General features: G+C 70.0%; 58 protein-coding genes and 1 riboswitch (1 of these 59 only partly in view). Of the genes, 42 read left to right on the forward strand and 16 right to left on the reverse strand.

What is annotated here, in order from left to right:
- Positions 1-112 precede the first annotated feature (112 nt).
- Positions 113-466 carry a hypothetical protein gene (locus tag FHR38_RS21370; RefSeq protein ID WP_184536337.1) on the forward strand — a complete coding sequence of 118 codons (354 nt, stop codon included), beginning with the start codon at positions 113-115 and terminating at the stop codon, positions 464-466.
- Positions 467-472: 6 nt separating this feature from the next.
- Here FHR38_RS21370 and FHR38_RS21375 read toward each other — a convergent pair whose 3' ends face one another.
- On the reverse strand, positions 473-691 hold the full coding sequence (locus FHR38_RS21375; protein WP_184540021.1) for a DUF397 domain-containing protein: 219 nt from the start codon (positions 689-691) through the stop codon (positions 473-475).
- Between the two features lie 71 nt (positions 692-762).
- Here FHR38_RS21375 and pepN point away from each other — a divergent pair, with 71 nt between their 5' ends.
- The 9 genes from pepN to FHR38_RS33580 all read left to right on the forward strand — a co-directional run bounded on the left by pepN (position 763) and on the right by FHR38_RS33580 (position 11,880).
- Positions 763-3,327 carry an aminopeptidase N gene (pepN, locus tag FHR38_RS21380; RefSeq protein ID WP_184536338.1) on the forward strand — a complete coding sequence of 855 codons (2,565 nt, stop codon included), beginning with the start codon at positions 763-765 and terminating at the stop codon, positions 3,325-3,327.
- 83 nt (positions 3,328-3,410) lie between these two features.
- Entirely contained in the window at positions 3,411-4,007 is a 597-nt protein-coding gene (nadD, locus tag FHR38_RS21385; protein WP_184536339.1) for a nicotinate-nucleotide adenylyltransferase, read from the forward strand.
- Between the two features lie 100 nt (positions 4,008-4,107).
- Positions 4,108-4,506: a ribosome silencing factor gene (gene rsfS / locus FHR38_RS21390; RefSeq protein WP_184536340.1), complete on the forward strand. Its 399-nt coding sequence runs from the start codon at positions 4,108-4,110 to the stop codon at positions 4,504-4,506.
- On the forward strand, positions 4,503-5,132 hold the full coding sequence (locus tag FHR38_RS21395) for a histidine phosphatase family protein (RefSeq protein ID WP_184536341.1): 630 nt from the start codon (positions 4,503-4,505) through the stop codon (positions 5,130-5,132). The genes rsfS and FHR38_RS21395 overlap by 4 nt, the downstream gene beginning before the upstream one ends.
- A gap of 70 nt (positions 5,133-5,202) precedes the next feature.
- Complete coding sequence (locus tag FHR38_RS21400; RefSeq protein ID WP_184536342.1) at positions 5,203-6,054, forward strand: DegV family protein; 852 nt, start codon at positions 5,203-5,205, stop codon at positions 6,052-6,054.
- Between the two features lie 646 nt (positions 6,055-6,700).
- Positions 6,701-7,498 carry a ComEA family DNA-binding protein gene (locus FHR38_RS21405; protein ID WP_184536343.1) on the forward strand — a complete coding sequence of 266 codons (798 nt, stop codon included), beginning with the start codon at positions 6,701-6,703 and terminating at the stop codon, positions 7,496-7,498.
- Entirely contained in the window at positions 7,495-9,999 is a 2,505-nt protein-coding gene (locus FHR38_RS21410; protein ID WP_184536344.1) for a ComEC/Rec2 family competence protein, read from the forward strand. Before FHR38_RS21405 ends, FHR38_RS21410 begins: the two co-directional genes overlap by 4 nt.
- A 124-nt stretch (positions 10,000-10,123) precedes the next feature.
- Positions 10,124-11,098 (forward strand): DNA polymerase III subunit delta, encoded by a 975-nt coding sequence (holA, locus tag FHR38_RS21415; RefSeq protein WP_312882320.1) that lies wholly within the window; start codon positions 10,124-10,126, stop codon positions 11,096-11,098.
- The gene (locus FHR38_RS33580) at positions 11,095-11,880 is read left to right on the forward strand and encodes a hypothetical protein (RefSeq protein WP_184536346.1); all 786 of its coding nucleotides are present in this window, start codon (positions 11,095-11,097) and stop codon (positions 11,878-11,880) included. Before holA ends, FHR38_RS33580 begins: the two co-directional genes overlap by 4 nt.
- A gap of 167 nt (positions 11,881-12,047) precedes the next feature.
- On the opposite strand, the gene rpsT is transcribed toward FHR38_RS33580, so the two are convergent.
- Positions 12,048-12,314: a 30S ribosomal protein S20 gene (rpsT, locus tag FHR38_RS21425; RefSeq protein WP_184536347.1), complete on the reverse strand. Its 267-nt coding sequence runs from the start codon at positions 12,312-12,314 to the stop codon at positions 12,048-12,050.
- A gap of 213 nt (positions 12,315-12,527) precedes the next feature.
- On the reverse strand, positions 12,528-13,514 hold the full coding sequence (locus FHR38_RS21430; RefSeq protein ID WP_184536348.1) for a phosphotransferase: 987 nt from the start codon (positions 13,512-13,514) through the stop codon (positions 12,528-12,530).
- Positions 13,515-13,602: 88 nt separating this feature from the next.
- Between FHR38_RS21430 and FHR38_RS21435 the strand changes: the two genes are divergently transcribed.
- From FHR38_RS21435 to FHR38_RS21450, 4 genes are all read left to right on the forward strand, one after another.
- Positions 13,603-14,142 carry a DUF4240 domain-containing protein gene (locus FHR38_RS21435; RefSeq protein WP_184536349.1) on the forward strand — a complete coding sequence of 180 codons (540 nt, stop codon included), beginning with the start codon at positions 13,603-13,605 and terminating at the stop codon, positions 14,140-14,142.
- Positions 14,143-14,301: 159 nt separating this feature from the next.
- Positions 14,302-16,188 carry a translation elongation factor 4 gene (lepA, locus tag FHR38_RS21440; RefSeq protein ID WP_184536350.1) on the forward strand — a complete coding sequence of 629 codons (1,887 nt, stop codon included), beginning with the start codon at positions 14,302-14,304 and terminating at the stop codon, positions 16,186-16,188.
- Positions 16,185-16,742, forward strand: coding sequence for an NUDIX hydrolase (locus FHR38_RS21445; protein WP_184536351.1), 558 nt, complete (start codon positions 16,185-16,187; stop codon positions 16,740-16,742). The genes lepA and FHR38_RS21445 overlap by 4 nt, the downstream gene beginning before the upstream one ends.
- Before the next feature lie 103 nt (positions 16,743-16,845).
- A complete protein-coding gene (locus tag FHR38_RS21450; protein WP_184536352.1) occupies positions 16,846-17,133 on the forward strand; it encodes a GlsB/YeaQ/YmgE family stress response membrane protein in 288 nt (95 codons plus the stop codon).
- Between the two features lie 211 nt (positions 17,134-17,344).
- On the opposite strand, the gene FHR38_RS21455 is transcribed toward FHR38_RS21450, so the two are convergent.
- The 3 genes from FHR38_RS21455 to FHR38_RS21465 form a co-directional block, all read right to left on the reverse strand.
- On the reverse strand, positions 17,345-18,247 hold the full coding sequence (locus FHR38_RS21455) for a phytanoyl-CoA dioxygenase family protein (protein WP_312882321.1): 903 nt from the start codon (positions 18,245-18,247) through the stop codon (positions 17,345-17,347).
- Between the two features lie 204 nt (positions 18,248-18,451).
- Complete coding sequence (locus FHR38_RS21460) at positions 18,452-19,315, reverse strand: hypothetical protein (protein ID WP_184540023.1); 864 nt, start codon at positions 19,313-19,315, stop codon at positions 18,452-18,454.
- 143 nt (positions 19,316-19,458) lie between these two features.
- Positions 19,459-20,259, reverse strand: coding sequence for an enoyl-CoA hydratase family protein (locus FHR38_RS21465; RefSeq protein ID WP_184536354.1), 801 nt, complete (start codon positions 20,257-20,259; stop codon positions 19,459-19,461).
- 18 nt (positions 20,260-20,277) lie between these two features.
- On the opposite strand from FHR38_RS21465, the gene hemW reads away from it, so the two are divergent.
- On the forward strand, positions 20,278-21,501 hold the full coding sequence (hemW, locus tag FHR38_RS21470) for a radical SAM family heme chaperone HemW (protein WP_184536355.1): 1,224 nt from the start codon (positions 20,278-20,280) through the stop codon (positions 21,499-21,501).
- Between the two features lie 67 nt (positions 21,502-21,568).
- On the opposite strand, the gene FHR38_RS21475 is transcribed toward hemW, so the two are convergent.
- Complete coding sequence (locus FHR38_RS21475; RefSeq protein WP_246446680.1) at positions 21,569-22,300, reverse strand: DUF4870 domain-containing protein; 732 nt, start codon at positions 22,298-22,300, stop codon at positions 21,569-21,571.
- 213 nt (positions 22,301-22,513) lie between these two features.
- Between FHR38_RS21475 and hrcA the strand changes: the two genes are divergently transcribed.
- From hrcA to FHR38_RS21500, 5 genes are all read left to right on the forward strand, one after another.
- The gene (gene hrcA, locus FHR38_RS21480) at positions 22,514-23,539 is read left to right on the forward strand and encodes a heat-inducible transcriptional repressor HrcA (RefSeq protein ID WP_184536356.1); all 1,026 of its coding nucleotides are present in this window, start codon (positions 22,514-22,516) and stop codon (positions 23,537-23,539) included.
- Positions 23,540-23,628: 89 nt separating this feature from the next.
- Positions 23,629-24,765: a molecular chaperone DnaJ gene (dnaJ, locus tag FHR38_RS21485; protein ID WP_184540027.1), complete on the forward strand. Its 1,137-nt coding sequence runs from the start codon at positions 23,629-23,631 to the stop codon at positions 24,763-24,765.
- 6 nt (positions 24,766-24,771) lie between these two features.
- A complete protein-coding gene (locus FHR38_RS21490) occupies positions 24,772-25,506 on the forward strand; it encodes a 16S rRNA (uracil(1498)-N(3))-methyltransferase (protein ID WP_184536357.1) in 735 nt (244 codons plus the stop codon).
- Positions 25,507-25,578: 72 nt separating this feature from the next.
- Positions 25,579-25,932, forward strand: coding sequence for a histidine triad nucleotide-binding protein (locus tag FHR38_RS21495; RefSeq protein ID WP_184536358.1), 354 nt, complete (start codon positions 25,579-25,581; stop codon positions 25,930-25,932).
- A 121-nt stretch (positions 25,933-26,053) separates the two neighbouring features.
- Positions 26,054-27,436 (forward strand): serine hydrolase domain-containing protein, encoded by a 1,383-nt coding sequence (locus FHR38_RS21500; RefSeq protein WP_184536359.1) that lies wholly within the window; start codon positions 26,054-26,056, stop codon positions 27,434-27,436.
- Positions 27,437-27,537: 101 nt separating this feature from the next.
- Here the strand turns inward: FHR38_RS21500 and FHR38_RS21505 are convergent, their stop codons facing one another.
- Positions 27,538-28,107, reverse strand: a complete 570-nt coding sequence (locus FHR38_RS21505; RefSeq protein WP_184536360.1) for a snapalysin family zinc-dependent metalloprotease — start codon at positions 28,105-28,107, stop codon at positions 27,538-27,540.
- A 363-nt stretch (positions 28,108-28,470) separates the two neighbouring features.
- On the opposite strand from FHR38_RS21505, the gene FHR38_RS21510 reads away from it, so the two are divergent.
- From FHR38_RS21510 to era, 5 genes are read left to right on the forward strand one after another with little or no spacing between them, the layout of a single operon-like run.
- Positions 28,471-29,523 (forward strand): PhoH family protein, encoded by a 1,053-nt coding sequence (locus FHR38_RS21510; protein WP_184536361.1) that lies wholly within the window; start codon positions 28,471-28,473, stop codon positions 29,521-29,523.
- A 17-nt stretch (positions 29,524-29,540) separates the two neighbouring features.
- Positions 29,541-30,008: an rRNA maturation RNase YbeY gene (gene ybeY, locus FHR38_RS21515; protein ID WP_184536362.1), complete on the forward strand. Its 468-nt coding sequence runs from the start codon at positions 29,541-29,543 to the stop codon at positions 30,006-30,008.
- A complete protein-coding gene (locus FHR38_RS21520) occupies positions 30,008-31,399 on the forward strand; it encodes a hemolysin family protein (RefSeq protein ID WP_184536363.1) in 1,392 nt (463 codons plus the stop codon). The genes ybeY and FHR38_RS21520 overlap by 1 nt, the downstream gene beginning before the upstream one ends.
- Positions 31,392-31,778, forward strand: a complete 387-nt coding sequence (locus FHR38_RS21525; protein ID WP_184536364.1) for a cytidine deaminase-like protein — start codon at positions 31,392-31,394, stop codon at positions 31,776-31,778. The genes FHR38_RS21520 and FHR38_RS21525 overlap by 8 nt, the downstream gene beginning before the upstream one ends.
- Before the next feature lie 17 nt (positions 31,779-31,795).
- Complete coding sequence (era, locus tag FHR38_RS21530; protein WP_184536365.1) at positions 31,796-32,707, forward strand: GTPase Era; 912 nt, start codon at positions 31,796-31,798, stop codon at positions 32,705-32,707.
- A 72-nt stretch (positions 32,708-32,779) separates the two neighbouring features.
- Here the strand turns inward: era and FHR38_RS32910 are convergent, their stop codons facing one another.
- Positions 32,780-32,902 (reverse strand): hypothetical protein, encoded by a 123-nt coding sequence (locus FHR38_RS32910; RefSeq protein WP_281384897.1) that lies wholly within the window; start codon positions 32,900-32,902, stop codon positions 32,780-32,782.
- Positions 32,903-33,066: 164 nt separating this feature from the next.
- Between FHR38_RS32910 and FHR38_RS33290 the strand changes: the two genes are divergently transcribed.
- Both FHR38_RS33290 and FHR38_RS21540 read left to right on the forward strand, forming a co-directional pair.
- Complete coding sequence (locus FHR38_RS33290) at positions 33,067-34,218, forward strand: sensor histidine kinase (RefSeq protein ID WP_184536366.1); 1,152 nt, start codon at positions 33,067-33,069, stop codon at positions 34,216-34,218.
- Entirely contained in the window at positions 34,215-34,874 is a 660-nt protein-coding gene (locus FHR38_RS21540; protein ID WP_312882323.1) for a response regulator transcription factor, read from the forward strand. The genes FHR38_RS33290 and FHR38_RS21540 overlap by 4 nt, the downstream gene beginning before the upstream one ends.
- A gap of 33 nt (positions 34,875-34,907) precedes the next feature.
- Here FHR38_RS21540 and FHR38_RS21545 read toward each other — a convergent pair whose 3' ends face one another.
- Together FHR38_RS21545 and FHR38_RS21550 are read right to left on the reverse strand one after the other, a co-directional pair.
- Positions 34,908-35,336: a DinB family protein gene (locus FHR38_RS21545; RefSeq protein WP_184536367.1), complete on the reverse strand. Its 429-nt coding sequence runs from the start codon at positions 35,334-35,336 to the stop codon at positions 34,908-34,910.
- Positions 35,336-36,127, reverse strand: a complete 792-nt coding sequence (locus FHR38_RS21550) for a DUF4097 family beta strand repeat-containing protein (RefSeq protein ID WP_246446682.1) — start codon at positions 36,125-36,127, stop codon at positions 35,336-35,338. The genes FHR38_RS21545 and FHR38_RS21550 overlap by 1 nt, the downstream gene beginning before the upstream one ends.
- A 191-nt stretch (positions 36,128-36,318) precedes the next feature.
- Between FHR38_RS21550 and recO the strand changes: the two genes are divergently transcribed.
- The 3 genes from recO to FHR38_RS21565 all read left to right on the forward strand — a co-directional run bounded on the left by recO (position 36,319) and on the right by FHR38_RS21565 (position 38,678).
- Positions 36,319-37,149, forward strand: a complete 831-nt coding sequence (gene recO, locus FHR38_RS21555) for a DNA repair protein RecO (RefSeq protein WP_184536368.1) — start codon at positions 36,319-36,321, stop codon at positions 37,147-37,149.
- A gap of 31 nt (positions 37,150-37,180) precedes the next feature.
- Positions 37,181-38,023: an isoprenyl transferase gene (locus FHR38_RS21560; protein ID WP_184536369.1), complete on the forward strand. Its 843-nt coding sequence runs from the start codon at positions 37,181-37,183 to the stop codon at positions 38,021-38,023.
- A gap of 382 nt (positions 38,024-38,405) precedes the next feature.
- Positions 38,406-38,678: a hypothetical protein gene (locus tag FHR38_RS21565; protein WP_184536370.1), complete on the forward strand. Its 273-nt coding sequence runs from the start codon at positions 38,406-38,408 to the stop codon at positions 38,676-38,678.
- 99 nt (positions 38,679-38,777) lie between these two features.
- Here the strand turns inward: FHR38_RS21565 and FHR38_RS21570 are convergent, their stop codons facing one another.
- Together FHR38_RS21570 and FHR38_RS21575 are read right to left on the reverse strand one after the other, a co-directional pair.
- Positions 38,778-39,170 carry a VOC family protein gene (locus tag FHR38_RS21570; RefSeq protein WP_184536371.1) on the reverse strand — a complete coding sequence of 131 codons (393 nt, stop codon included), beginning with the start codon at positions 39,168-39,170 and terminating at the stop codon, positions 38,778-38,780.
- 17 nt (positions 39,171-39,187) lie between these two features.
- The gene (locus FHR38_RS21575) at positions 39,188-39,877 is read right to left on the reverse strand and encodes a hypothetical protein (protein WP_312882324.1); all 690 of its coding nucleotides are present in this window, start codon (positions 39,875-39,877) and stop codon (positions 39,188-39,190) included.
- A gap of 246 nt (positions 39,878-40,123) precedes the next feature.
- Here FHR38_RS21575 and FHR38_RS21580 point away from each other — a divergent pair, with 246 nt between their 5' ends.
- The 7 genes from FHR38_RS21580 (at position 40,124) to FHR38_RS21610 (ending at position 47,825) form a co-directional block, all read left to right on the forward strand.
- Positions 40,124-41,389 carry an efflux RND transporter periplasmic adaptor subunit gene (locus FHR38_RS21580; RefSeq protein WP_184536372.1) on the forward strand — a complete coding sequence of 422 codons (1,266 nt, stop codon included), beginning with the start codon at positions 40,124-40,126 and terminating at the stop codon, positions 41,387-41,389.
- A gap of 90 nt (positions 41,390-41,479) precedes the next feature.
- The gene (locus FHR38_RS21585) at positions 41,480-42,208 is read left to right on the forward strand and encodes a response regulator transcription factor (protein ID WP_184536373.1); all 729 of its coding nucleotides are present in this window, start codon (positions 41,480-41,482) and stop codon (positions 42,206-42,208) included.
- A gap of 20 nt (positions 42,209-42,228) precedes the next feature.
- A complete protein-coding gene (locus FHR38_RS21590; protein ID WP_184536374.1) occupies positions 42,229-43,860 on the forward strand; it encodes a sensor histidine kinase in 1,632 nt (543 codons plus the stop codon).
- A 41-nt stretch (positions 43,861-43,901) separates the two neighbouring features.
- A complete protein-coding gene (locus tag FHR38_RS21595; RefSeq protein ID WP_184536375.1) occupies positions 43,902-45,122 on the forward strand; it encodes an efflux RND transporter periplasmic adaptor subunit in 1,221 nt (406 codons plus the stop codon).
- Positions 45,119-45,970: an ABC transporter ATP-binding protein gene (locus FHR38_RS21600; RefSeq protein WP_184536376.1), complete on the forward strand. Its 852-nt coding sequence runs from the start codon at positions 45,119-45,121 to the stop codon at positions 45,968-45,970. Before FHR38_RS21595 ends, FHR38_RS21600 begins: the two co-directional genes overlap by 4 nt.
- Entirely contained in the window at positions 45,967-47,232 is a 1,266-nt protein-coding gene (locus tag FHR38_RS21605; protein WP_184536377.1) for an ABC transporter permease, read from the forward strand. The genes FHR38_RS21600 and FHR38_RS21605 overlap by 4 nt, the downstream gene beginning before the upstream one ends.
- 14 nt (positions 47,233-47,246) lie before the next feature.
- On the forward strand, positions 47,247-47,825 hold the full coding sequence (locus FHR38_RS21610; protein ID WP_184536378.1) for a hypothetical protein: 579 nt from the start codon (positions 47,247-47,249) through the stop codon (positions 47,823-47,825).
- A gap of 163 nt (positions 47,826-47,988) precedes the next feature.
- Here the strand turns inward: FHR38_RS21610 and FHR38_RS21615 are convergent, their stop codons facing one another.
- From FHR38_RS21615 to FHR38_RS21625, 3 genes are all read right to left on the reverse strand, one after another.
- Complete coding sequence (locus FHR38_RS21615; RefSeq protein ID WP_184536379.1) at positions 47,989-48,789, reverse strand: energy-coupling factor transporter transmembrane component T family protein; 801 nt, start codon at positions 48,787-48,789, stop codon at positions 47,989-47,991.
- On the reverse strand, positions 48,786-50,363 hold the full coding sequence (locus FHR38_RS21620; protein WP_184536380.1) for an ABC transporter ATP-binding protein: 1,578 nt from the start codon (positions 50,361-50,363) through the stop codon (positions 48,786-48,788). The genes FHR38_RS21615 and FHR38_RS21620 overlap by 4 nt, the downstream gene beginning before the upstream one ends.
- Positions 50,364-50,460: 97 nt before the next feature.
- Entirely contained in the window at positions 50,461-51,051 is a 591-nt protein-coding gene (locus FHR38_RS21625) for an ECF transporter S component (RefSeq protein WP_184536381.1), read from the reverse strand.
- A gap of 76 nt (positions 51,052-51,127) precedes the next feature.
- Positions 51,128-51,230: riboswitch (TPP riboswitch) on the reverse strand.
- 158 nt (positions 51,231-51,388) lie between these two features.
- On the opposite strand from FHR38_RS21625, the gene FHR38_RS21630 reads away from it, so the two are divergent.
- The 5 genes from FHR38_RS21630 to FHR38_RS21650 all read left to right on the forward strand — a co-directional run.
- Complete coding sequence (locus tag FHR38_RS21630) at positions 51,389-52,486, forward strand: permease (protein ID WP_376771422.1); 1,098 nt, start codon at positions 51,389-51,391, stop codon at positions 52,484-52,486.
- Positions 52,487-52,505: 19 nt separating this feature from the next.
- Entirely contained in the window at positions 52,506-53,354 is an 849-nt protein-coding gene (locus tag FHR38_RS21635) for a TIGR03943 family putative permease subunit (protein WP_184536382.1), read from the forward strand.
- A 179-nt stretch (positions 53,355-53,533) separates the two neighbouring features.
- Positions 53,534-54,577, forward strand: a complete 1,044-nt coding sequence (locus tag FHR38_RS21640; RefSeq protein WP_184536383.1) for a P1 family peptidase — start codon at positions 53,534-53,536, stop codon at positions 54,575-54,577.
- Between the two features lie 183 nt (positions 54,578-54,760).
- On the forward strand, positions 54,761-55,510 hold the full coding sequence (locus FHR38_RS21645; RefSeq protein WP_184536384.1) for a sugar isomerase domain-containing protein: 750 nt from the start codon (positions 54,761-54,763) through the stop codon (positions 55,508-55,510).
- 205 nt (positions 55,511-55,715) lie between these two features.
- Positions 55,716-56,057 carry the 5' portion of a DUF6328 family protein gene (locus tag FHR38_RS21650; RefSeq protein ID WP_184536385.1) on the forward strand. The gene runs 168 nt beyond the window's last position, so 342 of the gene's 510 nt are visible here — the first part of the coding sequence; it begins with the start codon at positions 55,716-55,718; its stop codon lies beyond the right edge, outside the window.

Genomic DNA, 56,057 nt, shown 5'->3' on the forward strand with positions numbered 1-56,057 from the left:
GGATGGCCACACCAGGGGTCGACTGATTGGTGCCGGCCGGTCCGGGGCGTGTCGAGTGCAGGATGACGTTGCCCTGGACCAGCGGACCACAACTCTTCAGGAAAGGTTGGCGATGTACGACAACGGATGGCCGCCCAGCCCGTCGCGGGCGACCCTGGTGCGGGAGACCGCCTCGGCCAACGGGTTCACCATGCATCTGGACTTCGACGCGGCCAGCCTCGCCGATGCGCGGGAGCAGGCGGTCCGGTACGCCGAGGCGTTGAGCATCCTCTGCCCGGAGATCGTCATCGAAACGACCCAACTGTCGTACATGGACGCCTGGCAGCGCATCGAGCAGTTGTTCTGCGGTGCGATCGGCCCGGACGGCGAGGTGTGCGTGGATGTGTGGGAGCACCCCGGCTTCCACCGGGCAGAGGGGCTGGACGGCCTCGCCTGGGGCGATGGCGACGGCGACGGCGCTGCCTGACCCCGGTCAGTCCAGGTCGAATTCGCCATCCTGGGCACCGGCCACGAAGGCGTCCCACTCGGCCTGAGTGAAGACCAGGACCGGGCCGTCCGGCTCGGCGGAGTTGCGCATCCCGATCAGGTCGTCCACGAACGCGATCTCGACAGCACCCTCGGACGAGTCGCCCTCGGCGCGCTGCCACACCGCGCGGGACAGGTCGAAGTCACCCTTGGGGTGTTGCGTCATCGTCGGTTCCTCCACTGCGCGATCGGTCATAGCTGAAGGCTATCCATCAGCCCATCGTGCAGGATAGGCGAATGCCGAGCCTGACCCGCGCCGACGCGGCCGAGCGCGCCGCGCTGCTCACCGTCGAGTCGTACGACATCGATCTCGACTTCACCGGAGACGACGAGAACTTCCGTTCGACGGTCACCATCCGGTTCCGGGCAGCCGCTATCGGGGCGACCACCTTCGTCGAGATCCGTCCGACCCGACTGCTCGGGCTACGGCTCAACGGAGTGGAGTTGGACCTGGCGGCCCTCGACGACAATCGTGTCCCGTTGCCCGCGCTGCTCGCCGACAACACGCTGACCGTCGAGGCCGAGATGGCGTACTCGAACAGCGGCGAGGGGATGCACCGCTTCGTTGACCCGGCCGACGGGGAAACCTACCTCTATGCCATGTCCTTTCTGGACAACGCGCAACGCATCTTCGCCGCGTTCGACCAACCGGACCTGAAGGCACCGGTCACCCTGTCGGTGACCGCACCGCCGCACTGGCTGGTCGCCGCCAACGGTGCAGCGGCGGCCACTCCGGTAGCCGGTCGCTGGGAGTTCGCCCCGACTGAGCCGTTGGCCACCTACTTCGTCTCGCTGATCGCCGGGCCCTACCACGTCGTACGCGACGAGCACGACGGCATTCCCCTGGCCTTCTACTGCCGGCGTTCGCTCGCCGAACATCTCGATCGGGACGCCGAGGAGATTCTCACCATCACCCGGCAGTGCCTGGACCGGCTGCACGAGCTGTTCGAGGTGCGCTACCCGTTCGGCAAGTACGACCAGGCGTTCGTGCCCGAGTTCAATGCCGGGGCGATGGAGAATCCCGGCCTGGTCACGATCCAGGACGACCTCGTCTTCCGCTCGGCGGTCACCGAGAGCCAGCGTGAGTTGCGCGCCACCCTCATCGCCCACGAGATGGCGCACATGTGGTTCGGTGACCTGGTCACCATGCGCTGGTGGGACGACCTGTGGCTGAACGAGTCGTTCGCCGAGTACCTGGGGACGCGGGTGACCGCCGAGGCGACCCGCTTCGACCGCGCCTGGACCACCTTCGCGATGCGCCGCAAGGCCTGGGGGTACGCCGCCGACCAGCGCCCCTCCACCCATCCAGTCGCGCCGGTCGAGGTCGCCGACGCGGCGCAGGCGCTGCTGAACTTCGACGGCATCTCGTACGCCAAGGGCGCGGCCGTGCTGCGTCAGCTCGTCGCCCAGGTCGGCGACGCGGCGCTCCTGGCCGGGTTGCGGGCACACTTCGCCGCACACCGCTTCGGCAACGCCACTCTGGCCGACCTGCTGGGCGCACTCACCCAATCAAGCCTGGCGGGCGGGGATCGGCAGCCGAACCTGGACCTTGCCGACTGGGCGGAGGTGTGGCTGCGCCGGGCGCAGGTCAACACCCTGACCGTGGACGCGACCGTGGACGACCAGGGGCGCTATACCGAGGTCGCCGTGACCCAGACTGCTCCGCTGGAACACCCGGTGTTACGTCCGCACCGGATCGGCGTCGGGCTCTACGACACCGACCCGGCAGGGGGCGCTCGGCTCCGGGAACGGTTCGAGGTGGACCTCGTTCCGGAGGCCGACGGGGGACGGACGGTCCTGCCCGAGTTGGCCGGTCGGCAGGCGGCGACCGTACTGCTGCCCAACGACGGGGACCTGACCTTCGCCAAGGTACGCCTCGACCCGGCGTCGGCGGCGGCCGTACCGGTGCTTCTGCCGGCGTTGGCCGACTCGCTGGCCCGGGCGGTGCTCTGGGGTGCGACGCTCGACGCGGTGACCGACGGAGAGCGGCCAGTGGCCGACCTGGTCGACTTGATCCGCGCCGCGTTGCCCACCGAGACCGAGGTCGTCGTGGTGGAGGACGTACTGGCCCTGAGCCGTTCGCTGATCGACCGCTATCTCGACCCGGCGGCCCGGCACGCGGCGCTGGGACACGTTGGACGGGCCTGTGACCAGATGCTCGACACCGCACCGCCCGGTGGATCGATGCAGCTCGCGGCCGTCAAGGGACTGATCTGGACAAGCACCGGCCCGGAGCGGCTGGCCGGTTGGCTGGCCGGGGAGGCGGTACCGACCGGACTGGCCATCGATACCGATTTACGGTGGGCGCTGCTCGGCCGGCTTGCCGTGCTCGGAGCCGTGGGGGAGGCGGAGATCGCCCGGGAACTGGCTGCGGACCAGAGTGCGACCGGTGCGGCCCAGGCGGCACGGTGTCGGGCCACGCTGCCCGACCCCACGGCGAAGGAGCGCGCCTGGCAGGTGATCATCTCGGACACGACTCTCTCCAACCGGCTCGTGGAGGCCAACGCCGCCGGGTTCTGGCATCCCGAGCAGACGGGGCTGACCGACTCCTATGTGGAGCGGTACTTCACGGAGATGCCGGCGATGATGCATCGCCGTACCCCGTGGGTGGCCGAGGGGGTCGCGGCGCTGGCCTTTCCCCGCTACACGGTGGCCGAACCCACCCGGGAGCTGGCCGGGGCGTTGCTGGCCCGCGCCGACCTGGTGCCGGGACTGCGTCGGGTGGTCACCGACGCGGACGACGACCTGCGCCGTGCGCTGGTGGCCCGGACCGTGTTCCCGGCCCGGTCGGAGGTGGCCTGACCCCGGATGACGGACGGCTGTGAGCCGTGCCTTCTGTCACATGCCCGGCCGGTGATCAAGCATGATCGGCATACGATCGAGGCGTGGAACAGGACATCCGACGGGTCGGGATCATGGGGGGCACCTTCGACCCGATCCATCAGGGCCACCTCGTCGCGGCGAGCGAGGTGGCCGACCGGTTCGAGCTGGACGAGGTGGTGTTCGTACCGACCGGACAGCCCTGGCAGAAGGCCGACGAACCGGTCAGCCCGGCAGAGGACCGCTATCTGATGACGGTGATCGCAACCGCGTCGAATCCGCGTTTCCAGGTCAGTCGGGTCGACATCGACCGGGGCGGGCCGACCTACACCGTCGACACGTTGCGCGACCTGCGCGCCGAGTACGGCCCGAAGGTCGAACTCTTCTTCATCACCGGCGCGGACGCGTTGGAGAGGATCCTGTCCTGGAAAGATCTGGACCAGATGTTCGAGTTGGCGCACTTCATCGGGGTGACCCGACCCGGGTTCGAACTCACCGACGCGCATCTGCCGGCCGACACAGTCAGCCTGGTGCAGGTGCCGGCGATGGCCATCTCGTCCACCGACTGCCGGCGACGTGTCGCGGCGGGCGAGCCGGTCTGGTACCTGGTGCCCGACGGTGTGGTGCAGTACATCGCCAAACGCGGGCTGTATCGCGCGTGATTTGGGGGCTTTTCGTCCCTGTCGTTGCTGAAACTGACAAGTCGCGAACCGGAGACATGTGAGAGGCTTGGCAGAACGCACGGTTGATCGAAGGAGAACGGTGACAGCTTCCGAACGCGCCCTTGAGCTGGTGACTGCGGCGGCCCAGGCGGCTGCGGACAAGAAGGCGCAGGACATCGCCATCATCGACGTAGCGGACCAGCTGGTGATCACCGACGCGTTCCTGATCGCCTCCGCGCCCAACGAGCGTCAGGTGCTCGCCATCGTCGACGCCATCGAGGAACGACTACTCGAGCTGCCCGAGAAGGCCAAACCAGTACGCCGCGAGGGCGAGCGGGGTGGCCGCTGGGTGCTGCTCGACTACGTCGACGTGGTCATCCACGTGCAGCACACCGAGGAACGCGAGTTCTACGCCCTCGACCGGCTCTGGAAGGACTGCCCCACAATTCCGTTCGTCGACCGTGACCTCGTCGAAGCCGACGCGGGCGCGGCTGAATGACCAGACTGATCGTCTGGCGGCACGGCAACACCGACTGGAACGCCGCCAACCGGGTCCAGGGCCAGACCGACATCGCCCTCAACGACCTCGGCCGCGAGCAGGCCGCCCTGGCTGCGCCGTTGCTGGCCGCACTGCGTCCCGACGCCATCGTCGCCAGCGACCTCCAGCGTGCCATGGACACCGCGGCGGCCCTGGCCGCCCTGACCGGACTGCCGGTACGCACCGACGCCCGGCTACGCGAGCGCTACTACGGGCTGTGGCAGGGCCTGACCATGACCGAGGTCGCCGAGCGGTTCCCGGCCGAGCATGCGCGCTGGCGGGCCGGTGAGCCGGACCCGGGGTGCCAGGTGGAGAGCCTCGACGACATGGGCAAACGGGTCGGCGGTGCGTTGCAGGACGCGGCGGACGCCGTACCGGGGGGCACCATCGTGGTGGCCACCCACGGCGGCGGTGCCCGCCAGGGCTGCGGTCACCTGCTTGGCTGGGGCACGGCGATACTGCGTACGGTCGGGCCGCTGCAGAACTGCCACTGGACCGAGCTGCGGCACGACGACGTACGGGGCTGGCAATTGCGCGCCCACAACGTCGGGTTGATCACCCAGCGGGTCGTACCGGAAGCGGTCTGACCGGTCAGCGGTCAGCCGCCCGGGTCACCCGTACTGCTGCGGTTCTTCGGCGATCCGCTACCGTGCCGGCATGCCCGTCGCGGTCGTCACCGACTCCACCGCCTACCTGCCGGCTGAGCGCAGCGGCGCGTACGGACTCGCCCGCGTGCCGTTGACCGTGGTGCTGAACGGGCGGGCCGGGCTGGAGGGGGACGAGATTTCCGCCGCCGACGCCGTCCGGGCACTGGATGCGCGGCGGGTCGCAGTGAGCACCTCCCGGCCGGCACCCGAGCGGTTCGTGCAGACCTACCGCCATCTGCTGGACCAGGGAGCGACCGGCGTGGTGTCCGTGCACCTGTCGGCGAAACTCTCCGGCACCGTCGACGCGGCGCGGCTGGCCGCGACCGAGGTCGGCACGGACCAGGTCACGGTGGTCGACACCCGGTCGACCGGGATGGGCCTGGGCTTTCCGGTGCTCGCGGCTGTCGCAGCCGCCGAGCGCGGAGCGGACCTGGCGACGGTACGACAGGCCGCGGTCGACGCGGTCGGCCGTACCGACGCCTATTTCTATGTCGACACGCTCGAATTCCTCCGCCGGGGCGGCCGGATCAACGCCGCCTCGGCGCTGTTCGGCACCGCCCTGTCGGTCAAGCCGATCCTGCACGTCGTCGACGGTGCCATCGTCCTCTGTGACCGGGTCCGTACCGCCAGCCGCGCCCTGGCCCGACTGGTCGATCTCGCGGTCCGGGCCGCCGGAGACGCCGAGGCCGACATCGCCGTCCACCACCTCGGTGCACCACAACGGGCGGCGGAACTGGTCGAGGTGCTGGCCGACCGGTTGGGCCGACAACTCCACGACCGGTACGTCACCGAGGCGGGTGCGGTGATTGCCGCGCACGCCGGACCCGGGTTGGCCTGTGTCGTCGTACACCGTCGCGGCTGACCATCCACGGTCCGTACCGGTCGGCGGTGCCTGTCGGGTCGACGGTGCGTACCGGGTGGCGGTGCCTGTCGGGTCGGCGGTGCATACCGGGCGGCGGTGTGTATCGGGCGGCGGTCCGCCGATTACGGCAAACCCAGGGCGCCTGCGGGACCTGCCTTCTGGCCCATGAACCTCGACAGCTGCCGCAGCACCCTCTCAGCGGCATGGTTTGTGAACATTTGTTGTCCCCCCCCCAGCAACAACAACCGTTCACAAAGCAGAGCCAGGTGAGCGAACAGTGCTGGCCGCAGCCGGATCGAGACGAAGGTAGTGGCGGGGAGTGGGCTCCACCCCTGTCGGCATCGGTAGGCACCGTTCACCGTTCACCATTCGGCACTGGTCGGTGTCGGTAGGCGCTGGCCGGTAGGCGCTGGTCGGGACCGGTCTGGTCGGTACCGGGACTGGTGACACTGGTCTGGTCGGTACTGGCCTGGTCGGCCTGATGAGGCCGATGAGGTGCACGATGCCGACGAGGTGGAAGGTCGGTCGGCGGCTGGCGGTTAGCACATCGCATCATGATCAGGGCGTTTTCCACAGCCGGGTCAGTTTTCCACAGCGGGCGATCGGTGGCCGGTGCAAAGGCCGCTGCTGCGCTTGACTGCCGAACGTGGCCGACGACGACGAGACGATGGTGCGGCAGCGACTCAGCCGGCTGCTTGGTAGCCGGACCGAGCTGCCGCTTCGGTCCGCTGTCCAGCCGATGCCGTCGGCCGTACCCGCGAGTTCCGACGTGCTGCCGGTGGGGCCTACCGCCGCACCCCGGCTGACCGGGCCCGGGGCCTTCGACCCGGGCCGGCGGGGAGTCAAGGCACTGGCGGTGGTCGCCGTACTGGTGGTGCTCGGTGCCGCTGTCTGGGCCTGGCGGTCCCGCCCACATACGGAGCCGGTCGGGGCCCCGGTGTCGGCAGCCCTGTCCGCGTCGCACCAGACCGTTTCAGATCCGAGCGGGACAGCGGGGGAGGTCGTGGTCGCGGTCGCCGGCAAGGTGCGCCGCCCCGGTCTGGTCCGGCTACCCGCCGGAGCCCGGGTCGCTGACGCGCTGGCCGCTGCCGGCGGAGTGCTGCCCGGTGTGGACATCGCACTGCTCAACCTGGCCCGCAAGGTCAGCGACGGTGAGCTGATCCTGGTCGGCGTTACCGCACCGCCCGGAGCCGCCGGGCAACCCGGCGTCCCCGGGGCGGCCCCGGAGCCGGGCACGGTGGCGGGCGGTGGCGGAAAGGTCAACCTCAACACGGCCACCCTGGCCCAACTGGACGCGTTGCCTGGCGTCGGGCCGGTACTCGCCCAACGCATCCTCGCCCATCGCGAGCAGCACGGCCCGTTCCGCGCCGTCAGCGACCTCCGCCAGGTCACCGGCATCGGTGATGCGAAGTACGAGGACCTGAAGGATCTGGTGACGGTATGACTATCCCGCCGCCTGGGCCAGCCGTGCCAACCCCGGGCGTGCCAGCCCGGGCCGTGTCCATTCCAGCCGTGCCAACTCCGGACGTGCCAGCCCGGGCCGTGTCCATCCCAGCCGTGCCAACCCCGGCCCGGAAGGACCCGCCCGACCTGCGGCTGGCCGGGCTGGCCGTGGCTACCTGGCTCACTGCCCTGGCCGGGCTGTATCTCTCCGTACCGGTCATGGTGGCGGTCGCCGTACTGGCCACGATCGGTGCGCTCGCTCTGGCCGGTCAGCTACTCCGGCGCCCACCGAACGAGACCCGCTGGGCTGGCATCGGCCGGTACGGGTGGATCGCCGTTACGGTGCTGCTCGGTGTGGTGTGTGGAAGTACGGCGACCGCCGCCCGACTCGTCGTACGCGACGCCACCCCGCTCGCCAACCTGGTTACGGCGGGAGCCAGCGTCACGGCCGAACTGGTGGTCCGCGACGACCCACGTGCGGTCCGGGGCACCACCGGCCGGCCGCCGATCTACCTGGTCGCGGTTGGCTCGTCCTGGGTGCGGGACCCGGCCGGCACCCGGGTCCACACCGATGCCCGGATCCTGGTGCTCGCCAGCGATCCCGACTGGCGGGAGCTGTTGCCCGGCCAGCGGGTGATTGCCAATGGCCGGCTGGCCGCACCCCAGGGTGGTGACCTGACCGCGGCGGTGCTGTCGGTCGGTACCCCACCGGTACGACTCGGCGAGCCCTCGTGGGCCCAGCGGGCGGCCGGTACGCTGCGGGCCGGTCTACAGCGGGCCTGTGCGCCGTTACCGGACGAACCGGGGGGACTGCTGCCCGGACTGGTGGTGGGGGACACCAGCCGACTCGACCCCGCGGTCGAGGACGACTTCCTGGCTACCGGGATGACGCATCTCAACGCGGTCTCCGGGTCCAACGTCGCTATTTTGATCGGTCTCGTGTTGCTGCTTGCCCGTTGGGGTCGGGCCGGGCCCTGGCTGGCCGCTGCCCTCTGCGGTGTCGCCCTGGTCGGATTCGTGATCCTGGCCCGGCCGTCGCCGAGCGTGGTGCGGGCCGCCACCATGGGCGCGGTCGGGCTGCTCGGGCTCGCTCTTGGCCGACCGCGAGCGGCGTTACCGGCCCTGGGGGCGGCCGTCGTCGTGCTGGTCGTGGCCGATCCGGAACTTGCCGGGGACGCCGGGTTCGCACTGTCGGTGCTCGCCACCGGTGGGCTGTTGCTGATCGCGCCCGGCTGGCGGGACGCGTTGCGGCGTCGGGGCGTACCGGTCGGTGCGGCGGAGGCGCTGGCGGTCCCGGCCGCCGCCCAGGTGGCCTGTGCACCGGTGGTGGCGGGACTTTCCGGGACGGTCAGCCTGGTGGCCGTCCCAGCGAACCTGCTGGCGGTGCCGGCGATCGCGCCCGCCACGGTGCTCGGGGTGGTGGCGGCCGTGGTTTCTCCGGTCTGGCCCGCCGGTGCCGAGTTCGTCGCGTGGCTGGGCAGTTGGCCGGCCTGGTGGCTGGTGACCGTGGCGCGATACGGTGCTCGACTGCCCGTCGGCACTCTGCCCTGGCTCGACGGGGTGGCGGGCGGGCTGACGCTGGCCGCGCTCACCGTGGCCCTGCTGGTGGCCGCTCGGCATCCTCTGGTACGTCGGCTGGTGGCGGTGGTCGCGGTCGCGGTGGTGGTCGGTGCGCTGCCGGTCCGTATGGTCGCCAACGGTTGGCCACCGGAGGGTTGGGTGGTGGTGGTCTGCGCGGTCGGCCAGGGGGACGCCGTGGTGCTGCCGGTGGGGTCGGGGCGGGCGGTTCTTGTCGACACCGGTCCCGATCCGGTGGCGGTTGACCGGTGTCTGCGGCGGCTCGGGATACGGACGGTGTCACTGCTGGTCGTCAGCCACTTTCACGCGGACCACACGGGTGGGGTGGACGGTGTCTTCCGGGGGCGCCGGGTGGCGGCGGTGGCGACTCCACAGTGGCCCGAGCCGGCAACCGGCCGGGAGATGGTCGAGGCGGCTGCCGTGCGTGGCGGAGCGCCGGTGGCGGTGGTCGGGACCGGCTGGTCGTACCTGGCTGGGCGGGTGGCGCTGGCGTCGGTCGGGCCGCCCCAGCAACTGCGCGGCACGCGGTCCGATCCAAACAACAACTCGGTCATCCTGTCCGCCCGGGTGCGAGGAGTGCACATTCTGTTGGCTGGGGATGCCGAGAGCGAGCAGCAGCGGGCGTTGCTCGACAACCCACCCCCCGATGGTCTGCGAGCGGACGTACTCAAAGTCGCCCACCACGGTTCGGCCTACCAGGACGCTGGTTTCCTCGACGCTGTGTCCCCAGCGGTGGCCCTGGTTCCGGTGGGTGTCGACAACCGGTACGGCCACCCGAACGCCGCTGTGCTCGGCCGGCTGGCCCGGGGTGGGGCCCGGGTACTGCGTACGGACACCGACGGTGACCTGGCCGTGGTCGTCCGTCCAGGCAGAGGACTGGCGGTGGTCGTACGGGGATCGGAGGTGGGGGAGCGGGGGAGCTGACAGCCATCGGGCAATGCGCTCCAACTTAAGGTAAATGTCTGGATTTGCGCTAAGTGCGGGGTCAGCTGCGGGGAGCCGGGTGAGCAGGTCTGGCGCCTGCCGCCCAGCGTGCGAGTATGACGGCGTGACCCCCACCAGCCTGGCACCCGTCCTGCTCGTCCTCGGTGACGAGGAGCTGCTCGTCACCCGTGCGATCTCCGCGACGATCACCCAGGCGCGGGAAGCCGACCCGGGGGCGGACGTACGAGAGTACGAAGCGGGTTCGTTGACTCCAGGCGAGATCGCCGAGATGCTCAGCCCCTCCCTCTTCGGCGGCCGGCGGGTACTGATCGTGCGGGCCGGTCAGGACGCGCGCAAGGACTTGGCGGCAGCGCTGTTGGCGTACGTGAAGAATCCCGACCCGGAGGTCCACCTGCTGGTGACACATGCCGGTGGGGCCAAGGGCAAGGCCTTCGCCGACGGGCTCCGGCAGGCGGGTGCGCTGGTCGTTCCCGCCGGCAAGCTCAAGGGACACCGGGACCGGGTCGGTTTCGTCCGTGAGGAGATCCGGCGGGCCGGGGGTAAGTGCACCGAGGACGCCGCCGAAGCACTGCTCGCCGCCGTCGGCAACGACCTGCGTGAGCTGGCGTCCGCCTGTGCGCAGCTGATGGCCGACACCGACGGCCGGATCGGGGCGGACACGGTCGCCCGTTACTACCGGGGCCGGGCCGAGGTGAGCGGCTTCACGGTCGCCGACGCGGCCATGGTCGGGGACGTACCCGGTGCCCTGGAGGCGCTGCGGTGGGCGCTGCACGTCGGGGTCGACCCGGTGCCGATCGCCGATGCCATCGCCGACGGGGTACGTACCGTCGCCCGGGTGGCATCGGCTGGGCGGGGCAGTGCCTATCAGTTGGCGAGCAGCCTCGGTATGCCGGCCTGGAAGATCGAGCGTGCCCAGCGGCAGGGGCGGGGCTGGACTCCCGAAGGACTGGTCGACGCGATGCAGGCGGCGGCCGATTGCAACGCCGCCGTCAAGGGGGGCGCCGACGACCGGGGGTACGCGCTTGAGCGGGCGGTCTTCGCCCTCGCCGCGGCCCGGCAGGGAGGCGGCAGCCGATGACCTCGGGCAGGTCGACCGGGTGGGCCGAGATCTCGTCCGACCGGCGGCCGGTGCAGTGGACAGTGCCGGACCGGCGGCAGGCCATGCGGCGCAGGCAGCAGGCACCGCCGCGGGCGGTGGTTCCCGGACGGCGAACACCTGGCGCGGCCGTCGACCCAGCCCGGAATCGTCCGCTGTACTGCCGGATGCTCGGCCTGCGGCACGTCCGCCCGGGTGGGCTGCTGAGGTTCGCCTACTTCGAGGGGGCCATCTTCCTCGGGGTGCTGCTCGGCTTGGCCGAGCTGGTGAGCTGGTGGGGCGTGTTGGCCCTGCCTGCCCTGGTCGCCCTGATGGTGAAGATCAACGATATGGCGGTGGCGGCAATAGGACGGGCGGCAGCCCGGGTGCCGGAGATCGAGCAGGACCGGTTTCGCCGGGAGATCACACCAGTGGTCGGCCGGGCCGCCGTACCCGGCAGGAGCCTTGCCCAGCCGTCGCCCGACCTCCGTCCTGCGGGGCCGGGCCCGGTCGGCAGCCGGACCATCGACATCACCGACGTCGCCGCGCAACCCGTGGTGCCCGACCCGGTACGGCAGGAAGTCCGGGCGACAGCAGGTGGCCGACGTGATCCGGTACGAGGCCCATTGAGCTGGCATCGGGCCGCGTTGACGTGGAACACCGCCGACCGGCTGCCCCGGGTACGGGAGAAACTGCGGCCGATCCGCCAGTGGGCTGGGCGGTGGGAGCAGCCCGACCTCCGACACCGGCTGGCACACCATTCGGCCGAGCATCGCTACGAGTAGCCCAGTCCATCCTCGTCAGGACCGACAGCGAGGTCTCGGGGCGATTCATCACCGCACGGCACTCGTCAGCGGCCAGAACAGCACGACGGGCAAGACAGCATGACGGGCACCTTCCGAGCCGGTCGTACGACTCGGGGAGGTGCCCGTCGAAGTCTCGGGTCGAACCCTCAGGCGGAGAGCGACTGCAGGCGCTTGGCGATCGCCGACTTGCGGTTCGCTGCCTGGTTGCTGTGGATCACGCCCTTGCTGGCGGCCTTGTCCAGCTTGCGCGATGCCTCGCGCATCAGCTCGATGGCCTTCTCGGCCTCGCCGGCCTCGGCAGCCTCGTTGAACTTGCGGATGGCGGTCTTCAGCGACGACTTGACCGACTTGTTACGCAGCCGGCGCTTCTCGTTCTGCCGGTTGCGCTTGATCTGGGACTTGATGTTCGCCACGCGACAGCCTCGTCTTGATAGCTCGGGTTGGTCTAGTTGACGCGCAGGCAACAACAAGGCGTCACCACTACGCGAAGAGTCAGGTTACCAGGTCACCGAGGCCAGGCCAAAAGCGCGCCATCACCATGCCCCCGCGGCCACTGCCCGCTTGCTCTGTGAGCCGGCTCGGCCAGTGCCCGCCCGCCGGCTCACCAGCCTGCTCAACCAGCCTGCTCAGCGCCAGCCCTGCCGACGTGCCAACCAGGCCAGTGCCATCTCCCCGCTCCACTGTTCGTGCGTTCGTACGTGCGGGGAGGCCCCGGTAGGCCCGGACGCTGCCCGGCACAACCAGTATCCGGACATAGCCGCGAGCGTGGCATCCAGGGCGTGGGGTGGCGCCTCGGCTGCGGCGGGATGCGTGGCGAAGAACCGGTCGGCGTCCAGGCCACTCGCGTACGCGGTGACGAGCAGACCCGCCACGTCGAACCAGGCGGGCCCGAAACACACCCAGTTCCAGTCGCAGAACCAGGCGTCTCCGACCCGATCGATGAGTACGTTGTCCAGCCGCAGGTCGTTGTGGATGACTGTGCCGGTCGCGGCGTATCCGGGGAGCAGTGCCTCCAGGCGTACCAGCTCCGGCAGCCGGTCCAGGGTGCCGGCCGATACGGCGGGCACCGGTTCCCGGCCAGCGGCGATCTCCCGCCACCAGGACAGGTCGGTGTGGGCGACCCCGGCCAGCCCGGACAGGCCGAGGGCGACCAGTTCGGCGGGAGGCTCACGGAGCGCGTCGGCAACCGTGGCGTACGCCGTGAGGGTGGCGTCCAACTCGGCGGGCACCCAGGGCAGTGTGGGCATCCGACCGCCGTCGACGGCGTCGAGGCAGATGACGAAGTGATCTGCTGTGGTGAGTGTCCATCGGGGGCGGGGCACCCGGAGCCGTGGTGGAAGGACGGCGGTGACGGCGGCCTCCCGGGCGTACCAGTGGCAGAGGTCCGGCTGGCCGATCAGGGACGCGGCCTTGACGAAGACCGGCTCCCCAGCGGCCGTGTCGAGTACGGCGGCGAAGCCCCGGGTGAAGCCACCACCGGCGGTACGGGCACCGGTGACCGGGCTGCCCAACCGATCCTCGATCGTCGCGCGCAGATCCGGTGGCAGGTCGGCCCAGTCGGGCCGGATCGCGGTCCGGTCGTACGGGACGGCCGGTAGCGGGAGCGCGGACATCTCCCCATCCTGCCTGGCGCGAAATCCGTTGGCATCCGGTCGGGCGCGGCGCGGCTTGGCTGGTGGCGATCTGTCAGACTGCCCCGTTATGCGGACGGACGACTTCTGGACCTTGATCGACCAGGCCCGGACCGGTGCCGACGGGGACGTCGAGGCGATTGCTGCCCGGGCGACGGAGCTGTTGGCCGCCCGGGACGTCGCCGACATCGTCGGATACGCCCGGCACCAGCGCCGGGTGCTGGCCGCCTCCTACCTGGTGGATCTGTGGGGGGCGGCGTACCTGATCAACGGTGGCTGCTCCGACGACTGGTTCGACTACTTCCGGGGGTGGTTGATCGCCCAGGGGCGGAGCGTGTTCGCCCGGGCGGTGGCCGAGCCCGACTCGCTGGCCGAGCTGCCGGTGGTTCGGCAGGCGGCGGTGACGGGTGAGGACTTCGCGTCGCAGGAGATGCTAGGCGTCGCCACCCGGGCCTATCGCAAGGCGACGGCCACGGAGTTGCCGCCCGACCCGGACGCGGTGCCGTACCCCCCGGAGATCGGCGAATTCTGGGACTTCGACGACGAGGGTTCGGCACGGCGGCAACTTCCTCGGCTGGCGGCTCTGTTCCTGGATCCGCCAGCGGAGTGAGCTACCGGAGGAGTGAGGGTGCCGGCGGAGTGAGGGTGCCGGCGGAACGATCCGCCGGAGGAGTGATCCGCCCCCGCTCCCGGGGACGTGGGAGCATAGAGGCGGTCGGCATCCCGCCGATCGTTGCCCGTCCTCCTCAGTCGATCAGAACGGACCGCTGTGCCACCGACGCTCGACCCCGGCGCGAACGCTCCTGGTGCCACCGACCCTGGCCGCATCCGGAACTTCTGCATCATCGCCCACATCGACCACGGTAAGTCGACCCTGGCCGACCGGATGTTGCAGCTCACCGGTGTGGTCGATCCCCGGCAGATGCGCGCGCAGTATCTCGACCGGATGGACATCGAGCGGGAGCGCGGCATCACGATCAAGAGTCAGGCGGTCCGCATGCCGTGGACCGTACGGGAGGGCGCCCAGCAGGGCGAACACGCCGTCCTGAACATGATCGACACCCCGGGACACGTGGACTTCACCTACGAGGTGTCCCGCTCGCTGGCCGCCTGTGAGGGTGCGGTGCTACTGGTCGACGCGGCGCAGGGGATCGAGGCCCAGACACTGGCCAACCTCTACCTGGCGCTGGAGAACGACCTGCACGTCATTCCGGTGCTCAACAAGATCGACCTGCCGGCGGCGCAGCCGGACAAGTACGCCGAGGAGTTGGCCCATCTGATCGGCGGCGACCCGAGCGACTGCATCCGGGTCTCCGGCAAGACCGGTGAGGGCGTGCCGTACCTGCTCGACGAGATCGTGCGGCAGTTCAAGCCGCCGGTCGGGGACGCGCCGGCCCCGGCCCGCGCGATGATCTTCGACTCGGTGTACGACGTCTACCGGGGCGTGGTCACCTACGTCCGGGTCATCGACGGTCGGATCGAGGCCCGCGACAAGATCAAGATGATGTCCACCGGCGCGGTGCACGAGCTGCTGGAGATCGGCGTCATCTCCCCGGAGATGGAGAAGGCCGGGGCGCTCGGCGTCGGCGAGGTCGGCTACCTCATCACCGGCGTGAAGGACGTCCGGCAGTCCCGGGTCGGTGACACGGTCACCATCAACGCCCGGCCAGCCGCCGAGCCGCTGGGCGGCTACAAGGACCCGAAGCCGATGGTCTACTCCGGGCTCTACCCGATCGACGGCTCCGACTACCCGGACCTGCGGGAGGCGCTGGACAAGCTCAAGCTCAACGACGCCGCGCTCAGCTACGAGCCGGAGACCTCCGGTGCGCTCGGCTTCGGTTTCCGGTGTGGCTTCCTCGGCCTGCTCCACCTGGAGATCATCCGGGAACGGCTGGAGCGCGAGTTCGGACTGGACCTCATCTCCACCGCGCCGAACGTCGTCTACCGGGCCATCCTGGAGGACGGCAACGAGATCGTCGTCACCAACCCCAGCGAATACCCGACCGGCAAGGTGGCCGAGGTCTTCGAGCCGGTCGTCCGGGCTACGGTGCTGACCCCCAACGACTACGTCGGCGCGGTCATGGAGCTGTGCCAGGGACGCCGGGGTTCGTTGCAGGGGATGGACTACCTCTCCGCCGACCGGGTCGAGCTGCGCTACACGCTGCCGCTGGCCGAGATCATCTTCGACTTCTTCGACCAGCTCAAGAGCCGTACCAAGGGCTACGCGTCATTGGACTACGAGCCCACCGACGAGCAGTCGTCCGACCTGGTCAAGGTGGACATCCTGCTGCATGGCGAGCCGGTGGACGCGTTCAGCGCCATCGTGCACAAGGACAAGGCGTACAACTACGGCGTCACGATCGCCGCCAAGCTTCGTACGTTGATCCCGCGCCAGCAGTTCGAGGTGCCGATCCAGGCAGCCATCGGCAACCGGGTGATCGCCCGGGAGACCATCCGGGCGATTCGCAAGGACGTGCTGGCCAAGTGCTACGGCGGTGACATCACCCGGAAGCGCAAGCTGCTGGAGAAGCAGAAGGAAGGCAAGAAGCGAATGAAGATGGTGGGCCGGGTCGAGGTCCCCCAGGAAGCCTTCATCGCCGCGCTCTCCACCTCCGACTCCGGCGATGGTGGCGGCAAGGGCGGCGGAAAGAAGTGACCCTGGGGGCACACGGGCCTGCGGCTGAAACCCTGCGGGCGTACGGGCCCACCGCGTCGTTCTGCCCCCGCTGTGCGGCACAGCTGTCAGCCACCCCGCCGACCAGTTGTGCCGCCTGCGGCTACCAGTTGTTCATCAACGCCCGCCCCACCGGGGGCGTGATCGTGCTCGACGGCCACCCGGACGACCGGCGGTTCCTGGCGTTGAAGCGGGCGGCGCAGCCGCAGGCGGGGCGCTGGGAACTGCCGGGCGGCTTCTGTGACGGCTGGGAGCACCCGGCCGAGGCAGCTGTCCGGGAAGCCCGGGAGGAGTTGGGCGTCGAGGTCGAGCTGGGTGACCTTGTCGGCATGTACCTCGGGGGTTACGACTTCCAGGGCGAGACGTTGCCCGTCCTCGATGTGTTCTTCCTGGCGAGGATCGCCACGGGGGAGATCACGTTGAACCCCAGCGAATCCTCCGACATGAAGTGGTTCCCACTCGCGGAGCCGCCTCCGTTGGCCTTCTCCACGATGGATCGGGCGGTCCGGGACACGGCCCGCCGATTCGGCCACTGATCGCAGTCCGGTATTTCGCTGTCATCGACCCGGTTTGAGATTTACGAGGGTCGGGAACTTAATCGTCACCAACAGCGAGGCACACCCCCGGAGGAGGACCGTCGTGGAACTCACCGTTCTCGGTATCATCACCGCACTCATCGTCGGACTGATCGTTGGCGCGATTGGTCGCCTGATCGTTCCGGGCCGCCAGAACATGCCGATGTGGCTGCATATGCTCATCGGTGTCGGCGCGGCGCTACTCGGTACCGTACTGGCCCGAGCCATGGGTATCGCCACCCAGACCGCTGGCATCGACTGGGCCGAACTGCTCGTCCAGGTGGTCGTGGCCGCCCTGGCCGTGGCCCTGGTGGCGGGTGTCGGTGGACGGCGCAGCGTGAGTCGTTACTGATTCGACAGTGGCGTAGCGTGAACCGCTACTGATTCGACTGTGGCGTAGCGTGAACCGCTACTGATTCGACTGTGGCGTAGCGTCAACCGCTACTGATTCGACTGCGACTATGGATCGGGACGCCGGATCATTTGATCCGGCGTCCCGACATTGTTGAGGGCCTTTCCGGCAACCCCCGCGGGGGTCGCCGGAAAAGGCCCTCAACCGCATGTCAGCGAAGCCAGGGAATGTTGCGGTCGAGCAGATCGCGTTCCTTGAGTTCCTTACGGAGCGGGATCTCGTTGTCGATGTAGCCGTCCCAGTTGATGCCCCAGTAGTTCGCGGTGTGCGTACCCTCACCGCAGAGCTGACGCTGGACCGGGGTGCGGTTGGCCCACCACTCGCCGTCCTTGTCGATGTGCAGTTCGTCGAGCGGACGGATCCACCGGTAGGTGTAGCCGACGAAGAGCATCTTGCGGGTGACGGTCGACAGGTTCGTCGACCGGGAGTGCCACTGGCGGCGGTCGAAGATGAACGCGTCACCCGGGTTGGCGGTGATCTCGACCGTGCCCTCCGGATCCGGGTTGTGCACGGTGAGGTCGTCCGGCCGGTCCAGCGAGTTCCACAGGTGGCTGCCCGGGATCACCTTCGTGGCACCCCGCCCGGTCTCCGAGAGGTCGGAGAGGACGTAGGCCACCTTCAGCGAGAACATCGGCCGGGGGACGTTCGGGTCCATCGTCTCCGGGTCGGAGTTCTGCCGGTATCCGTCCTGGTGCCAACCCCAGTACGGCTTCTCCGGCTCGGCCGCCGGCGGGGTCACGTCCAGGTGGTTGTGGTGGGTGTAGATGTTCCAGCCGGCCAGCCCCCACATGTACGGGAACGCGATCGGGTGGGTGAGCAGCTCGCCGAAGAGCTCGTCGCGCTCCAGGAAGCCCAGCAGGTGCAGCGTGCCGTCCTTGGTGGTACGCCCAGCGGCCAGCTCCTCCGCGTAGACGCGGTCGACCGCCGCCTCCAGGGCCGCGCGGTGATCCTCGGTCAGGACGTTGCGCAACAGCATGAAGCCCTGCTCGTGGAACTCCTTGCGGTCAGTCTCACTGATCGGCTCGTACCCGGTCCGGCCACCGTAATCGAACACCGCGTCCAACCTCCCCATAGGTGGGAGCCCGTTGCTGGGCCCACACAACCCGCCGATGGTAACTCCTCGCAGTCGACTGCGAAGACAGGGCGTTCCGGTCGGTCGACAGCGAGCCGGGCAGGGGGTACGAAGGGGGACAGGCTGCTGCGGAAAGTGAGAATTCGTGGCGTTCGACAGGCTGGCGGGACGCTCCGCAGCCAGGCGCTACAGGTCCGCGAACACTTCGGCGACGACCAGCTCGGCGCTCGGGTCGGCATCGTCGACCCGGGACCAGGCACCCTTCTCGGCGGTCCATTGCAGGTCACCGAAGCGCACCCGCTTCACGCCGTGGTCACTTGCGTGGGCCACCAGCCAGTGCGCGTACCGCCACCCGGTCTGGGCATTGGTTGCTGCCACCGTCAGACCGATCAGGTCGGCAGGGGTACCCGTCTTCAGTTGGCCCCAGTCCAGCCGCAGGCCGTCGATCAGCGCGGCCGCCGCCGCGCTGCCCCGCATCGCCGGCTCCCGTCCGACGCTGCAGGCAACCGCGCCGGTTGCGTTACCCACCAGGGCCCGGGCGAGCACCGCCGACTCGTCGGCCCACTTCTCGTACGCCTCGGGGTAGGCCGAGCGCTGTACTGCCTGGGCGGCATCGGTGACCCGCATCCGCTCCCAGCCCCGCACCTTCTTCAGCGCGGCGTAGAAACGGTTCGCCGCGTAGCGCGGGTCGCTGATCTGCTCTGGCGTACCCCAGCCCTGGCTCGGGCGCTGCTGGAAGAGTCCTATCGAATCCCGGTCACCGCCGGCCAGGTTCTCCAATCCGGACTCCTGGTACGCGGTGGCCAGCGCGACCACTACCGCCTGTTCCGGCATCTTGCGGCGGATTCCGATCGCCGCGATCGTGGCCGCGTTGGCCATTTGTACGGGATTGAGGTGGACCCGGCCATCCGCTTGCACCGTGCAGCGCTGGATCAGGGACGGTAGTGGTAGTTGGTGCCGGAGTGGACCGAGGCTGACGTACACGCCGATCCCGATGACCAGCACGAGCACCACAGCCCCTATCACCACTGCCCGAATCCGCACCGGCACCCCCTGCTCGAATGTGTGCAATCGTACGTCCGTCCGCCCACAACCGGCCGGGGTCGCCGAGCACCTGGTCGTACCGCCCGCACCGATCGGCTGACCGGTGCGGACCAGTCGACGGGAGCGATCCGGCCCGCCGACGGGTCCACCTAGGTCTCTGGTACCCAGCGGGCCGGCCGCTTCTCACGGAGGGCGAGAATTCCCTCCCGTCCCTCCGTCGAACGGAAGAATCGGGTAGACCGGTCGGTCAGGTCAGCGAGATCAGCCCGGAAGTCGGTGGTGGTGGGCCGCCGCCGCAGCAGCTCCTTCGCGCCGGCCAGCGCCCCCGGCGCACCTCGGACCAGCGCGGCGCAGTAGGCGGCCACCGTCGCGTCCAGTTCGTCGGCCGGCGTCGCGACCGTCACCAGCCCGATCCGCTCGGCTCGCCGGCCGTCGAAGACCTCACCGGTCAGGTACAGCTCGGCGGCGGCGCGCGGATGCAGCCGGGGCAGCACGGTGGCGGAGATGACCGCCGGAATCACCCCGATGCGTACCTCGGTGAAGGCGAAGGTCGCCTCGGCGGCGCAGACCGCGATGTCGGCCGCCGTGATCAGCCCCAGGCCACCAGCCCGGGCCGGGCCGGCCACCCGGGCCACCACCGGCTTCGGGCACTCCCAGATGGCGGTCAGCACCTCGCCGAGCATGGCTGCCGGAACGGTGCCACTGTCGAACGCCGCCGCGGTCTCCTTCAGGTCCGCGCCGGAGCAGAACACCGGCCCGGTGTGGGAGAGCACCACCGTACGGACCGTGTCGTCCGCGACGGCCGTGGCGAGCGCGGCGAGGAGTTGGGTCATCAGGGGGGTGGAGAGCGCGTTGCGGTTGTGCGGGCTGTCCAGCGTGAGCGTGGTCACGCCATGCGCGGTCGATGCCCGGACCAGTGGGTCGGGCTCAGTGGTCAGCTCTGCGGTCATGCGGCGCACACTAGTGGCATGCCCGCTGTGCTCCCAGAAGGTGAACCCGTGCCCGGCGACGGGATGCTGCCGTCCGCCGCGCTCGCCCAGGTCGGCGTGCGTGGTTTCGGGGTCTATGTCCATGTCCCGTTCTGCGCCAGCCGGTGTGGCTACTGCGACTTCAACACCTACACCGCCAGCGAGTTGGGCGGTGGTGCCAGTCGAGACGGGTACGCCGACAGCGTCCTGGCCGAGCTGGCCCTGGCCCGCCGGGTGCTGGCCGACCAACCGCCACGCCGGGTGGACACCGTCTTCGTCGGCGGCGGCACCCCCACCCTGCTGCCCGCCGACGACCTTGCCCGCATCCTGGACGGCATCGACCGCACCTGGGGTCTTGCCGCCGACGTCGAGGTCACCACCGAGGCCAATCCCGAGTCGGTGACCCCGGAGTCGCTCAAGACGCTACGGGCGGCCGGCTACACCCGGATCTCGCTGGGCATGCAGTCGGCCGCCGCCGGAGTGCTCGCGGTCCTCGACCGCCGGCACACCGCCGGTCGGGCCACGGCTGCTGTCGCGGAGGCCCGCGACGCCGGGTTCGACCACGTCAACCTGGACCTGATCTACGGCACGCCGGGGGAGAGCGCCGAGGACTTCGCCGCCTCGCTGGCCGAGGTGACCGCCGCCGGGGTCGACCACGTCAGCGCGTACGCCCTGATCGTGGAGGACGGCACCCGGCTGGCCGCCCGGATGCGCCGGGGCGAGTTGCCGTACCCGAGTGACGACGTGGCCGCAGACCGCTACCTGGCGGCCGAGGCCGCGCTGACCGCCGCCGGCTTCTCCTGGTACGAGGTGTCCAACTGGGCTCGTACACCGGCCGCCCGGTGCCGACACAACCTGCTCTACTGGACCGGCGCTGACTGGTGGGGGCTCGGTCCCGGGGCGCACAGCCACGTCGGTGGGGTCCGCTGGTGGAACGTCAAACACCCGACGACGTACGCGGCTCGGCTCGCCGAGGGGAGGTCCCCGGGACACGGGCGGGAGACGCTGACCCTCGCGGATCAGCGGATGGAGGACGTGATGCTGCGGCTGCGCCTGGCCACTGGGTTGCCGCTGGACACCCTCGACGACGCCGGCCGGGCCGCCGCGACCCGGGCGCTGGCCAACGGGCTGCTCCAGGAACCGGCGTACGCCGCCGGGCGCGCGGTGCTCACCCTGCGCGGGCGGCTCCTCGCCGACGCGGTCGTCCGCGACCTGCTGCCCTGACCGGTACGGCCTGCGCCCGGGCTGCCGACCGGGATCCGTCGACTGCCCGGCGCGGCCGGTCTTGGAGCTACTTAACCATCCGAATGCTCATCGGGTAGTGGTAAAGCACGCCCTCGTTGGCCTTCACACCACCGAGGATCGAGAAGACGACCAGGATGACGAAGGTGATCAGCGGCAGGAAGAACAGCAGACCCAGGGTGCACGTCATGAGGATGGCCGCGATGATGTTGGCGATGCCCCAGGTGATCTGGAAGTTCAGCGCCTCCACCGCGTGTGCCCGTACGGTCGGCGACTCGTTTCCTTTGGCCAACATCGCTACGAGTGGGGCGATGAAGCTCACGAGGATGCCACCGAAGTGGGCGATCAGCACCCAGGTCTTCTCGTCGTTGTTGGCGTAGCCGACCGGGGCTGCAGCCCCGTACGGGCCGCCGGGCGGGGGGTAGCCACCACTCGGCGGGGGGTATCCGCCGCCCGGTGGCGGATACCCGCCAGCGGGATAGTCCGTCGACGGTGGGATGTCGCCGGGTGACTGGTACGGCGATGCCGCGTAGGACGGCGACTCGGGAGTGACCCCGTACGGCGCCCCGTACCCGGGCGGCTCGGACGACGGCGGCTCGGACGACGGTGGTCCGTACGACGGTGGCTCGGACGACGGCGGCTCGGCCGGCGATGTCGCGGATCCGGGGGAGGGAACCTCGCCCGGCATCGAGTAGGACGCGGGGGATGTGGGGGACGCGGTCGGGTCCGGTGACGGTGCCCCGGAGTTGTTCCCGTCGGAAGGGCGAGGTGGTTCTGTCATGAAACTCACGCTAAGGGGCGAGTACAAGGGGCACTAGACCGGTACCAGACAGTTTTCCGAACAACTGGTGAGGAAGTTTCCGAACCACGGGCCAGAAAGCTCTAAGTGATCATCGCGAGGTGGTGGAACTTGGCCGTAGACTGGCACTCGCTAGAGTCGAGTGCCAAGCCGCCGGATCGGCGGCTGACGAGGCGTAGCCGGTAGGAGGTGCAGATGGGTCTCGATGACCGCAAGCTCGACGTGCTTCGGGCGATCGTCGAGGACTACGTCGTAACCCAGGAGCCGGTCGGCAGCAAGGCGCTCGTCGAGCGGCATCAGCTCGGGGTCTCCCCGGCCACGGTGCGTAACGACATGGCGGTGCTGGAGGAGGAGGGCTACATCCGGCAGCCGCACACCAGTGCCGGGCGGGTGCCCACCGATCGCGGCTACCGGCTGTTCGTAGACCGGCTTTCCCGGGTCAAGCCGCTCACCCCGGCCGAGCGTCGGGCGATCGAACGGTTCCTGGTGGGCGCGGTCGATCTCGACGATGTGGTGCACCGTACGGTCCGGCTGCTCGCGCAGCTGACCCGTCAGGTCGCCGTCGTGCAGTACCCGAGTCTGGCGCGCTCGTCGGTCCGACACCTGGAACTGGTACCGATCTCGACGACCCGGCTCATGGTCGTCATGATCGCCGACACCGGGCGGGTCGAGCAGCGTCTGGTCGAGCTGCCCGCCCCGATGCCGGCCGAGGATGTCACGGACCTGCGTCGCCTGGTCAACGAGAAACTGGTGGGTAGTCGGCTGGCCGACACCCCACCGCTGGTCCAGGCCCTGGTCGAGGAGGTGGCCCCGCACCTGCGCGGTGGCATGACCACCCTCTCCACCGTGCTGCTGGAGACGCTCGTCGAGCGCCACGAGGAGCGGATCGCGCTGGCCGGTACGGCCAACCTCACCCGAGGTGGCCTGCTCGACTTCCAAGGCTCCCTGCGTCCGATCCTCGAAGCCCTGGAGGAGGAGGTCGTGCTGCTCAAACTGATCGGCGAGGCCGAGCCCAGCAGCACGCTACGGGTCCGGATCGGTGACGAGAACGAGATCGACAATCTACGCTCGACCTCGGTGGTGAGCACCGGATACGGTCCGGGCGCCACCATCGTGGGTGGCCTGGGCGTACTCGGCCCGACCCGGATGGACTACCCCGGCACCATCGCCACCGTGCGCGCCGTGGCACGCTACGTTGGCGACCTGTTGGCGCAGAATTGACCACAGATTCGCATTGACCCCGACTCCGACTCCGACCTGGGACGACCGGCGGACGGCAACGCGAGACAGACATGAGGACACGGAACGCAGTGGCCAAGGACTACTACGGGATTCTCGGCGTCAACCGGGACGCCTCCGACGACGAGATCAAGCGTGCCTACCGTAAGCTCGCGCGCCAATACCACCCGGACGTCAATCCGGACCCGGAGGCGCACGAGAAGTTCAAGGACATCAACGCCGCCTACGAGGTTCTCTCCGACGACCAGAAGCGGCAGATCGTCGACCTGGGGGGCGACCCCCTGGCTCCGGGCGGCGGAGGTGCCGGACCCGGCGGAGCAGCAGGCCCGTTCGTCGGGTTCCAGGACATCATGGACGCCTTCTTCGGGGCGGCCGGCGGCGCGAGCCGCGGCCCCCGGTCCCGGACCAGGCCAGGCTCCGACGCGATAATCCGGCTCGAACTCGACCTGCACGAGACGGCCTTCGGGATCGAGGCGCCGATCACGGTCGACACCGCGATCCTCTGCACCACCTGCTCCGGCGCGGGTACGGCGGCCGGCACCCACCTGGCCACCTGTGAAGCCTGTGGCGGCCGGGGCGAGGTGCAGTCGGTGCAGCGCACCTTCCTTGGTCAGGTCGTCTCGGCCCGCCCCTGCACGGTGTGCCAGGGCTACGGCACGACCATCCCGAGCCCCTGCCCCACCTGCGCCGGTGACGGTCGGGTCCGTACCCGTCGCTCGCTGACCGTCAAGATCCCCGCCGGGGTCGAGGACGGCATGCGGATCCGGCTCGCCCAGCAGGGAGAGGTGGGTCCGGGCGGCGGCACCGCCGGTGACCTCTACGTCGAGATCCACGAGCGCCCCCACGACGTCTACTCCCGCAAGGGCGACGACCTGCACTGCCGGGTGACCGTGCCGATGACCGCGGCGGCGCTCGGCACCCGGCTGACCATCAAGACGCTGGACAGCGAGGAGACGGTCGACGTCAAGGCCGGCACCCAGCCCGGCAGTACCCTGCGGCTACGTGCCCGGGGCGTGCCCCACCTGCGCGGCACCGGACGTGGCGACCTGTTCGTGCACCTCGACGTGCGTACCCCCACCAAGCTCGACGCCGATCAGGAGCGGATGCTGCGCGAGTTCGCCAAGACCCGGGGCGAGGAGGTCGCCGAGCTCAGCAAGCAGGGCGGCTTCTTCTCCCGGATGCGGGACGCCTTCAACGGCCACGGCTGATCCCCGGTGAGCGAACCGCTGTTCCTGGTCGAGTCACTGCCGTCCGGCGACACGCTGACCCTCACCGGCCCGGAGGGGCACCACGCCGCGACGGTACAGCGGCTCCGTGCCGGTGAGCGGCTGTTGCTGGCCGACGGGCAGGGGGGCATCGCCTCCGCCGTGGTCACCGCCGTCGGCCGGGGCACCCTCGACCTGACGGTCACCTCTCGGGAGTACGTCGCCGCCGCCGATCCCCGGCTCGTCGTCGTGCAGGGGATCGCCAAGGGCGACCGGGGGGAACTGGCCGTACAGGCGATGACCGAGGTGGGGGTCGACGAGATCGTGCCCTGGGCGGCGGCCCGCTCGGTGACGCAGTGGCGGGGTGAGCGGGGGGCACGGTCCCGGGACAAGTGGGTGGCGACCGCCCGGGAGGCAGCCAAGCAGGCGCGACGCGCCTGGCTACCGGTGGTCGCCGGAGCCCCGGACGAGTCCACGAACACCGTGGCCCGCCGGATCGGCGCGGCGGGGGCCGGTCTGGTGTTGCACGAGGAGGCGGAGACCCCGCTGTCCACGGTGCCCCTGCCGGCGACCGGTGACATCGTGCTGGTCGTCGGGCCCGAGGGCGGGATCGCGCCGACCGAGCTGGCCGCGCTGGAAGCCGCCGGCGGGGTGCCGGTACGACTCGGCACGCAGGTGCTGCGTACCTCCACCGCCGGGGTTGCCGCGCTCGCCGTACTCTCCGCCCGCCTCGGGCGTTGGTGACGCCACCTATCGAGCCGGTCGGGGTGGGTTCCTGCCGGGTGCCCGGCGGCGTATCGGCATAACATGCGACGGATGAAGACCGACTGCCTGTTCTGTCGCATCGTCACCGGCGAGATCCCGGCGACCGTGGTCCGGGAGACCGACACGACCCTCGCCTTTCGTGACATCAACCCGAAGGCCCCGGTACACGTCCTGGTGATTCCGAAGGAGCACTACGTGGACGTGGCCACCCTGGCCCAGGCGGACCCGAAGCTGGCCGGCGAGGTGCTGGAGACCGCTGCCAACGTGGCCGAACACGAGGGCCTGCTGGTCGACGGCTTCCGCCTGATGTTCAACACCGGCGAGTACGGCGGCCAGGAGGTGCCGCACGCGCACGCCCACGTGCTCGGCGGGGCGCCGTTGGGCCCGATGCTCGCCCCCCGCTGAGGTGTGGGGAAGGGCCCCTTCCAAGGCGAGAACGCTAGGTGGGGACCTTCCTTTCCCCAGGAGGATCGGTGCGATGATCTTGCGCGGGGGAGTGGGCATGCGAGGCGCGATGGGAGGACGGATGACCGAGGTGAGCCGACGGCTGGAGCGGATGACCCGACAGGTGCAGGTGGAGGCGCGGGTACCGGCGCTCTCCGTGGCGCTGCACCGGGCCGATCGCCCGCTGTGGAACTGCACCGTGGGCGGTACGGGAAACGACACCCCGTTGACCGAGGCGAGCCGGTTCCGGATCGGTTCGGTGACCAAGACCTTCACGGCCGTACTGGTGATGCAGTGCCGGGACGAGGGCCTGCTCGATCTCGACGATCCGATCGGTGCCCACCTCGACGTGCCGGCGCACCGCGAGCTGACCCTACGCCGGCTGCTGTCGCACACCGCCGGTCTCCAGCGGGAGCCCCACGGTGACGTGTGGGACAACCTGGACGCGCCGGACGTCGACCGGCTCATCGCCGACCTGGTACGCGCGGAGCGGGTGCTGCCGCCGGGCCGTCGCTACCACTACTCCAACCTGGGCCTGGCCCTGCTGGGTCACGCCGTGGGCCGGTTGCGGGGCGGCACCTGGGCCGAGGTGTTGGCCGACCGGGTGTTGCGCCCGCTCGGCCTGTCGGCGACCAGCGTCGAGCCGGGGCCGACCGCGGTGACCGGATTCCTGGTGGACGCCTATTCCGACCATGCCCGGCCCGAGCCGCCGACCGATTTCGGCGCGGTGGCCCCGGCGGCGCAGCTCTGGAGCACCGCGTCGGACATGGCTCGCTGGGCCGCCTTCCTGGCCGACCCGGCTGTGGTCGATCCGACGGGTGCCGTACTGCGGTCTGGCAATCTGGACGAGATGCGCTGGCCGTTGACCACCACCGACGAGACGCTCTGGAGCACTGGTTTCGGGCTGGGGTTGATTCTGCTGCCGCAGGGCGACCGGGTCGTGCACGTCGGACACGACGGGGCGATGCCGGGCTTCCTGTCGGCCGTCTACGGCCGCCGGGGTGGCGCTGACACGCCGGGCGCGATGGGGTGTGCGGTACTGGCGTCCTCCGGCACCGCCACCGCGATCATGGAGCTGCCCCATCGGCTGCTGGCCGCCGCCGTGGCCGATGACCCGGCCGAGATCGTGGCCTGGGCTCCCGGTGACCCCGCGCCGGAACCGTACCGTGGTGTGCTCGGCCGCTGGTGGGGTGAGGGATTCGAGTACGTCTTCTCGTGGCGCGACGGTGTGCTGCGGGCCCGGGGGGCGGACGATGCGGCTGGTCGGCCACCAGCCGTCTTCGTTCCGTTGCCCGACCAGCCGGACGTGCTGCGTACCGTCTCCGGCCGGGAGGTTGGCGAGTTGCTGCGGCTGACCCGGGACGAGCGCGGCGCGGTGGTCCGGATGCACTGGGCGACCTATCGGTTCACCCGTAACCAGGAGACCTTCGACGGCTACGACTTCCGCCGTTCGGACGCGTCCTGACTGGCCCTTACTAAGACGGATATTCCGAGCGGCCAGATTGTGGCGGACATTCCGAGCGGCCGGCGCGGTGGGATACCGCGCCGGCCGCTGTCGGACTGGGGCTAGCCGACGGGCAGCACGGTCGGTGCCGGCCAGCTGCCCTGGAACACGTGCGTCGCGTCGCCACGGCTGGGGGCGAAGCCGAAGAGCTGGTCGACCCGGGACGCCTCGCCGCTGCTCGGGTACGGGTTGGTGCAGCTGGTGCCGGCGCTGCCGCCGGACATCAACAGGGCGCAGTTGCCGTTGTAGTTGTCGGGCAGGCCGAGGATGTGCCCGATCTCGTGGGTCATGATCCGTAGCGGGCTGTACTGCTGGGCCTGCTGGGTGTCGATGTAGACCCGGCCGTTGCCGAGGCTGGTACGGACGGCGTACGAGCCGCCGCCGGTGATCTGGTAGATCCGCAGGTTCGACCCGCACTGGGAGAGCGTCACGTTCGAGGTCGCGTTGTTCCAGATCGAGGCGGCCTGGTTCGCGATGCCGGCGAAGCTACCGGCCTGGCTGGTGTTGTAGCAGACCGTGGCGGCCAGGGAGGTGGCGGCGGCCGGGGCCGCGCTGACGAAGGGGGCACCGATCGCCGCCACCGCGCCGGCCAGGAGTCCGGCCAGGAGTCGGGTGACTTTCCGAGGGGACATGGCTCACTCCACTGGGAGACATGGACGGGGACGGCCTATTCTTAAAGATAGAAATGTTTCGATACAAGCTTCGTCAGCCATGTGCAGAATGATGCAAAATGGGCCTACTGCGCCAATATCGCCTTTTCTCGGTGGTCCGATCAGCGTCGAACTCAGGGCACTACCGCTCTCCTGCCGCCGGGTGCCGCCCGGCGGGCGAGTCATCGCCTGCGGCGGGTGGGCGACGCTCGCCGAAGGCGACGGAAATGGGCGGGGTGCGCACGGCGTTGACCCGATACGATGGCAGCAACGTTCGCACGTCCCACCAGCAGGGCGGGACACCTAGATCGAGAGCAGGTGGCGTAGGGCCCACGGGCCCGACCTATGACCGGTACACCGCCTCCCGGGCAGGCCCGGGTGCAGACCAGGATCACGGTTCCTGACTCGAAGATCATGGTGAACCTGCTCGGCGCGGGAGATGAGATCCTCCGACTCGTCGAGCGCTCGATCAACAGCGATGTGCACGTACGGGGCAACGAGATCACCATCACCGGTGTCCCGGCTGACAACGCGCTCGCGGAGCGGCTCTTCACCGAATTGCTCGAACTGATCGAAAAGGGCGAGACACTGACCAGCGACGCCGTCCGGCGCACCGTCGGGATGCTCGAACAGGGCACCACCGAGCGGCCCGCCGAGGTTCTGACCCTCAACATCCTCTCCCGTCGGGGCCGGACCATCCGTCCCAAGACCCTCGGGCAGAAGCGGTACGTCGACGCGATCGACGCGCACACCATCGTCTTCGGCATCGGCCCCGCCGGCACCGGCAAGACCTACCTGGCGATGGCCAAGGCCGTGCAGGCCCTACAGGCCAAGCAGGTCAACCGGATCATCCTGACCCGGCCGGCGGTCGAGGCGGGGGAGCGGCTGGGCTTCCTGCCCGGCACGCTCAACGAGAAGATCGACCCCTACCTGCGCCCGCTCTACGACGCGCTACACGACATGCTCGACCCGGACTCCATCCCGAAACTGATGGCGGCCGGCACGATCGAGGTGGCACCGCTGGCCTACATGCGGGGTCGCACGCTCAACGACGCCTTCATCATCCTCGACGAGGCGCAGAACACCACCCCCGAGCAGATGAAGATGTTCCTGACCAGGCTAGGCTTCGGTTCCAAGATCGTGGTCACCGGGGACGTCACCCAGGTCGACCTGCCTGGCGGGACGACCAGCGGTCTGCGGATGGTGCGTGACATCCTCCAGGGTGTGGAGGATGTGCACTTCGCTCAGCTCTCCAGCACCGACGTGGTCCGCCACCGGCTGGTCAGCGACATCGTCGACGCGTACGCCCGCTGGGATGCCGAGCGGGAGGCGCAACAGGGCGTACACGCCGTGCCCGGTCGTACCGCACAAAGCGGCCGAGCCGGCCGTCGTCGCTAAGTCAACAGGGGAAGCAGTTGTCCATCGAGATCACTAACGAGTCGGGTGTCCAGGTCGACACCGACGCCATCCTCGCCGTGGCCCGGCACGCCCTCGACGAGATGGGCGTCAACCCACTCGCCGAGCTGTCGGTGCTGCTCGTCGACATCGAGTACATGACCGAACTCAACCACCGGTGGATGGGCGGGGACGGGCCGACCGACGTACTCGCCTTCCCGATGGACGAGGGCAGCATCGACCACGGTCCGGGCGAGGTCAACGGAGCCGAACCGGCGTTGCTCGGTGACATCGTGCTCTGCCCTGAGGTGGCCGCCAAGCAGGCTGCCACCGCTGGTCACACGCCCGCCGACGAGCTGCAACTGCTGACCGTGCACGGGGTTCTGCACCTGTTGGGTTACGACCACGCCGAGCCGGAGGAGGAGCGGGAGATGTTCGAGCTGCAGGCTCGCCTGCTGTCCGGTTGGCGGGCAGCGCGAGCACAGTGATGCCCGCCCACTTAGCCGCCGCCGGCGTTCCCGCCGGCCTGCCGGATCTGCAACTGTTGTTCAGCGCAGCGGGGCTGGTGGTACTCGCCGGCATTTTCGCCATGACCGAGGCCGCCCTGGCCGTCGTCTCGCCGGCCCGCGCCGCCGAGTTCGCCCGGGATGGCGTACGAGGTGCCCGAGCCCTCCAACTCGTCGCTGGTGACGTGGTCCGCCACCTCAACCTGCTCCTGCTGGTACGTCTGCTCTGCGAGCTGACCGCCACCACCCTGGTCGCCCTGGTCGCTGTCGACACGTTCGGTGCTGGCTGGACGGCGGCGCTGGTCACGGCCGGTGCGATGACGGTGATCAGTTTCGTGGTCGTCGGTGTCGGTCCGCGTACCATCGGCCGACAGCATGCCTACGCCGTCGGCCGGACGACCGCACCCCTGGTCCGGTGGTTGGGGCGGGCGCTCAACCCGCTCGCCTCGCTGCTGATCCTGATCGGTAACGCGGTCACCCCGGGACGGGGCTTCCGCGAAGGCCCCTTCGCCACCCAGGTCGAGCTGCGGGAGCTGGTCGACCTGGCCGAGCAGCGAGGGGTCGTCGAGCACGGCGAACGGCAGATGATCCAATCGGTCTTCGCGCTCGGTAACACGATCGTCCGCGAGGTGATGGTGCCACGCACCGAGATGGTGTGGATCGAGGCGCACAAGCGGACCCACCAGGCGTTGACGCTGTTCATGCGCTCCGGTTTCTCCCGTATCCCGGTGATCGGTGAGAGCGTCGACGACGTGCTCGGTGTCCTCTACCTCAAGGACCTGATCCGCCGGGTCCAGGGCGCCCCACCCGGTGCCGACGACCCGCCGGTCTCCGAGCTGATGCGCCCGGCGACCTTCGTACCCGAGTCCAAGCCGGTCGACGACCTGCTCTCCGAGATGCAGGCGGCCCGGACCCACCTGGTGATCGTGGTCGACGAGTACGGCGGCACGGGTGGCCTGGTCACGATCGAGGACATCCTGGAGGAGATCGTCGGCGAGATCACCGACGAGTACGACGTGGAGCGCCCCCCGGTGGAGCACCTCGACGACGGCAGCGTCCGGGTCACCGCCCGGCTGCCCGTGGAGGATCTGGGCGAGCTGTTCGACGTGGAACTCGCCGATGACGAGGTGGACACCGTCGGCGGCCTGCTCGCCCAGTCGCTCGGCCGGGTACCCATCCCCGGCGCCCAGGCCGAGGTGGCCGGACTCCGGCTGATCGCCGAGGGCACCACCGGCCGACGCAACCGGATCGATTCGGTGCTGGTGCACCGGGTGGAGCCGATCGATGAGAACGACCGAGCGGGCCGTGCTGACCGGCCGGACTCGCGCGGTAACCAGAGCCGGTCCGAGGAGAGGCAACCCGCTGATGCCTGAGTCAACTGCCGCGTCCACCGCCCCGGGGGCCACACCCGTACCGGTGGAGTTGAGCGCCGAGGACGCCAAGCTGGTGATCCTGGCCCGCAGCGCGCGGGCCCGCATCAGCGCGGTCGAGGGGGCGGCAGTACGGGACCAGGACGGTCGTACCTATGCGGCCGCCAACGTGGCGCTGCCGTCGCTGACGATCACCGCGTTGCAGTTGGCCGTCGCGTCCGCGGTCGCCGCCGGTGCCACCCGGATCGAGGCGGCGGCGGTGGTCACCGAGGCGTCGACCCTGGATGGCGGCGGACACGCCGCCGTGCGGGACCTTGCCGCGGACGCGCCGATCCACGTGGCGGCCCCGGACGGTGCCCTGCTCGGCACGGTGGTCGAATGACGGGGCGCGGTGGTCGAATGACGGGACAGCAGGGCGACTCTCCGGACGAGCAGCCATACCGGGCGGGTTTCGCGTGCTTCGTCGGCCGCCCCAACGCCGGCAAGTCCACCCTTACCAATGCGATCATCGGCCAGAAGATCGCGATCACGTCCAACAAGCCACAGACCACCCGACACGTCATCCGGGCCGTACTGCACCGGCCGAACTCGCAGCTCGTACTGGTGGACACGCCGGGACTGCACCGGCCGCGCACGCTGCTCGGCGAGCGGCTCAACGATCTGGTCCGGCAGACCTGGAGCGAGGTCGACGTGATCGGTCTCTGCATCCCGGCGAACGAGCCGATCGGGCGAGGTGACCGGTTCATCACCGGCGAGCTGGCCGAGCTGAAGGCCAAGGTGCTGGCCGTGGTGACCAAGACCGACCTGGTGGACAAGAAGCAACTGGCCGAGCAGTTGCTGGCGGTCAGCGAGCTCGGCGAGTTCGCCGCGGTGGTCCCCGTCAGCGCGCTCTCTGGGCACCAGGTCGACACGCTGGTCGAGGTGATGACCGGCTACCTGCCGCCCTCGCCGCAGCTCTATCCCGACGACATGCTGACCGACGACCCCGAGCAGGTCATGGTCGCCGAGCTGATCCGGGAAGCAGCCCTGGAGGGCGTACGCGACGAGCTGCCCCACTCCATCGCCGTCGTGGTGGAGGAGATGATTCCCGAGGGGAAGCTCATCAAGATCTATGCCGACGTGTACGTGGAGCGGCCCAGCCAGAAGGCGATCGTCATCGGGCACAGAGCCAGCCGACTCAAGGATGTCGGCATTCGGGCCCGGCGGCAGATCGAGGAGTTGCTGGGGTCCCGGATCTACCTCGACCTGCATGTCCGAGTGGCCAAGGACTGGCAGCGCGACCCGAAGCAGCTCCGTAAGCTCGGCTTCTGACCCGGCCGGGGGCGGCTCCGGCGCTCGCCGCTCGATCGCGACATGCCATGAGTCGCTGACTGATCGCTCGGCTCACCGCCCCCGTGCCCGGGCCAGCTCCACCACTACGGACGCGGCGTCGGCGGGGACGATCTCGGCGAGTTGCCGGCAGAGCGGGTCCGCGCTTGGCGCGATCGCGCGCGGGAGGCTCCTCATACCATGGCAGGAGTACGACCCGAGGCTGCCCCTGAGGGCAGCAGCCGGGTGACATGGGGTGGAAGACAGGGGCGTCCTGGTGCGGCGCGAGCATCGACCAAAGTTGGCCGGTCGCCGACCGGTGGCCGCATCGCCAGCTCCGGCTGGTTAGTAGGTTTCGCCAGGTGGACAATCAGCGGTCTACCCGGGACCTGATCGCCAGCCTGCGGTACGCGTTCGCCATCGCCGGGGTCGGTGTGTTCTTCGCCCTCGGTGCACGTGCCTCCGACCCGGCCGACGACTATCCCCCACTCGTCCTGGAACTGGCGGTGCTCGCGGTGGTCAGCACCGGCCTGACACTCTGCCGGCGGCGGCGGGGACTGGTCCCGTGCACCCTGGTGCTGGTCCCGGTCAGCATGATCTTCGCCGGCGTGATCGGCGCGGTCATGCTGGGCCTGCTGGCGATCGCCGTACGTCGCTCCTGGCCGGTCGCCGCCGCAGTGGGTGGGGTGCACATGAGCATCCTCACCGTCGTCTTCTGGCTGACCACCGAAGATCCACGGGCCTTCTGGGAGACGGTGGTCGTCTTCCTGGCGCTGGACGCCGCGTTGATTACCTCCGGGATGTTCGTCCGCTCGCAGCGGCTCCTCGTCCACTCGCTGCGGGAGCGGGCCCGTGATGCCGAGGAGCAGCAGCGGCTCCGGGTGGAGGAGGCCCGACACCTGGAACGCGAGCGGTTGGCCCGGGAGATGCACGACGTGCTCGCCCACCGGATCTCCCTGCTGGCCGTGCATGCCGGTGCGCTGGAGTTTCGCCGGGACGCCTCGGCCGAGGAGCGGCACGCGGCCGGGGTCATCCGGCAGAGCGCCTACGATGCCCTGGAGGATCTGCGGGAGGTGATCGGCATGCTGCGGGCGGAGCAGGACACGTCCGTCGTCGAGCGGCCGCAACCCACCCTCAACGACCTGCCGGCGCTTGTGGAGCAGGCCCGCCAGGCCGGGGCACCGGTCACCCTGGACAACCGGATCGCTGCACCGTCCCAGGTGCCGACCGGTCTCGGCCGGCACGTGTACCGGATCGTCCAGGAGGGCCTGACCAACGCGCGCAAACACGCTCCGGGCGCCCAGGTGTGGGTGACGGTCGAGGCGTCCGGAGCGAAGGGTCTGCGCGTGGAGGTCCGCAACCGGCTGCCGGCCGGGGGCACGGCCACGGAGATTCCGGGTACGGGCACCGGGCTCATCGGCCTGCGCGAACGGGTCGACCTGGTCGGTGGACGGCTGGAACACGCTCGTACGCCGGACGGCGAGTTCCAGCTCCGGGCCTGGTTGCCACGGTGACCGCCACGACACCCGTACGAGTGCTCATCGTCGACGACGACGCCTTGGTCCGCGCCGGCCTGGCCATGATGTTGCGCGGGTTCGACGGGATCGAGGTGGTCGGGCAGGTGGCCGACGGCACCGAGGTCGTACCGGCGGTCAACCAGCACCGACCCGATGTCGTGCTGATGGACATCCGGATGCCGCAGCTGGACGGACTCGCGGCGACCGAACACCTGCGGGCCCGACGTGACCCGCCAGAGGTGATCATCCTTACCACCTTCGACACGGACACCCACATCCAGCGTGCGATGCGAGCCGGCGCGAGTGGTTTCCTGCTCAAGCACACACCCCCGCCGCAGATCGCCCATGCCATCCGGCTGGTCGCCTCGGGTGAGCCGATGCTCTCGCCCGAGGTGCTGCGCCGGATGATGGGCTACGTTGCCCAGTCGAGCGTCGATCCCCGGCGGGACCGGGCCCGGCAGATGCTGGCGCTGCTGAGCAGTCGGGAGCGGGAGGTGGCCGTGTTGGTCGGTCAGGGGCGGACCAACAGCGAGATCGGCAGGGAACTGTTGATGAGCGTGGCCACCGTCAAGGCCTACGTGTCCCGGATCCTGGCCAAGCTCGATCTCAACAACCGGGTGCAGATCGCGCTGCTGGTGCACGACTCCCGCTGATCTTCGTTCTGACACCCCCAACGGCCAACCCCGTCAGGCGGTCTCGTTGGGTCGCCGACCGAGGTAGCAGAGCAGGATCTCGACGTGATCGGCGGCGGCGCTCGGCTCGATGGACGGTGCGTAGACGCCGTATGCCCGCAGTGGTTCGACGAGCCTGGTGGCGACGGCCATCAGCGGCCGGGCCATCCCCGGGGTCAGCGGTGACGGTTGGCCGGAGGCGATAGCGATGTCCCACGCGTGCACTGCCGCGTCCAGCGCGCACGCGCCGGCACCGAGCCATGCCGGCATCGCGCCCTGCGGGAGCGGGGTCGGCACCTGCGGCGCGTCGTCGTCGATGGTCGCCCACGCGTCGGCCGAGGCCGCCACGGCTCGGTCCACCACGGTCGACGGATCCTCGGTCAACTGGCCGGAGGGGGCGAACGGGTCCTCCGACGGCCCGGCCGACCAGCCCCCAGCCGGCATCAGCGCTGCCTGATTGTCACGCCCCCGCTACCCGCCTCCACGTCGAGTTGGTCGGTGGCGCTGGGGTCGTGCGGCACGCTGACGTTCTTGTCTCCCGATCCGGTGCTGACGGTCACCCGGTAACTACCCGACGGCACCACCAGTTCGACCTCACCGCTTGAGGTGAACGCACGTACCGACGCGACCGTCTCCAGCGTCACCGAGATGGCACCCGATCCCGTCTCGACATCGACCTTCCCCCCGCCGAGTCTCCGTCCGGTGATCTCGCCGGAACCCGTCAGGGCCGTCACCGCGCCCTTGATGTCGCGGACGGTGATGTCGCCCGAGCCGGTTTCGGCCCGTACCGTGCCGGACGCCCCGTTGATGTCGACCGCGCCGGAACCGACCTTGATGTCGACCGTGCCGACCCGGGTGAGGAGCACCTCGCCCGAGCCGTTCTCGCCCCGGACCGAGACTCCCTCAGGGGCGAGGATGTCATAGGAGACGCTGCACTGCCGGCCACAGTCGGCGTCCAGGGTCAGCTCGGTGCCGTCGATCCGGTAGGCCCCGGTGGTGCGCGGTTCCCCACCGCGATAGCGCACCACCCGCTTGATCTGCACGTGGGAGACCGGGCCGGTGTTCACCACGACATCGCCGGAGCCACCACGGGTGACGATGATCTGCGTGACCTTGACTTCCTCGGTGTTGTCGAAGTCGAGCCGGCTCTCCGCCAGGGAGTCGCAGCCGGAGAGGGCGATCAGGGCGAGCACGCCCGCTGCCACGGTTGTCGTCATGATTCGAGGAAGAGCCATGTGCGGCACGCTACGGGTGCCGGCCGATCGTCGCATCAGGGAATAGCCGGTGCCCGACCCTGGGCGGACCCTGAGAACGTCTCGGGGTCGACGTACGGTGTGCGCGATCTTTCGCCGATGTCGTTCGGGCAACGCCACAACAGGGGGACCAGGGTGCGGCCGATGAATCGCCGAGGGGAGAGAATAGGCGGATGCCCGGATACCGCCGACAGCTCTACCGCGACGACGCGGTGGTGCTCCGGGTACAGAAGCTCGGCGAGTCCGATCGGATCATCACCCTGCTGACCCGCCGGCACGGTCGGCTCCGGGCGGTCGCCCGAGGGGTACGTCGTACCAGTTCGCGGTTCGGGGCCCGGCTGGAACCGTTCGGCCACGTCGACCTGCAACTCGCCGGCGATCCGCAGGGCAACGTCGGCAGCTCCCTGCACACGATCAGCCAGGTCGAGGGCATCGACCTGTACGGCAAGCGGTTCCTGGGCGACTATCCCCGGTACACGGCGGCCAGCGCCATCGCCGAGACCGCCGAGCGGCTCACCCCGGTCGAACGGGAACCGTCCCTGCGGCTCTTCCAGCTCACCCTGGGCGCACTGCGATCGCTTGCCGACGGCAGCCACGCCAGCACCCTGGTGCTCGACGCGTACCTGCTGCGCGGCATGGCGCTGGCCGGCTGGGCCCCGGCCCTGGTCAACTGCGCTGTCTGCGGTACGCCGGGCCGGCACCGGGCGTTCTCCGTACCGGCTGGGGGGTGTGTCTGCCCGGACTGTCGCCCACCCGGCGCGGCCCATCCGGCACCGGCCACCATCGACCTGATGTCCGCCCTCACCACCGGCGACTGGCGGATCGCCGATGCGGCTGAGCAGGGCAACCGGCGGGAATGTAGTGGGCTGGTGGCGGCGCACCTGCAGTGGCATCTGGAGCGCGCGTTACGCTCCCTGCCGCTGGTCGATCGGGACGGACCGCCCATACCACCGACCGATCGGTCCGCCGGCCACCGTCCGGTTCCCGGACCAGGGGCGCAGTGACGGGTGTGAGTCCACGTGAGGGGAATGCAGCATGATCCGATCGATGGTCGGCGGTAGCCGGCGACAGCCGACGCCACCCACGCCGCACCCGTCCGGTGCCCGGCCGCCGGCGCTGCCCGTCGATGCCAAACCCCGGCATGTCGCCGTGGTCATGGACGGCAACGGACGCTGGGCCAAGCAGCGTGGCCTGCCCCGGACCAAGGGGCACGAGGCGGGGGAGTTCTCCCTCTTCGACACCATCGAAGGCGCGATCGAGCTGGGCATTCCCTACCTGTCGGCGTATGCCTTCTCCACTGAGAACTGGCGGCGCTCGCCCGAGGAGGTGCGCTTCCTGATGGGCTTCAACCGGGACGTCATCCGCCGCCGCCGGGACCAGTTGGTCGATCTGGGCGTACGGGTGGTCTGGTCGGGGCGGGCCGGTCGGCTGTGGAAGAGTGTGATCTCCGAGTTGCAGACCGCCGAGGAGATGTCGCGGGGCAATTCGACCCTGACGTTGCAGTTCTGCGTGAACTACGGCGGGCAGGCCGAGATCGCCGACGCCGCCGCCGCGATCGCCCGGGACGTGGCCGCCGGCAGGATCGATCCGGACAAGGTCAACGAGAAGACGATCTCGCGGTACCTCTACCACCCGGAGGTGCCCCCGGTGGACCTCTTCCTGCGCCCCTCCGGCGAGCAGCGGATCTCCAACTTCCTGCTCTGGCAGAGCGCGTACGCCGAACTGGTCTATCTGGACACCCTCTGGCCGGACTTCGACCGTCGGCACCTCTGGTACGCCTGCGAGCTGTACGCCCAGCGTGATCGCCGGTTCGGGGGCGCGTTGCCCAACCCGGTCGCCCCCGCCCCGGCATCGGGATGGGCGTCGGCGGAGAGCTGAAACGGGTCCGCCCGCTCTGCGCCCTGCACCGTGCAGCCTGATTTATGTCGGGGGGTCAGCGCCACTGACGTGGGCCGGGGCGGGGTCGCCACCGACGTGAGCCGAGCCAGTGCGGAGATATTCGGATGCGGTGCCGGACCGGGCGGCCTATCCTGGTCGTATGCGTAACTGACGCCCTCTTCTAGCGTGTGCCGGCCCCCTGCGGGGTGGTCGTGCACCCGGGCGTCCGCATCTTCTTGTTCACCGGCCCTGGTGGTTGCGCCAGTGTGGTGACTCTTTCGATACGACGAAACGCCCGGGAGATCCCTATCCAGCGATCTGCCCCTCGGGCGGGTCTCAGCAGACCCCCTCGGGCGGGTCTCAGCAGAGAAGGAGACACCGGATGGCTACCAAGCGAAAGTCCAGGACGACCCCCAGGAACAGCGGCACCGGGGCGAGCACCAGCGTGCCCCAGCCGGAATTGTCGGAGCTGAAGTTGCCGGTACCGGTCGACCTGTCGGTGCCGGTGGATCTGCCGAGCGTGGGGGATGAACCCACTGCCGGGCGAATCACACCGAAGGCCGGTCCATCCCGTCGGAGTCGGGGTGGAATCCCCGGATCGGTACGTAACTCCAACATCGGTCGGAGCCGTCAGTACGCGTTCCGGCGTAGCTGAGTGGGACTGCTGGCTGCCACGTCGATCGCGTCGTGGCAGCCAGCCCGACCGGCAGCCAACCCAACCGGCGACCGTTACCCGGTCGTCGGTTATCCATGATCAGGCGGGACCGACCATGTCCCACCGATTGCCGGCGATGTCGAGAAAGACGGCGACCCGACCGTAGGGCTCGATCCGTGGCTCGGTCACGAAGGTGACCTCGGCCGCCGCCATCCGTTCGTAGCTGGCATCGAAGTCGTCGACCTGGAGGAAGAAGCCGACCCGGCCGGCGACCTGGTCACCCACGACGGCGGTCTGCCGTTCACCGTCGGCACGAGCCAGCAGGATGCCCGTCTCGGCACCGGGCGGCCGGACGACGACCCACCGTTTCGGGCGACCGTCGTTGGTCAGCGACGGGGAGTCCTCGACCAACTCGAAGCCCAGGACGTCGACGAAGAACGCGATTGCCGGGTCGTACTCGGCCACGACGATGGTGAAGAGCGCGATTCGCACCGCCTGAGCCTAGATGGCTAGTTGCCGGGTGTCGCGGAAGGTGCTGGGCTGAGCACCTGGCACGCCTTCAGCGCCTCGGCGACCGTCGGATCCGCTGTGTTCAGGTCGGTGGTGAGCCGTACGCCCCGATCCGACAGGCAGTTGGCATAGGCGGCGTTGGTGCCCGGCTCGCCGTTGCCGCTCTGCCCGTTGCTGCTCTGCCCGTTGCCGCCGTTCTGGCCACGACCCGGGCCACCGGTCGGCAGCACCGACCGGCAGGCCTCCTGCGCCTTCTGCCAGGTCGCGTCGTCGACCCCTTCGGGGCGTAGGTTGCCGAAGCCACCACCGGGACCACCGGGACCACCACCGGGACCGCCATCGCCCGGTCGGCCGGAGGCTCCCGGGGACGGAGCGCCGGACGGCCGTCCGGACGGGAAGCCGGGCGGCGCTCCAGAGCCGTCGGGACGTGGGCCACCAGAGGGACGCCCCGCCGTACCGTCGGGGCGCGGTCCGCCGGAGGGGCGTCCGGTGGGCAGGTCGGGTACGTCGATGCCCTGCTCCTTGAGGCACTTCGTGTACGCGGCGAGGCTGTTGGTGCCGTCCGCGCCACCAGCGGCGCCCGTGCCGTCGTTGTCGTCCGACCCGCCACAGCCCGCCGTGAAGATCAACAGAGCGGAGACTGCCGTCAGGCCCAGCGTCCATCGGGTACGCCGATCATGCACCGCCACCGGAACCTCCTCCGAGTGTTCGCCCCGGAAAGCCGTACCGGAGACCGACCCATGCCACCCGAGGCACCTCCAGACCAGGTCAGGTGAAGCTCGGAACAAGCTTGGAATAGTGGCTCCCAGGCAATTCCGAGGTGTGGCTCAGTGAATTGCGAGGCGGAACGATGACACTCGCCCCCCATGGGTATTGGCCTGGGTGCGCCACGTTGGCTGACGGGGAATCGGCGGGCGCGATGGATGGTGGCGGGGATGGCCGGGGCGGTCGTGCTACTGGCGTCGGCGGCCGGGTACGCCCTGACCCGTACGGAACCGCTGCCGACCGGGTCGGATCCGGTCGCTTGGGTGGACCGGGGGGAGGTCGTGCTGGCGGTGGCGACGACCGGGGTGCTCCAGCCCGCCCAGACCCGTAGCCTCGGGTTCCGTGCGGCGGGCAAGGTCAGCGAGATCCGGGTACGGCCGGGCGACGAGGTGAGTGCCGGCCAGGTGTTGGCGCGCATCGATGCCGCCACCGTCCAGGACCGGGTGGTCTCCGCCCGGGAGGCGCTTGGCGAGGCGGAGGCAGACCTGGTCAAGGCCGGGAAGACCACGAATGGTCAGTCCCAGTCGGGCGGAGACTGTGGCGGCACCGGCGGTAGCGGCACCAGTGCTGATACCGGCAGCAGCACCAGCGGCACCGGCGCTGGCAGCGGCGGTACCAGCGGCGTCGGCGTTGGCGTCGGCGTGGCGGGTGCGACCCCTACCGCGACGGCCGTTCCGCCGGCAAGCGCCACGACGAGCCCGACCGTCGGCCCATCCGGTCACCCCAGTCGGTCCACCCAATCCGATCAGCCGAGCAGGCCGGCCGGGGGCACCGGTCAGAGCTGTGCCAGCCGTACCGGTCAGTCGGGCGATGGGGGGACCGATGCCGTACTGCGGGCGCAGCAGCGGGTGACCGCGGCCAAGCTCGTCCTCGCGGAGGCGGAGGAGACGCTGGCCGGCACCACGATCACCGCACCGATCTCGGGCAAGGTGCTCATCGTGGCGGGCGTGGTCGGCAGCACCGTCGGTAGTGGCAGCGCGTTCATCACCCTGGGCGACGTCGGCGGCATGGCGGTCGCGGCGAGTTTCCCCGAGGCCGACGCCGGTCAGCTGGTCACCGGTCTGGCTGCGACCGTGACGCTGGGCGACCGCCCGGGAGAGGAGTTCACGGCGCGGGTCACCCAGGTCGATCCGGTCGGCACCGTCAGTGGCCAGATGGTCCGATACGGTGTTCTGGTCAACTTCGACCAGGTCCCTACGGACGTGCTGGTCGGGCAGAGCGCCAACGTCCGCGTAAAGATCAAGTCTGTGGCGGGTGCGCTGCGGGTGCCGTCCTCGGCGGTCCGGCTCGGCACCGACCCCGCTACCGCAACCGTGCTGGTCCGTACCCCCGGTGGTGACGAGCAGCGGCAGGTCACCGTCGGTCAGCGGGGCGACCAGTACCTCGAAGTCACCTTCGGCCTCAGCGAAGGCGACCAGATCGTCGCCAGTTGGTGATGCCAAGCTGAATCACATGGGATTCCTAGCTGGCTCCCAGCCGGTTCCGATAGGGATGTGCGCGGAGGGCACGGGCGAGGGGGCAGGCGGATGTGGCAACAGGCGGGCGAGTCGACCCGACGGGCGACCAGGGTACTGGTGGTGGACGACGAGCCCAACATCTGCGCGCTGCTGTCGGCGACACTACGACTGATCGACTTCGATGTGCGGGTCGCATCCGGCGGGTACGCGGCCCTTGCCGCTGCCGCCGAGTTCGAGCCGGACCTCGTGGTGCTCGACGTCATGATGCCCGATCTCGACGGGTTCGAGGTGGCCCGACGACTACGCGCCGAGCCGGCCCGGCAGTCCGTACCGGTGCTCTTCCTCACCGCCCGGGACGCGGTGGAGGACCGGATCTCCGGGCTGACCGTCGGGGCCGACGACTACGTCACCAAGCCGTTCAGCCTGGAGGAGGTGGTGCTGCGGATTCGCGCCATCCTTCGGCGCAGCCGGGTCGAGCCGGCCAGCGCGGTGCTCAGCTACGCCGACCTGGAACTGGACGAGGACGCGCACGAGGTACGTCGGGGCGGACGGCTGGTCGACCTGTCGCCCACCGAGTTCAACCTGTTGCGCTACCTCCTCGTCAACGCCGGCCGGGTGGTCAGCAAGGCGCAGATCCTGGACCGGGTGTGGAGTTACGACTTCGGTGGCGACGGACGGATCGTCGAGTCGTACGTCTACTACCTGCGCAAGAAGATCGACCGCTGGGACCCACCGCTGATCCACACCGTACGCGGATTCGGCTACGCCCTGCGGTTGCCGCGAACGGCCGACGAGTGACCAGGCGGTGGCGCGTCCCGATGCCGGTGCCCCGCCGCTGGGGGCACTGGACCCTGCGTTCCCGGCTGGTGGTCGTGATCGTCGCACTGGCCTCGGTTGCGTTGATCGCGGCAAACGTGGCGGGCTTGGTACTGCTGCGTTCGTATCTCGTCGAACGGGTCGACGAGCAGCTGCTGCGGGCGATCCGGCCGTACACCGGTAGCCCGCCCCCGGACTTCGGGCCGATCGTCCCGCGGACCAGCCGCCCACCGGGTGGGGGTCCGGGGCAGGCGGTACTGCTCCTGCGCCCGGACGGCACCGTGCTGTCCCAAACGACCTGGCCCGACGAACTCTCCCCGCCGAGTCTGGCCGGATTCGCCGAGCTGAGCCAGCGAGCCGACGAGCGACACCCGTTCACGGTCGCCGCCCAGGACGGGGACAGTAACTGGCGGGTGCTCGTGGAACGTACCGACGGCGGCGGGTTGGTCGCGTTGGCGCACTCCCTGCGCGACGTCGACGCCACCTCGGACGGCTTGTTGCTGATCGACGCGGCGGTGCTGCTGCTGGTGGTGCTGGTGCTCGGCCTCACCTCGGCGTCGATGGTGCGGATCGGACTGCGTCCGCTCACCCGGATGGAGACGATCTCCGCGGAGATCACCGCGGGGGACCTGTCCCGCCGGGTCGAGGAGACCGATCCCCACACCGAGCCTGGCCGGCTCGGCATCGCGCTGAACACGATGCTCGACCGGATCGGTGCCGAGATGGTCGCGCGTACCGCCTCTGAGCAGCGACTACGGCAGTTCGTCGCGGATGCCTCGCACGAGTTGCGTACGCCGCTCACCTCGATCCGGGGGTTCGCCGAGCTCTACCGCCGGGGCGGTGCGCCACCCGGCCCGCTGCTGGACGAGACGATGGGACGGATCGAGGGCGAGGCGGCCCGGATGGGCGAACTCGTCGAGGACCTGCTGGTGCTGGCCCGGCTCGACCTGCAACGCCCGATGAGACATCGCCCGGTCGACCTGCTGGCGATTGCCGCGGACACGATCCGGGACGCGTACGCCCGGGTGCCGGACCGGCCGGTCAAGCTGGCGGCCTTCGGCCCCGACGATGGCGGTTTCGAGCCGGTCACCGTGCTCGGGGACGAGCACCGGCTTCGCCAGGTGGCGACGAACCTGGTCGCCAACGCACTGCGGCATACGCCGGAGGGGACTCGCATCACGGTACGGGTGGGTCGGTTGCCGGCGACCGCAGCGCGGACGAAACCGGCTGCGGTCGCCGGTGCCCAGCCCGAATGGGCAGCCGGTAGTGAGTCCGGATGGGCGGAGCGTGCCGGCGACCTGGCGGTGCTGGAGGTCGAGGACGACGGTCCAGGTATTCCGGCCGAGCACGCTGCCCGGATCTTCGAGCGGCTCTACCGGGTCGACCCGAGTCGTACCCGTAGCCCTGGCGTCGGCTCCGGGCTCGGTCTCTCCATCGTGGCGGCGATTGTGCAGAGCCATGGTGGACGGGTCGAACTCGTCACCGGCGAGGGCCGTGGTTCGGTGTTCCGGGTCCTGCTGCCGACCGGGCGTCAGCCCGACTTCCCGCCGACGGGGAGGCCGCACGGCGGCACGCCGGCCGAGGACGACCGGGTCGACGACGGGTCCTGTGGTTCCCAGCCGGCTCCGAGGTAACCCCGGGTCTGCTCCGAGCCGGACGGGGCAGGCTGGCGTACATGCCGGTGCGACGTCTGTTCTCAGCGCGCCGCCCATTGGTGGTTGTCAACGTCGTACTTGGTTTGGCGATCGTCGGCGGTGGGTTGTGGGCCTATTTCTCATTCGTTCGACCTGAGTCGAGTTCCGCAGGGGACAGCGGTGCGGCCCGGACCATCGCGGTGGCGCAGGGGACGGTGACGGCCAGCGTCTCCGCCTCCGGGTCGGTACGGAGTGCCTCGACCGCCAGCGCGGCCTTCGTCACCTCCGGCACGGTCACCGAGATCCGGGTCAAGGTGGGCGATCTGGTCAGCAAGGGCGCGGTGCTGGCCAAGGTGGATCCCACGGTGACGAACCGCCGGCTCGAAGCGGCCAAGGCGGACCTGGTCGCGGCCCGGGCGGCGCTCAGCCGGGCGGAGGCCGCCGGTGGGGACACCAGCACCGCCGAAGCCCAGGTGACCAGCGCCAGGCTGGCGGTCACCGAGGCCGAGGACGCGGTGGCCAGAACCGTGTTGACGGCCCCCATGACCGGCACGGTGGTCGCGGTCAATGGCAGCATCGGAGGCTCCTCCGGCGGTGGATCCGGTACCTCGGGTGGATCGTCGAGCGGCGGTGGTAGCCAGGGGAGCGGATCCTCCGGTGGCTCGTCGGGTGGTAGCCAGGGGAGCGGATCCTCGGGCGGGTTCATCGAACTGGCCGACCTGACGAAGCTGGAGATCTCCGCGTCGGTCGCCGAAGCCGACGCCACCAAGCTGAAGGCCGACCAGGCGGCGACGGTGAGCTGGAACGCGCTTACCGGCGTGACCGCCACCGCCAAGGTGGTCTCGATCGATCCCAACGCCACCACCGTGAACAGCGTCGTCACCTATGGCGTGGTGCTCCGCCTGGACACCCTGCCCGACGGTGTCCGGGCCGGCCAGACGGTCCAGGTGTCGGTGACCGTCGGCCGGGTGGAGAACGTCGTCTACGTCAACTCGGCGGCACTCACCACGACCGGTAACCGGCACACCGTCACCGTGCTGACGAACGGCCAGCAGGAGACCCGGTCGGTCCAGGTCGGCCTGATCGGCGACCAGGCGGTGGAGATCAAGTCGGGTCTTCAGGCCGGTGAGCAGGTGGTTCTTAAATCCTCCTCGACCAGCACCAGCGGTGGCAGCGGCAGCCAGCCCGGCGGCGGCCTTCCCGCAGGTGGTGGCTTCCCCGGTGGCGGCCAGCCCGGTGGCGGTTCGCGAGGTGGGCGATGACCTCCCCGTTCGGTCCGCGGGCCGACCAACTCGCCGCCGACCGTCCGGTGCTCGACCGGCCCGTTGCCGACAGTCCGGCAATCGACCGGCTCGCCGCCGGGCGTCCGGTGCTCGACGTCCGCCGGCTCACCAAGGTGTACGGCGAGGGCGAGGCCGCGGTGCACGCGCTGCGCGGCGTCTCCGCTGTCGTCGAACGTGGTGACTACGTAGCGATCATGGGATCGTCGGGCTCCGGCAAGTCCACGCTGATGCACATCCTCGGCTGTCTGGACGTGCCGAGCAGCGGACAATACCTCCTGGACGGGCTGGACGTCAGCCAGCTCAACGACCGGCAGTTGGCCCTGGTCCGAAACCGGCGGATCGGGTTCGTCTTCCAGTCGTTCAACCTGATCGCCCGTAGCAGCGCGGTGGCCAACGTCGAGCTGCCGCTGGCGTACGCCGGGGTGAAGGGTGCCGAGCGGCGTCGGCGGGCACTGGCCGCGTTGGACCTGGTCGGCCTGGCCGACCGGGCCGACCACGAGCCCAATCAGCTCTCCGGTGGCCAGCAGCAGCGGGTGGCGGTGGCCCGGGCCCTGGTGACCGAGCCGGCACTGGTGCTGGCCGACGAGCCCACCGGAAACCTGGACAGCCGGTCCACCGCGGACGTGTTGGCCATCTTCGACGACCTGAACGCGGCCGGTCGGACCATCGTGTTGATCACCCATGAGACGGAGGTGGGGGAGCGGGCGAAGCGGCTGATCAAGCTCTTCGACGGGCAGATCTCCTCCGACGTACGCCAGGACCGGGCCGGGCGGCACACGGTCCGCTCGGCCGAGCAGCCGACGATGCGGCTGGAGCGGATCTCGTGAGCTTCTTCGAGATCCTGCGGTTCGCCGTCCGGGGAGTGACCGCCAACAAGCTGCGCTCGGCGTTGACGATGCTCGGGGTCCTGATCGGAGTCGGGGCGGTGATCCTGCTCGTCGCGGTGGGCAACGGCTCGGCCAAGCAGATCACCGACCGGATCGCCGCACTGGGCAGCAACACCATCACCGTGCAGAGCACATCCCGGGGCGGTAGCAGCAGCACGGCGATCACCGTCGAGATCGCCAACGCCCTGAAGGACCCGGTGCTGGCCCCGGACGTGAAATCGGTGTCCCCGGTGGTTACCGCGTCGACGACCCTCACGTACCAGGGAGCCGACCATTCGGTCCAGCAGTTCCTGGGCAGCTACCCGACGTACTTCGTGGCGACGAACACGCCCGTCGGCCGAGGGGCGACCTTCAGCGCGGCCGACGTCGACCGGGGACGGCGGGTGGTGGTGATCGGGCAGACCGTCGCCGAGGAACTGTTCCCCGACACCGACCCGATCGGCAAGGAGTTGACCGCCGGTGGCGCGCTCTTCACCGTGGTCGGCGTACTGCGGGAGAAGAGTTCCTCGTCCGGGTTCCAGGACGCCAACGACGTGGTCGTCGCGCCGCTGACCGCCGTGCAGCAGACCCTGACCGGGTACGGCGCGGTCAGCTCGGTCATCGTCGAGGCGGCCAGCTCGGCCAAGGTCTCCGCTGCCGAGGCGCAGGTCGCGACGATCCTCGACCAGCGGCTCAAGGTCGCCACGACCGGTACGGGAAGCCGGGTCGGATCGGGAGCTGGATCGGCTGGCCGGGGCGGCTCGGGAAGCGGGTCGAGTTCGTCGCCGTACCGGATCCAGAACGCGGCCCAACTGTTGGAGACCCAGACCGAGACCGCCCAGACCTTCACCGTGCTGCTCGGTGCGGTGGCCGGTATCAGTCTGCTGGTCGGCGGCATCGGGATCACCAACATCATGCTGGTCACGGTGACCGAACGGACCCGGGAGATCGGCATTCGCAAGGCACTGGGCGCGCCGCGTCGGGTGATCCTCACCCAGTTCCTGGCCGAGGCGACCATGTTGAGCCTGGTCGGGGGCGGGCTGGGCGTGGCGGCTGCCCTGATCGGCAGTCAGTTCACCATCGTCGGCGTCACGCCGGTCATCGTCCCGAGTTCGATCGTGTTGGCACTGGGCGTCTCCGTCGCGATCGGGCTCTTCTTCGGCAGCGTTCCGGCCAGCCGGGCTGCCCGACTTCGGCCGATCGACGCCCTACGTTACGAATGATCCCGGGGAACGACATGACGGAAACAGTTGAGCCGGACCGCCGGGCCGCCGAGGTGCAGGGGGACCCGGACGGGGACGGGTTGGCCGCGCAGATCGCCGCTGCGGCCGGCCGGCGCTGGTGGAACCGGTGGACGCTCTGCCTGGGGGCGGTGGTGCTGTTACTGGCCGGCTTCATGATCGGCGTACAGGTGCAGAAGTCGTACGGCGAGCCGGCTGCCCCGGCCGGTCGGACCGCTGCCGGCCCCGGACAACGTGGTGGCACGGGGCAGGGCGGCTTCCCGGGTGGCGCCGGTCAACCCAGTGGCGCAGCCGGTGCCGGCCAGCCCGGTGCCGGCACCCGGCCGACGGGGGCAGCCTCCGGCACGACCCCGTCCACCACCACCGGCACGGTCAAGCTGGTGGACGGCACGACCATCTACGTGCAGACCGCCGACGGGACCGTGCTCACGGTCCGGACCGGCACGGACACCACGATCCGGATCGCCCGGGACGGCACCCTGAAGGAACTCAAGGCCGGTGACCCGGTCACTGTGGAAGGGCCGAGTACGGCCGGCACCGTCACCGCGACCAGTGTCACCGGTCAGGGCAGGTGATCGGCCGGGGAGATGTCGGCGGTGACATGCGGCGTCGGTCGGTTCGTACGACGTCGGTGGTCGCCGTGGTCGACGAGATCGAGACGCCTCGGCATCGCCGTACCCGGGTTGCGATCTTCGACTGACCGGCGTGCTGAGCGTCAACCGACCGGTGTGCTGAGCGTCAACCGACCAGCGGGCGGAACGTGCCCAGCAGGATGCTGACGGCGAGCGCTGCCCCGGCCAGGACCGCCGCCCCGACGATCAGCGCCGTGTCGGCAACGGTGAAGTGTTGCCGGCGGGCGGTGGTTCGGGGCGTACCGGCGTCGAAGCCGCGCGCGTCCATCGCGGTGGCCAGCCGGGTGCCGCGCCGGATCGCGCCGACCAGCAGGGCGAACGCGGTCGAGACGAACAGCCGTAGCTTCGCCAGCGGGTTACGACCGGCATCCACGCCTCGGGCCCGACGGGCCATACTGATCATCTGCCACTCCGCCGCCAGCAGCGGCACCAGCCGGAACGCCGCCAAGGCGCCGATCGCGAAGCGGGCCGGTGCCTTGGCATTCTGGATCAGCGCGTCGGCCAGGTCGGTCGGATCAGTGGTGGTGAAGACCAGTACACCGGGGAGGGCCACCGCGATCATGCGCAGGGCCAGCCCCAGGGCGGTGGCCAGCACACCGGTGGTGACCACGATCGGCCCGGCGGTGACCAGGACCGGGCCAGTGCGCTCGGCCGCGAAGAGCACCATGGTCAGCACGATGCCCAGGGCACTGGCCAGTACCGGCCAGGCCCGTCGGGCCAGTACGCCGTAGCGGATGCCGAACAGCGGCAGCACCGCCAGTTCGATCGCGATGGCCACCGCCGGAGCGACCGGGTCGACCGTGGCGATCAGGGTGAACGAGAAGAGCAGCGCGGCGGCGAGCTTGGCGACCGGGTTGCGCCGGGCCAGCACGGCGTCGGTCACCGCGATCGGGGAAACGGGATTCACGATGCGCCCCCGGTGGCCGATGGGTCCGGGATGGCCCCGTCCAGGGTCACGGTCTGGTCCAGCGTCGGGGCAGCTCGGTCCAGGGTCACGGTCTGGTCCAGCGTCGGGGCAGCTCGGTCCAGTGTCACGGTCCGGTCGGCCAGCGCGGCGACGAAGTCGGCGTCGTGGGTGACGGTGACCAAGCCGTGCCCGGCGTCGCGTAGCTCGGCGAGCAGGTCCACCAGCTCGATCCAGGTGCGTCGGTCCTGACCGAAGGTGGGCTCGTCCAGGACGAGCAGGCGGGGAGCGGTGGCCAGGGCGGTCGCCACGCTCAGCCGCCGGGCCTCACCCCCGGACAGGGTGTACGGGTTGGCCCCGGCGAGCCGGTCCAGCCGGAGCCGGACCAGCAGGTCGTCCACGGTGGACCTGATGGCTTCGGGAGGTTGCCCGATCCGGCGGGGACCGAGCGCCAACTCGTCGAAGACGGTGCTGGTGACGAACTGGTGCTCCGGGTCCTGGAACACCGACCCGATCCGGCGGGCCAGTACGGGTGCCCGCCAGCGGTGCGGCGCGCCCTCCTCCCGACCGGACAGCCGACCTTTTCGACCCGTGCGCTCGGCCAGGCTGTCTGCCCGCCCGGCCAGTTCCGGGGTAGCCACCACCCGGCCGGTGCCCGGCTTGAGCAGGCCGCCCAGCAGCAGGGCCAGGGTGGACTTGCCCACGCCGTTGGGTCCCAGTACGGCGAGCGCCTCGCTGGCGCGTACGGTCAGATCGGTTGCGGCCAGCCGGGGTGGCAGGCCGAGCCGTTCAGCGGTGAGTAAGGGGTCGCCAGCGGTCGTGCCGGTGGTCCGACGGGACGGCGTCGGCCGGCCGGGGATCCAGACCCCCGCCTCGGCCAGCGCGGTGCCGTGCCGGGCGAAGACCTCCTCGGGGGAGCCGTCGGCGCGTACCCCGCCGCCCGGTTCCAACACCACCACCCGGTCGACCAGCGGCAGTGCCTCGGCGACCCGGTGTTCGACCAGGATCAGCGTGGTGTCCCGGTCCACCGCCCGGGCGATGGTCGCCCGGACCAGATCCGCGCCGACCGGGTCGAGGTTGGCGGTGGGCTCGTCGAGCAGCAGCAGGCTCGGCCGCAGGGCGAGGGTCCCGGCGAGGGCGAGCCGCTGTTGTTCCCCGCCGGAGAGTGCGGCGGTGGGCCGGTCCCGCAAGTAGGGAAAGCCGACCCGACGCAGCGCCTCATCCACCCGGGGCCAGATCTCCTCGGCCGGTACGCCCCGGTTCTCCAGCCCGAAGGCGACGTCGTCACCGGAGCGGGCCATGACGAGTTGGGTGGCCGGGTCCTGGAAGACGATGCCGACCCGTTCCCGGGCCTTGCGCGGGTCCAGTCCGTCGACCTTGACCGTGCCGGCCTGCTCTCCGGAGTCCTCGGCGAGCAAGCCGGCGAGCGCGGCGAGCAGGGTGCTCTTGCCGGCGCCCGACGGGCCCAGCAGCAGCACCCGCTCGCCGTGTTCGATGCGCAGGTCGACGTCGCGTACCGCCCAGGCCTTTCGCCCGGCGTGCCGCCAGCCGAACCCGCGCAACTCGACCGCGCTCATGCTCTTCCCGCTCCTTCCGCCCCGTTGATCATGAAATTATTGACGGAATATCGCCGTCTTCCGGGTGATAACTTCATGATCAACGAGGATGGGTGGGCTAGATGGCGGTGCGCTCGCGGCCGGCGGGGAACCGGTCCAGCACCCCGGTCCGGGCCAGCGCCCGGGTCAGCAGCCAGCCCCCGACCCCGGCCACCACCGCTGCGCTGATGATCGTCGCCACCGCGTACGGGATCCGGTACGACCAGAGCGCGGTCTTGACGTTCCACACGAAGAAGTCGAACAGCGACGCGCTCAGACCGGTCATGGCACCCGCGAACACCGCCGTCGGCAGCTTGAACGAGCGGTAACGCAGCGCGGCGAAGGCCAGTTCCGCACCGATGCCCTGGACCAGGCCCTGTGGGATGACCGTGCCGCTCCACTGGGTGCCGAGCAGGGCGGAGACGATCGCGGCCACGGTCTCGGTGTAGAGCGCCGCACCGGGCTTACGGATGATCAGCCCACCCAGCACCGCCGGCACCAACCAGATGCCGTAGAGCAGGGACTGGGCGGGTGGGAAGAAGGCGAAGGCCGCGTCGGTGGCGCTCCAGACGTAGCCCCAGGCCCAGAAGACCACGCCGAACGCGACGGCGATGACCGAGGCGACGACGACATCGACCGTACGCCATCGGTGGTTGTCGGGTTGTGTCATGTTGTTGGCTCCCAGTCCCGTTGCATGAACCAGGAGAAGACGCACGCCGAGCCCGGAACTACGGACTACGGCGCGGCTGGAGGTGTGACCGAGCTCCCTGCGCTGGCATTACCCAGATCAGGTTCGAGGGTCTGCGGTTGCCCGCACTCTCAGCGCTGTGCGCTCCCCTGTCGGAGGTGAAGTTGTGTCGCAGACGCTAGCACCAACCTGCACCCGGGCACAGTGCCCGACTGCCGGGTGTGGTGGTGCCCACCCGGGTTCGGGTTAGGGTGAGCTGCCCGCCTGAGCATCGAGCGATGGCCCGCGCCACCACACCGGGCGGAAGGGACTGACTGCCGTGACGGCCCCCGACCGCGCTCCCGTCGGTCGCGCCCCGACGGGCGATGAGATCGACTGGACGATCGACGTGGCCCCGTCGACGACCGCGCCGGCCAGGCCAACCATCGAGCCGGCTGCACCACACCGACGTCGGCGTCCCGGTGCTGGGCGGGACCACTCGGTCGAGGTACTGGCCGTACTGATGATCCTGTTGGTTCTCTTCCGAGAACCGTTGGGCAACGCCATCGCCGACCCGCGACTACAGACCTGGACCACGGTCTTCGTCTCGGTGATGGTGCAGGCGGTACCGTTCCTCGTCTTCGGCGTCGTGCTCTCCGCCGTGATCGCGGTCTTCGTACCCCGGTCATTCTGGGCCAAGGCGTTGCCTCGTCATCCGGCGCTGGCCGTACCGGTGGCGAGCTGCGCGGGCGTGGTGCTGCCCGGATGCGAGTGCGGGTCGGTGCCGATCGCCGGGTCACTCATCCGGCGCGGCGTCACCCCGGCCGCCGCCCTGGCGTTCCTGCTCGCCGCCCCGGCGATCAACCCGATCGTGCTGGCCGCCACCGCCGTCGCCTTCCCCAACAACCCCGAGCTGGTCGCCGCCCGGGCCGGGGCGAGCCTGGTCGTCGCCATGGTCATGGGCTGGCTCTGGCTACGCCTCGGGCGTACCGAGTGGATCAAGCTGCCGTACCGGCCCGACCTGGACGACCAGTCGAAGGGACGCGCGTTCTGGGCGGCGGTCCGGCACGACGTCGTACACGCGGGTGGTTTCCTCGTCCTCGGCGCGATGGCCGCCGCCAGCATCAACGTGCTGGTGCCGGAACGGTGGTTGCAGAGCCTCGCCGACCAGCCGGTGCTTTCGGTGCTGGCGCTCGCCGTGCTGGCGGTGTTGTTGTCGATCTGTTCGGAGGCCGACGCCTTCGTGGCTGCCTCGCTGTCACAGTTCTCGCTGACCGCCCGACTGACGTTCCTGGTCGTCGGCCCGATGGTCGACCTCAAGCTGATTTCCATGCAGGCCGGGGTCTTCGGTCGCCGGTTCGCCTTCCGGTTCGCGCCGACAACCTTCGTCGTCGCGGTCGGAGTCTCGGTCGGGGTGGGAGCGGTGGTCCTGTCATGAACAGAGCGGTGGTCCGGCCATGAACAAGCAGGCGCAGGCGGTCGTGCTGCTGCTGCTCGGTGGGGCGGTGGTCAAGGCCAGCCTCACCGACATGTACCTGCGGTACGTCAAGGAGGGGTTGCGGCCCTTCCTGATCGCCGCCGGGATCCTGCTGGTGGTCGCCGCGGTGATGACCCTGGTTCACGACCTGCGCGGACCGGCCCGATCCGCCAGCACCGGCCCAGCCGGCCCAGCCGGCGCAGCCGATCCCGCCGCCCCAGCCGGCGCAGCCGATCCCGCCGCCCCAGCCGGCGCAGCCGATCCCGCCGCCCCAGCCGATCCCGCCGGCACCGACGACCACGGGCACGACCACGGCGGTACGGGGCACCACGAACCCCGGATCGGCTGGCTGCTGATCCTGCCGGTGCTCGGTCTGCTGCTGATCGCCCCACCGGCGCTCGGCTCGTTCGCGGCCGGACAGGCTGGCACCGCCCTGTCCAGCCAGCAGGTGTCCTCCGACTATCCGCCGCTGCCGGAGGGCGACCCGGTGCAGGTCAGCCTGCTCGACTACGCGTCCCGGGCGCTGTTCGACAAGGGCGTGTCGATCGGCGACCGGCGAGTGAAACTCACCGGCTTCCTCGCCACCGGGCCGAACGGTGAGCCGATCCTGGCGCGCATGATCCTCTCCTGCTGCGCCGCCGACGGCCGTCCGATCAAGCTCGGAATGGCCGGCGATCCACCGACCGGGCTGGCCCCGGACACCTGGGTGGAGGTGGTCGGCCGTTACACCGACCAGACTGGCACCGACCCGGTCAACGACGAGACCATCCCGTACCTGACGGTCGAGTCCTGGCGGCAGGTCACCCCGCCAAAGAACCCGTACGAGTAGAGGTCGGCGACGCGTCGGGGAAGGTCCGGCGGGTCGCCCCGGAATTCAACAACACCGGTCCCTGGGGACGGTTGACCGCTCCGTACGGTCGACGGTAGCCGGATGGCCCACTGGGAGCACATGACCGTCCTCCGCCGAGGAGCCACCGCTGACCGAGACCGATGCCCGACAGGAGACCCATGGATCAGCTCAGCCGCCGCGCCCGTGACCTCGGGATCGTCGTCGGGCCAATACCCACCGGAGAGCACAACGCGATCACCGACGTGCCCGGGGTCCTGGTCGGGCACACCACCCTCGACGACGGTGCCGACCTGCACACCGGGGTCACCGCCGTCGTGCCGAGCCAACTCGGTCCCGGACGGTGGACCCTGCCGGCCGCCGTGTACACCGGCAACGGTTACGGGAAACTCGTCGGTTCGACCCAGGTGGACGAACTCGGCGTACTGGAGTCACCGATCGTCCTGACCGCCACGCTGTCGGTGTTCCGGGCGGCTGACGCGCTGCTGGGTCATCTGATGGAGCGCCGGCCGGACGGCGTGTCGTTCAACCCGCTGGTGGGCGAGACGAACGACGGGCACCTCTCGGACATCCGCCGTCGCCCGATCAGCGCGGAGCACGTGCTCACCGCCATCGCCGGGGCATCCGACGGGCCTCCGGCGGAGGGCTGCGTCGGGGCCGGCACCGGCACTACCGCCCTGGGCTTCAAGGCCGGCATCGGCACCTCGTCCAGGACGGTACGGCTGGCCGACGGATCGGCGACCGTCGGTGTCCTGGTCCAGGCCAATTTCGGCGGGGTGCTGACCGTCCTCGGTGTACCGCAGCCAGTCGACGAGCTGATCCCGGCCGTCGACCGGACCGAACCACCCGGCAACTCGTGCATGATCGTGGTGGCCACCGACGTTCCCCTGGACGCCCGGCAGCTTGGCCGGCTCGCCCGGCGGGCGGTCTTCGCGATGGCCCGGGTCGGGGCGTCGTACAGCAACGGAAGCGGTGACTATGCGGTCGCGTTCAGTACGGCGGGCCCTGATCGGCCGGTGATCCCGGACAGCGAGATCGACCCGGTCTTCGCCGCCGTGCTGGACGCGGTCGAGGAGGCACTGCTCAACTCGCTCTTTACCGCCGTCACCACCACGGGTGTGGGGGGCCGGACCAGTCATGCCGTTCCGCACGACGCGGTGCTCCGACGGTTGTCCGCAGCCGGCCGACTCGGGGCACGTGCCTGACTTTCCGCGGTGCGGCGACGACCGGGTCGGGTGCGACGCGTTGATCTAGTTGGTGCTCGTGTGTGACGGTAGTTCGGCATCCTGTCCTCGCGGGGTGGGAAAACGAATCCTCGCCGGGTCGGGATACGAATCCTCGCCGGGTCGGGAACGAAGACAGCAGCACGAACAGAGGTCGGAGGACGCATGACACTCAGCGCCGAGGGCTACCTTTCGGTCGTCACCGAGACGATCGCCCGGGTCTCGACGGAGCAGCGGGACGCGGTACGCCAAGCCGCTGACCTGATCACCGAGACGTTGCGCGCCGACGGCGTGATCCACGCCTTCGGCACCGGACACTCGGAGGCGCTGGCGATGGAGATCGCCGGCCGGGCCGGGGGACTGGTCCCGACCAACCGGATCGCGCTGCGGGACGTGGTGCTCTACGGTGGCGAGCCGGCGAGCACCCTCGGCCCCACGCTGGAACGGGACCCGGCGGCCGTCAAGCGACTCTACGAACTCGCGCCGGTGGCACCGCAGGATATCTTCGTGGTGGCCTCCAACTCCGGGGTCAACGGCTCGATCGTGGAGTTCGCCCTGCTGGTGAAGGAGCGCGGCCACAAGCTGATCGCGATCACCTCTCGGGACCACTCGTCCCGGGTGGACTCTCGCCACCCGTCCGGCCGGAAGCTCAGCGAGATCGCCGACGTGGTGCTGGACAACGGTGCCCCGTACGGGGATGCGACCCTGCCGCTGCCCGGGGGCGGTGCGGTGGGTGCGGTGTCGTCGATCACCGCCGCCCTGCTCGCCCAGCAGATCGTGGTCGAGGTGGTCGCTCAGCTGGTCGAGGCGGGTGAGACCCCACCGGTCTACCTGTCGGCCAACATCCCGGCCGGCGACGCGCACAACAACGCGCTGGAGGAGCGGTACGCGGGTCGGATCCGGCGCGGCGCCTGAGCCGGTCCGGCGTTGATCCGTTGCCACGGCACCTGAGTCGGTCCGGTGTTGAGCCGCTGCCACCGCGCCGCCTGAGCCTGCCTGTCCGCCCGATGTGCCAACCTGCGCGGATCCACGTTTTGCCGGCGCGTCGGGCGGGCAAACACCGCCGCGACCCCGGGTGGCTCGTACCGCCCGAACCGCCCCGGAGCCGGAGGTGACCAGCGTGTCGAGGGAAACTGACAGGCAGCGATGGCAGCGGAACTTCGCCGATCTGCTACAGGAGCTACGAGTCGCGCAGACCGGTGTCCAGATCCTCTTCGCCTTCCTGTTGACCCTGCCGTTCAGTGCCGGCTTCGAGGACACCACCGCGTTCCAGAAGGACGTGTACGTGGTGGCGCTGCTCGCCGCCGCGGCGGCCACCGCGCTGATCATTTCGCCGGTCGCCTTCCACCGGGCACTGTTCCGGCAGGGGCGGAAACCGGAACTGGTCCGGTACGCGCACCGGATGGCCACCGGTGGGCTGACCTTCATGCTCATCGCCATGGTCAGCTCGGTCCTGCTGATC

The sequence above is a fragment of the Micromonospora polyrhachis genome (assembly GCF_014203835.1).
GTDB classification, from domain to species: domain Bacteria; phylum Actinomycetota; class Actinomycetes; order Mycobacteriales; family Micromonosporaceae; genus Micromonospora_H; species Micromonospora_H polyrhachis.

What these genes read in the sequence shown, in the direction of transcription:
- FHR38_RS21370 (WP_184536337.1), top strand. Translation starts at nt 113, where the DNA reads ATGTACGACAACGGATGGCCGCCCAGCCCGTCGCGGGCGACCCTGGTG.
- FHR38_RS21375 (WP_184540021.1), bottom strand. Translation starts at nt 691, where the DNA reads ATGACGCAACACCCCAAGGGTGACTTCGACCTGTCCCGCGCGGTGTGG.
- pepN (WP_184536338.1), top strand. Translation starts at nt 763, where the DNA reads ATGCCGAGCCTGACCCGCGCCGACGCGGCCGAGCGCGCCGCGCTGCTC.
- FHR38_RS21395 (WP_184536341.1), top strand. Translation starts at nt 4,503, where the DNA reads ATGACCAGACTGATCGTCTGGCGGCACGGCAACACCGACTGGAACGCC.
- FHR38_RS21400 (WP_184536342.1), top strand. Translation starts at nt 5,203, where the DNA reads ATGCCCGTCGCGGTCGTCACCGACTCCACCGCCTACCTGCCGGCTGAG.
- FHR38_RS21410 (WP_184536344.1), top strand. Translation starts at nt 7,495, where the DNA reads ATGACTATCCCGCCGCCTGGGCCAGCCGTGCCAACCCCGGGCGTGCCA.
- FHR38_RS33580 (WP_184536346.1), top strand. Translation starts at nt 11,095, where the DNA reads ATGACCTCGGGCAGGTCGACCGGGTGGGCCGAGATCTCGTCCGACCGG.
- FHR38_RS21430 (WP_184536348.1), bottom strand. Translation starts at nt 13,514, where the DNA reads ATGTCCGCGCTCCCGCTACCGGCCGTCCCGTACGACCGGACCGCGATC.
- FHR38_RS21435 (WP_184536349.1), top strand. Translation starts at nt 13,603, where the DNA reads ATGCGGACGGACGACTTCTGGACCTTGATCGACCAGGCCCGGACCGGT.
- FHR38_RS21465 (WP_184536354.1), bottom strand. Translation starts at nt 20,259, where the DNA reads ATGACCGCAGAGCTGACCACTGAGCCCGACCCACTGGTCCGGGCATCG.
- hemW (WP_184536355.1), top strand. Translation starts at nt 20,278, where the DNA reads ATGCCCGCTGTGCTCCCAGAAGGTGAACCCGTGCCCGGCGACGGGATG.
- FHR38_RS21475 (WP_246446680.1), bottom strand. Translation starts at nt 22,300, where the DNA reads ATGACAGAACCACCTCGCCCTTCCGACGGGAACAACTCCGGGGCACCG.
- hrcA (WP_184536356.1), top strand. Translation starts at nt 22,514, where the DNA reads ATGGGTCTCGATGACCGCAAGCTCGACGTGCTTCGGGCGATCGTCGAG.
- FHR38_RS21495 (WP_184536358.1), top strand. Translation starts at nt 25,579, where the DNA reads ATGAAGACCGACTGCCTGTTCTGTCGCATCGTCACCGGCGAGATCCCG.
- FHR38_RS21500 (WP_184536359.1), top strand. Translation starts at nt 26,054, where the DNA reads ATGACCGAGGTGAGCCGACGGCTGGAGCGGATGACCCGACAGGTGCAG.
- FHR38_RS21505 (WP_184536360.1), bottom strand. Translation starts at nt 28,107, where the DNA reads ATGTCCCCTCGGAAAGTCACCCGACTCCTGGCCGGACTCCTGGCCGGC.
- FHR38_RS21510 (WP_184536361.1), top strand. Translation starts at nt 28,471, where the DNA reads ATGACCGGTACACCGCCTCCCGGGCAGGCCCGGGTGCAGACCAGGATC.
- FHR38_RS21520 (WP_184536363.1), top strand. Translation starts at nt 30,008, where the DNA reads ATGCCCGCCCACTTAGCCGCCGCCGGCGTTCCCGCCGGCCTGCCGGAT.
- FHR38_RS21525 (WP_184536364.1), top strand. Translation starts at nt 31,392, where the DNA reads ATGCCTGAGTCAACTGCCGCGTCCACCGCCCCGGGGGCCACACCCGTA.
- era (WP_184536365.1), top strand. Translation starts at nt 31,796, where the DNA reads ATGACGGGACAGCAGGGCGACTCTCCGGACGAGCAGCCATACCGGGCG.
- FHR38_RS32910 (WP_281384897.1), bottom strand. Translation starts at nt 32,902, where the DNA reads ATGAGGAGCCTCCCGCGCGCGATCGCGCCAAGCGCGGACCCGCTCTGC.
- FHR38_RS21545 (WP_184536367.1), bottom strand. Translation starts at nt 35,336, where the DNA reads ATGCCGGCTGGGGGCTGGTCGGCCGGGCCGTCGGAGGACCCGTTCGCC.
- FHR38_RS21550 (WP_246446682.1), bottom strand. Translation starts at nt 36,127, where the DNA reads ATGGCTCTTCCTCGAATCATGACGACAACCGTGGCAGCGGGCGTGCTC.
- recO (WP_184536368.1), top strand. Translation starts at nt 36,319, where the DNA reads ATGCCCGGATACCGCCGACAGCTCTACCGCGACGACGCGGTGGTGCTC.
- FHR38_RS21560 (WP_184536369.1), top strand. Translation starts at nt 37,181, where the DNA reads ATGATCCGATCGATGGTCGGCGGTAGCCGGCGACAGCCGACGCCACCC.
- FHR38_RS21565 (WP_184536370.1), top strand. Translation starts at nt 38,406, where the DNA reads ATGGCTACCAAGCGAAAGTCCAGGACGACCCCCAGGAACAGCGGCACC.
- FHR38_RS21580 (WP_184536372.1), top strand. Translation starts at nt 40,124, where the DNA reads ATGGCCGGGGCGGTCGTGCTACTGGCGTCGGCGGCCGGGTACGCCCTG.
- FHR38_RS21585 (WP_184536373.1), top strand. Translation starts at nt 41,480, where the DNA reads ATGTGGCAACAGGCGGGCGAGTCGACCCGACGGGCGACCAGGGTACTG.
- FHR38_RS21590 (WP_184536374.1), top strand. Translation starts at nt 42,229, where the DNA reads ATGCCGGTGCCCCGCCGCTGGGGGCACTGGACCCTGCGTTCCCGGCTG.
- FHR38_RS21595 (WP_184536375.1), top strand. Translation starts at nt 43,902, where the DNA reads ATGCCGGTGCGACGTCTGTTCTCAGCGCGCCGCCCATTGGTGGTTGTC.
- FHR38_RS21600 (WP_184536376.1), top strand. Translation starts at nt 45,119, where the DNA reads ATGACCTCCCCGTTCGGTCCGCGGGCCGACCAACTCGCCGCCGACCGT.
- FHR38_RS21610 (WP_184536378.1), top strand. Translation starts at nt 47,247, where the DNA reads ATGACGGAAACAGTTGAGCCGGACCGCCGGGCCGCCGAGGTGCAGGGG.
- FHR38_RS21620 (WP_184536380.1), bottom strand. Translation starts at nt 50,363, where the DNA reads ATGAGCGCGGTCGAGTTGCGCGGGTTCGGCTGGCGGCACGCCGGGCGA.
- FHR38_RS21625 (WP_184536381.1), bottom strand. Translation starts at nt 51,051, where the DNA reads ATGACACAACCCGACAACCACCGATGGCGTACGGTCGATGTCGTCGTC.
- FHR38_RS21635 (WP_184536382.1), top strand. Translation starts at nt 52,506, where the DNA reads ATGAACAAGCAGGCGCAGGCGGTCGTGCTGCTGCTGCTCGGTGGGGCG.
- FHR38_RS21640 (WP_184536383.1), top strand. Translation starts at nt 53,534, where the DNA reads ATGGATCAGCTCAGCCGCCGCGCCCGTGACCTCGGGATCGTCGTCGGG.
- FHR38_RS21645 (WP_184536384.1), top strand. Translation starts at nt 54,761, where the DNA reads ATGACACTCAGCGCCGAGGGCTACCTTTCGGTCGTCACCGAGACGATC.